General features: G+C 54.0%; 55 protein-coding genes and 3 tRNA genes (1 of these 58 running past the window's edge). 16 read left to right on the top strand and 42 right to left on the bottom strand.

All coding sequences use genetic code 11. The annotated features are described in order from the left end of the window. Window positions 1-127: 127 nt before the first annotated feature. A complete protein-coding gene (cutC, locus tag FOC35_RS17580) occupies window positions 128-874 on the bottom strand; it encodes a copper homeostasis protein CutC (protein WP_172569641.1) in 747 nt (248 codons plus the stop codon). 90 nt (window positions 875-964) lie between these two features. Here cutC and FOC35_RS17575 point away from each other — a divergent pair, with 90 nt between their 5' ends. Then, complete coding sequence (locus FOC35_RS17575) at window positions 965-2,104, top strand: MalY/PatB family protein (protein WP_172569640.1); 1,140 nt, start codon at window positions 965-967, stop codon at window positions 2,102-2,104. On the opposite strand, the gene FOC35_RS17570 is transcribed toward FOC35_RS17575, so the two are convergent. Further along, the gene (locus FOC35_RS17570; protein WP_172569639.1) at window positions 2,101-2,667 is read right to left on the bottom strand and encodes a VOC family protein; all 567 of its coding nucleotides are present in this window, start codon (window positions 2,665-2,667) and stop codon (window positions 2,101-2,103) included. The genes FOC35_RS17575 and FOC35_RS17570 overlap by 4 nt on opposite strands. Before the next feature lie 244 nt (window positions 2,668-2,911). Here FOC35_RS17570 and argS point away from each other — a divergent pair, with 244 nt between their 5' ends. Then, complete coding sequence (gene argS / locus FOC35_RS17565) at window positions 2,912-4,645, top strand: arginine--tRNA ligase (RefSeq protein ID WP_172569638.1); 1,734 nt, start codon at window positions 2,912-2,914, stop codon at window positions 4,643-4,645. A 68-nt stretch (window positions 4,646-4,713) separates the two neighbouring features. On the opposite strand, the gene FOC35_RS17560 is transcribed toward argS, so the two are convergent. The 13 genes from FOC35_RS17560 to FOC35_RS17500 all read right to left on the bottom strand — a co-directional run bounded on the left by FOC35_RS17560 (window position 4,714) and on the right by FOC35_RS17500 (window position 19,477). Then, the gene (locus tag FOC35_RS17560; protein WP_016536970.1) at window positions 4,714-5,109 is read right to left on the bottom strand and encodes a flagellar protein FlhE; all 396 of its coding nucleotides are present in this window, start codon (window positions 5,107-5,109) and stop codon (window positions 4,714-4,716) included. Further along, window positions 5,109-7,187, bottom strand: a complete 2,079-nt coding sequence (gene flhA, locus FOC35_RS17555; protein ID WP_172569637.1) for a flagellar biosynthesis protein FlhA — start codon at window positions 7,185-7,187, stop codon at window positions 5,109-5,111. Before flhA ends, FOC35_RS17560 begins: the two co-directional genes overlap by 1 nt. Then, on the bottom strand, window positions 7,180-8,331 hold the full coding sequence (gene flhB / locus FOC35_RS17550) for a flagellar biosynthesis protein FlhB (protein ID WP_016536972.1): 1,152 nt from the start codon (window positions 8,329-8,331) through the stop codon (window positions 7,180-7,182). The genes flhA and flhB overlap by 8 nt, the downstream gene beginning before the upstream one ends. 144 nt (window positions 8,332-8,475) lie before the next feature. Then, on the bottom strand, window positions 8,476-9,126 hold the full coding sequence (cheZ, locus tag FOC35_RS17545) for a protein phosphatase CheZ (protein ID WP_172569636.1): 651 nt from the start codon (window positions 9,124-9,126) through the stop codon (window positions 8,476-8,478). 10 nt (window positions 9,127-9,136) lie between these two features. Further along, window positions 9,137-9,526, bottom strand: a complete 390-nt coding sequence (gene cheY / locus FOC35_RS17540; protein WP_016536974.1) for a chemotaxis response regulator CheY — start codon at window positions 9,524-9,526, stop codon at window positions 9,137-9,139. A 19-nt stretch (window positions 9,527-9,545) separates the two neighbouring features. After that, window positions 9,546-10,595 (bottom strand): protein-glutamate methylesterase/protein glutamine deamidase, encoded by a 1,050-nt coding sequence (gene cheB / locus FOC35_RS17535; protein ID WP_016536975.1) that lies wholly within the window; start codon window positions 10,593-10,595, stop codon window positions 9,546-9,548. Then, on the bottom strand, window positions 10,592-11,458 hold the full coding sequence (cheR, locus tag FOC35_RS17530; protein ID WP_039898348.1) for a protein-glutamate O-methyltransferase CheR: 867 nt from the start codon (window positions 11,456-11,458) through the stop codon (window positions 10,592-10,594). Before cheR ends, cheB begins: the two co-directional genes overlap by 4 nt. 19 nt (window positions 11,459-11,477) lie before the next feature. Next, entirely contained in the window at window positions 11,478-13,082 is a 1,605-nt protein-coding gene (locus tag FOC35_RS17525) for a methyl-accepting chemotaxis protein (RefSeq protein WP_172569635.1), read from the bottom strand. A 42-nt stretch (window positions 13,083-13,124) separates the two neighbouring features. Continuing rightward, window positions 13,125-14,789 carry a methyl-accepting chemotaxis protein II gene (gene tar / locus FOC35_RS17520; protein ID WP_016536978.1) on the bottom strand — a complete coding sequence of 555 codons (1,665 nt, stop codon included), beginning with the start codon at window positions 14,787-14,789 and terminating at the stop codon, window positions 13,125-13,127. A gap of 93 nt (window positions 14,790-14,882) precedes the next feature. Continuing rightward, window positions 14,883-15,839, bottom strand: a complete 957-nt coding sequence (locus tag FOC35_RS17515) for a spore coat U domain-containing protein (RefSeq protein ID WP_172569634.1) — start codon at window positions 15,837-15,839, stop codon at window positions 14,883-14,885. Window positions 15,840-15,874: 35 nt separating this feature from the next. Then, window positions 15,875-18,154 (bottom strand): fimbria/pilus outer membrane usher protein, encoded by a 2,280-nt coding sequence (locus tag FOC35_RS17510; protein ID WP_172570393.1) that lies wholly within the window; start codon window positions 18,152-18,154, stop codon window positions 15,875-15,877. Window positions 18,155-18,209: 55 nt separating this feature from the next. Beyond that, window positions 18,210-18,932 carry a molecular chaperone gene (locus tag FOC35_RS17505; RefSeq protein WP_039898350.1) on the bottom strand — a complete coding sequence of 241 codons (723 nt, stop codon included), beginning with the start codon at window positions 18,930-18,932 and terminating at the stop codon, window positions 18,210-18,212. A 14-nt stretch (window positions 18,933-18,946) separates the two neighbouring features. Further along, entirely contained in the window at window positions 18,947-19,477 is a 531-nt protein-coding gene (locus tag FOC35_RS17500) for a spore coat protein U domain-containing protein (RefSeq protein ID WP_172569633.1), read from the bottom strand. Between the two features lie 660 nt (window positions 19,478-20,137). On the opposite strand from FOC35_RS17500, the gene FOC35_RS17495 reads away from it, so the two are divergent. After that, window positions 20,138-21,409, top strand: coding sequence for a dicarboxylate/amino acid:cation symporter (locus FOC35_RS17495; protein ID WP_172569632.1), 1,272 nt, complete (start codon window positions 20,138-20,140; stop codon window positions 21,407-21,409). Between the two features lie 46 nt (window positions 21,410-21,455). Here FOC35_RS17495 and cheW read toward each other — a convergent pair whose 3' ends face one another. From cheW to flhD, 6 genes are all read right to left on the bottom strand, one after another. Next, window positions 21,456-21,950, bottom strand: a complete 495-nt coding sequence (cheW, locus tag FOC35_RS17490) for a chemotaxis protein CheW (RefSeq protein ID WP_016536985.1) — start codon at window positions 21,948-21,950, stop codon at window positions 21,456-21,458. Window positions 21,951-21,978: 28 nt separating this feature from the next. Next, window positions 21,979-24,000 carry a chemotaxis protein CheA gene (gene cheA, locus FOC35_RS17485; RefSeq protein ID WP_172569631.1) on the bottom strand — a complete coding sequence of 674 codons (2,022 nt, stop codon included), beginning with the start codon at window positions 23,998-24,000 and terminating at the stop codon, window positions 21,979-21,981. A gap of 10 nt (window positions 24,001-24,010) precedes the next feature. Then, window positions 24,011-24,940: a flagellar motor protein MotB gene (gene motB / locus FOC35_RS17480; protein ID WP_172569630.1), complete on the bottom strand. Its 930-nt coding sequence runs from the start codon at window positions 24,938-24,940 to the stop codon at window positions 24,011-24,013. Beyond that, window positions 24,937-25,827, bottom strand: a complete 891-nt coding sequence (gene motA / locus FOC35_RS17475; RefSeq protein ID WP_016536988.1) for a flagellar motor stator protein MotA — start codon at window positions 25,825-25,827, stop codon at window positions 24,937-24,939. The genes motB and motA overlap by 4 nt, the downstream gene beginning before the upstream one ends. Before the next feature lie 126 nt (window positions 25,828-25,953). Beyond that, a complete protein-coding gene (gene flhC, locus FOC35_RS17470; RefSeq protein WP_016536989.1) occupies window positions 25,954-26,532 on the bottom strand; it encodes a flagellar transcriptional regulator FlhC in 579 nt (192 codons plus the stop codon). Between the two features lie 3 nt (window positions 26,533-26,535). Next, on the bottom strand, window positions 26,536-26,886 hold the full coding sequence (gene flhD, locus FOC35_RS17465) for a flagellar transcriptional regulator FlhD (protein ID WP_209420411.1): 351 nt from the start codon (window positions 26,884-26,886) through the stop codon (window positions 26,536-26,538). Between the two features lie 938 nt (window positions 26,887-27,824). On the opposite strand from flhD, the gene uspC reads away from it, so the two are divergent. The 3 genes from uspC to FOC35_RS17450 all read left to right on the top strand — a co-directional run bounded on the left by uspC (window position 27,825) and on the right by FOC35_RS17450 (window position 30,987). Beyond that, window positions 27,825-28,244: a universal stress protein UspC gene (gene uspC / locus FOC35_RS17460; RefSeq protein ID WP_172569629.1), complete on the top strand. Its 420-nt coding sequence runs from the start codon at window positions 27,825-27,827 to the stop codon at window positions 28,242-28,244. A 710-nt stretch (window positions 28,245-28,954) separates the two neighbouring features. Continuing rightward, entirely contained in the window at window positions 28,955-29,455 is a 501-nt protein-coding gene (locus FOC35_RS17455) for a non-heme ferritin-like protein (RefSeq protein ID WP_172569628.1), read from the top strand. Window positions 29,456-29,640: 185 nt separating this feature from the next. Next, window positions 29,641-30,987, top strand: coding sequence for an anaerobic C4-dicarboxylate transporter (locus FOC35_RS17450; RefSeq protein WP_172569627.1), 1,347 nt, complete (start codon window positions 29,641-29,643; stop codon window positions 30,985-30,987). A 38-nt stretch (window positions 30,988-31,025) separates the two neighbouring features. Here the strand turns inward: FOC35_RS17450 and FOC35_RS17445 are convergent, their stop codons facing one another. After that, complete coding sequence (locus FOC35_RS17445; protein ID WP_016536996.1) at window positions 31,026-31,277, bottom strand: DUF2766 family protein; 252 nt, start codon at window positions 31,275-31,277, stop codon at window positions 31,026-31,028. A 195-nt stretch (window positions 31,278-31,472) separates the two neighbouring features. Here FOC35_RS17445 and FOC35_RS17440 point away from each other — a divergent pair, with 195 nt between their 5' ends. Both FOC35_RS17440 and nadS read left to right on the top strand, forming a co-directional pair. After that, the gene (locus FOC35_RS17440; RefSeq protein WP_172569626.1) at window positions 31,473-31,784 is read left to right on the top strand and encodes a type II toxin-antitoxin system RelE/ParE family toxin; all 312 of its coding nucleotides are present in this window, start codon (window positions 31,473-31,475) and stop codon (window positions 31,782-31,784) included. After that, complete coding sequence (gene nadS, locus FOC35_RS17435; RefSeq protein WP_016536998.1) at window positions 31,785-32,090, top strand: NadS family protein; 306 nt, start codon at window positions 31,785-31,787, stop codon at window positions 32,088-32,090. 15 nt (window positions 32,091-32,105) lie between these two features. Here the strand turns inward: nadS and FOC35_RS17430 are convergent, their stop codons facing one another. The 6 genes from FOC35_RS17430 to FOC35_RS17405 form a co-directional block, all read right to left on the bottom strand. Then, window positions 32,106-33,080: an ABC transporter ATP-binding protein gene (locus FOC35_RS17430; RefSeq protein WP_172569625.1), complete on the bottom strand. Its 975-nt coding sequence runs from the start codon at window positions 33,078-33,080 to the stop codon at window positions 32,106-32,108. Further along, window positions 33,073-34,050 (bottom strand): ABC transporter ATP-binding protein, encoded by a 978-nt coding sequence (locus tag FOC35_RS17425; protein ID WP_172569624.1) that lies wholly within the window; start codon window positions 34,048-34,050, stop codon window positions 33,073-33,075. Before FOC35_RS17425 ends, FOC35_RS17430 begins: the two co-directional genes overlap by 8 nt. Then, on the bottom strand, window positions 34,043-34,888 hold the full coding sequence (locus FOC35_RS17420; protein ID WP_172569623.1) for an ABC transporter permease: 846 nt from the start codon (window positions 34,886-34,888) through the stop codon (window positions 34,043-34,045). Before FOC35_RS17420 ends, FOC35_RS17425 begins: the two co-directional genes overlap by 8 nt. A 3-nt stretch (window positions 34,889-34,891) precedes the next feature. After that, window positions 34,892-35,845, bottom strand: a complete 954-nt coding sequence (locus tag FOC35_RS17415; RefSeq protein WP_172569622.1) for an ABC transporter permease — start codon at window positions 35,843-35,845, stop codon at window positions 34,892-34,894. Between the two features lie 62 nt (window positions 35,846-35,907). After that, window positions 35,908-37,491, bottom strand: a complete 1,584-nt coding sequence (locus tag FOC35_RS17410) for an ABC transporter substrate-binding protein (RefSeq protein ID WP_172569621.1) — start codon at window positions 37,489-37,491, stop codon at window positions 35,908-35,910. 260 nt (window positions 37,492-37,751) lie between these two features. Further along, window positions 37,752-38,915: a methyl-accepting chemotaxis protein gene (locus FOC35_RS17405; RefSeq protein WP_172569620.1), complete on the bottom strand. Its 1,164-nt coding sequence runs from the start codon at window positions 38,913-38,915 to the stop codon at window positions 37,752-37,754. Between the two features lie 342 nt (window positions 38,916-39,257). On the opposite strand from FOC35_RS17405, the gene yecR reads away from it, so the two are divergent. From yecR to FOC35_RS17390, 3 genes are all read left to right on the top strand, one after another. Beyond that, entirely contained in the window at window positions 39,258-39,599 is a 342-nt protein-coding gene (yecR, locus tag FOC35_RS17400; protein WP_016537005.1) for a YecR family lipoprotein, read from the top strand. A 138-nt stretch (window positions 39,600-39,737) separates the two neighbouring features. Beyond that, entirely contained in the window at window positions 39,738-41,012 is a 1,275-nt protein-coding gene (locus FOC35_RS17395; protein WP_172569619.1) for a hypothetical protein, read from the top strand. Next, window positions 41,012-41,464 carry a DUF3574 domain-containing protein gene (locus FOC35_RS17390; RefSeq protein ID WP_016537007.1) on the top strand — a complete coding sequence of 151 codons (453 nt, stop codon included), beginning with the start codon at window positions 41,012-41,014 and terminating at the stop codon, window positions 41,462-41,464. Before FOC35_RS17395 ends, FOC35_RS17390 begins: the two co-directional genes overlap by 1 nt. 48 nt (window positions 41,465-41,512) lie before the next feature. Here FOC35_RS17390 and FOC35_RS17385 read toward each other — a convergent pair whose 3' ends face one another. Then, a complete protein-coding gene (locus FOC35_RS17385; protein WP_039899342.1) occupies window positions 41,513-42,694 on the bottom strand; it encodes a NupC/NupG family nucleoside CNT transporter in 1,182 nt (393 codons plus the stop codon). Between the two features lie 346 nt (window positions 42,695-43,040). Between FOC35_RS17385 and ftnA the strand changes: the two genes are divergently transcribed. Beyond that, entirely contained in the window at window positions 43,041-43,538 is a 498-nt protein-coding gene (gene ftnA / locus FOC35_RS17380; RefSeq protein ID WP_039898356.1) for a non-heme ferritin, read from the top strand. Between the two features lie 47 nt (window positions 43,539-43,585). Here the strand turns inward: ftnA and FOC35_RS17375 are convergent, their stop codons facing one another. Continuing rightward, window positions 43,586-44,161 carry a UPF0149 family protein gene (locus FOC35_RS17375; RefSeq protein WP_172569618.1) on the bottom strand — a complete coding sequence of 192 codons (576 nt, stop codon included), beginning with the start codon at window positions 44,159-44,161 and terminating at the stop codon, window positions 43,586-43,588. A 492-nt stretch (window positions 44,162-44,653) separates the two neighbouring features. Between FOC35_RS17375 and FOC35_RS17370 the strand changes: the two genes are divergently transcribed. Further along, the gene (locus FOC35_RS17370; RefSeq protein ID WP_172569617.1) at window positions 44,654-45,313 is read left to right on the top strand and encodes an SGNH/GDSL hydrolase family protein; all 660 of its coding nucleotides are present in this window, start codon (window positions 44,654-44,656) and stop codon (window positions 45,311-45,313) included. Then, on the top strand, window positions 45,310-46,323 hold the full coding sequence (locus tag FOC35_RS17365) for an acyltransferase family protein (protein WP_371810768.1): 1,014 nt from the start codon (window positions 45,310-45,312) through the stop codon (window positions 46,321-46,323). The genes FOC35_RS17370 and FOC35_RS17365 overlap by 4 nt, the downstream gene beginning before the upstream one ends. A 174-nt stretch (window positions 46,324-46,497) precedes the next feature. Here the strand turns inward: FOC35_RS17365 and FOC35_RS17360 are convergent. From FOC35_RS17360 to uvrY, 6 genes are all read right to left on the bottom strand, one after another. Further along, window positions 46,498-46,583, bottom strand: a tRNA-Leu gene (locus tag FOC35_RS17360). 11 nt (window positions 46,584-46,594) lie between these two features. Then, window positions 46,595-46,668 (bottom strand) — tRNA-Cys (locus FOC35_RS17355). A 52-nt stretch (window positions 46,669-46,720) separates the two neighbouring features. Further along, window positions 46,721-46,796, bottom strand: a tRNA-Gly gene (locus tag FOC35_RS17350). Window positions 46,797-46,963: 167 nt separating this feature from the next. Then, window positions 46,964-47,512 carry a CDP-diacylglycerol--glycerol-3-phosphate 3-phosphatidyltransferase gene (gene pgsA, locus FOC35_RS17345; protein WP_172569616.1) on the bottom strand — a complete coding sequence of 183 codons (549 nt, stop codon included), beginning with the start codon at window positions 47,510-47,512 and terminating at the stop codon, window positions 46,964-46,966. Between the two features lie 57 nt (window positions 47,513-47,569). Beyond that, window positions 47,570-49,402 (bottom strand): excinuclease ABC subunit UvrC, encoded by a 1,833-nt coding sequence (gene uvrC, locus FOC35_RS17340; RefSeq protein WP_016537014.1) that lies wholly within the window; start codon window positions 49,400-49,402, stop codon window positions 47,570-47,572. Then, window positions 49,395-50,051, bottom strand: a complete 657-nt coding sequence (gene uvrY / locus FOC35_RS17335) for a UvrY/SirA/GacA family response regulator transcription factor (RefSeq protein WP_038481686.1) — start codon at window positions 50,049-50,051, stop codon at window positions 49,395-49,397. The genes uvrC and uvrY overlap by 8 nt, the downstream gene beginning before the upstream one ends. 482 nt (window positions 50,052-50,533) lie before the next feature. Between uvrY and FOC35_RS17330 the strand changes: the two genes are divergently transcribed. Further along, window positions 50,534-50,758: a DUF2594 family protein gene (locus tag FOC35_RS17330; RefSeq protein WP_016537017.1), complete on the top strand. Its 225-nt coding sequence runs from the start codon at window positions 50,534-50,536 to the stop codon at window positions 50,756-50,758. 67 nt (window positions 50,759-50,825) lie between these two features. On the opposite strand, the gene sdiA is transcribed toward FOC35_RS17330, so the two are convergent. Next, window positions 50,826-51,548 carry a transcriptional regulator SdiA gene (gene sdiA / locus FOC35_RS17325; protein WP_172570391.1) on the bottom strand — a complete coding sequence of 241 codons (723 nt, stop codon included), beginning with the start codon at window positions 51,546-51,548 and terminating at the stop codon, window positions 50,826-50,828. Between the two features lie 153 nt (window positions 51,549-51,701). On the opposite strand from sdiA, the gene FOC35_RS17320 reads away from it, so the two are divergent. Next, the gene (locus FOC35_RS17320) at window positions 51,702-53,060 is read left to right on the top strand and encodes a CoA transferase (protein ID WP_172569615.1); all 1,359 of its coding nucleotides are present in this window, start codon (window positions 51,702-51,704) and stop codon (window positions 53,058-53,060) included. Between the two features lie 30 nt (window positions 53,061-53,090). On the opposite strand, the gene tcyN is transcribed toward FOC35_RS17320, so the two are convergent. From tcyN to fliZ, 5 genes are all read right to left on the bottom strand, one after another. Continuing rightward, window positions 53,091-53,843 (bottom strand): L-cystine ABC transporter ATP-binding protein TcyN, encoded by a 753-nt coding sequence (gene tcyN, locus FOC35_RS17315; protein WP_172569614.1) that lies wholly within the window; start codon window positions 53,841-53,843, stop codon window positions 53,091-53,093. Further along, entirely contained in the window at window positions 53,840-54,508 is a 669-nt protein-coding gene (gene tcyL, locus FOC35_RS17310; protein WP_016537021.1) for a cystine ABC transporter permease, read from the bottom strand. The genes tcyN and tcyL overlap by 4 nt, the downstream gene beginning before the upstream one ends. A gap of 39 nt (window positions 54,509-54,547) precedes the next feature. Then, window positions 54,548-55,534, bottom strand: a complete 987-nt coding sequence (gene dcyD, locus FOC35_RS17305) for a D-cysteine desulfhydrase (RefSeq protein ID WP_172569613.1) — start codon at window positions 55,532-55,534, stop codon at window positions 54,548-54,550. Window positions 55,535-55,651: 117 nt separating this feature from the next. Further along, window positions 55,652-56,452 (bottom strand): cystine ABC transporter substrate-binding protein, encoded by an 801-nt coding sequence (tcyJ, locus tag FOC35_RS17300; protein ID WP_172569612.1) that lies wholly within the window; start codon window positions 56,450-56,452, stop codon window positions 55,652-55,654. Between the two features lie 85 nt (window positions 56,453-56,537). After that, window positions 56,538-56,775, bottom strand: the 3' portion of a protein-coding gene (gene fliZ / locus FOC35_RS17295) for a flagella biosynthesis regulatory protein FliZ (RefSeq protein ID WP_016537024.1). It continues 308 nt past the right edge of the window; 238 of the gene's 546 nt are visible here — the last part of the coding sequence; its start codon lies off the right edge, out of view; it ends in the stop codon at window positions 56,538-56,540.

Below are 56,775 nucleotides of genomic sequence, written 5' to 3'. Positions count from 1 at the left end.
AAAGTGATGGAAAGGTTACATAACGCTTCACCCGTTACAAAATAAAAAAAGCCCCGCGCAATCCGCCGGGGCCTGGTACGAGCAAGCATCATATTGGGCGACATGATGCGCGGTAGAAACCTTTTGCTCAGCGCGGCGCGTTTGCCGCCAGAGCGTTTTTCATCGCCGCTACTACATCTGCATCCACGCAGTAGCGATTAAACTCATCGGCCTCGGCGTCGGCGCTCATAGAAACGCCCGCTTTACGGTAACGCATCGGGGAAGGAACCGAGCGCCCTGCCGAGCTGTGAAGCTCTTCAACCCCGTTTTCAACGAACTTGTTCAGGTTGCTGAGACGCACGCCAGCACCGGCCATGATAATTGGAGCACGGGAATGCTGTTTTAGTTCCCGAAGAAGCGAGATTCCCGTTTCGGCGGTTTGCTGCTGCCCGGAAGTCAGTATTCTTGCCACGCCCAAATCGGCCAGTTGCTCCAGCGCCAGCAGCGGGTGATGACACATATCGAAAGCACGATGGAAAGTGACCGCCATTCCCTCTGCGGCCTGCATAACCTGCTCCATGCGCGGTAAATCAATGTTGCCGTCTTCATCCAGCATACCAATCACCAGCCCCGGGAAGCCCAGGTCGCGCACAAAGGCGATGTCTTCCAGCATGGTGGCAAATTCGCCGTCGGTATAACAAAAGTCCCCGCCGCGCGGGCGAATAATTGGGTGCACGGGAATCGAAACTTTTCGCCTCACCTCGCGCAGTAGACCAGCAGAAGGAGTAAGGCCTCCCTCTTTGGGCGCCGAGCAGAGTTCAATTCTGTCCGCTCCGGCCTGTTCTGCAGTCACCGCACAATCTATTCCATAACAACATATTTCAAGCAAAGCCATTGATTACTCCTTAAAATCCTGCAGCTTGCCGGTTGTGTACCTGACCAGGAATGATAATCTGAAAACAGGTTCACAAAAAGGTAGCGTACTATGGCATTCAATTTTGATGAATGGATCGACAGGCGTCACAGCGACAGTTCGAAATGGAATAAATTTTCTGAGAATGTGCTGCCTATGTGGGTCGCAGATATGGATTTTCGCTCGCCCCCTTGTATCCTTGAAGCGCTCCGCACGCGGGTTGAGCACGGCGTGTTTGGCTACGGCGGTCACCCGCATGAACTTGCCGAAGTTGTGACCCAAAGAGTTGCAAATCTCTACCAATGGCAGGTCAAACCGGAATGGCTGGTTTTCCTGCCGGGCGTGGTAACCGGCCTCAATTTATGCGTTCGCGCTTTCACCTCAGCAGCCGAATCAACAATTGCCCCCACGCCGATCTACCCGCCGTTTCGTCACTCTTCCGCTTACGCTCAACGCCGGCAGCTTAATGCCCCGCTCAGGCTGAAAGAAAAACGCTGGATTGTCGACTTTGATGCATCAGAAGCCAGGATGACGGGCGGCGAGAAATTACTGATGCTTTGCAACCCCCAAAACCCCGGCGGCACGGTTTACCGGCGCGAAGAGCTGAAACAGCAGTTGGCTTTTGCCCAGCGGCACGATCTGGTCGTTTGCTCAGATGAAATCCACTGCGATTTATTGCTGGAGCCCGGCGTACAGCATATTCCGTTTGCGACCTTAAGCGAGGATGCGGCGCAGCGCTCCATCACGCTGATTTCGCCATCTAAGACGTTCAATATTGCCGGGCTTGGCGCATCGGTTGCGGTGATTCCCAACGCCGAACTGCGCCGCAGATTCAGGGCAGAGAGAGCAGGAATGGTGCCGGAAGTTGATGTTCTGGCGCTGACGGCAGCCGCAGCCGCGTGGCAAGAGGGCGAAGCGTGGTTGCAGGAGTTGCGGGCTTATCTGAGAGCGAACCGCGACAAGCTGGCTGACGCCATCAGCGCCATGCCGGGCTTGATAATGCACGCGCCCGAAGCGACCTACCTGGGCTGGGTAGATGCCAGCGGGCTTGCCGTAGATAACCCGGCGCAATTCTTCCTGGACGCCGGGCTGGGCTTTTCTCCCGGCGCTGACTTTGGCGAGCCGCAGTTTGTGCGCATCAACTTCGGCTGTACGTCCGCCCTGCTTGATGAGGCTATCGAGCGCATTCAAAAGGCGACAGCAAACCGCTAGTCGGCCTGCTCGCTGGCCACGATCTGCTCGATGCTCCACGGATGGAATTTGATGGTCACTTTGCCGTCGGTGACCGCAAGTGTTGGGTTCGGCAGCCGCTCGCGCTCGCCTTTTGGCGAACTGGTTTTGACCGAGATCCCCGTTTCACGCAGCCCGGCGTCGGACAGCAAATCCAGCGCCCGCGCGTTAAGCGTTGCAGGCTCGCCCGGCAGCACAATCTCAATATGCTCCCAGCCTTCTTGCGGGTAGCGTTTTTCACCCGGCCACGGCAGCTCAACCACCGTAAAGCGCCAGTGCTCCACGCACACCGGCTGGTCTAATTTGTACAGGCAGATTGGCCTGCCGTTAATGATATTCTCACTCAGCAGCGTGCCGCATTTTTCCAGGCCAGCGCGCCAGCGTTCGGCGGTCGCGTTCTGGTGGCAGCGCAAAGAAATGTGATCGGCCTCAAGGGGTGCGATCTCCAGCCCGAGTCGGGTGGCAAGTTCTGTTAACGCTTTCGTAAAGCGCGGCAGATCTGCCGAAATATCATGCAGTTCATCAACCGCCTGCCAGTTTGCCATGCTGCATTCCTCATCTTTAGAAAGCGCGTAATCTACCGCGTTCCCGGCCGCTAACCAACACCCCAAAAGCGCCGGGAATGCGTGAATGGTTATTCACTGTACCGTCGATAATAATTGCAAAGGCGGCAGGCAAGGCTTTTGCTGACGTCGGGCGGCAAATAACGTTATACTCTCGCCCTGTTTCTTTCCCCATTTAGAGGCGGCCCAGTGCGCGGCGGCCCAGTACAAATTGTAAGGTATCCCGGTGAATATTCAGTCTCTTCTCTCAGAAAAAGTCAGTCAGGCACTGATTGCTGCAGGCGCGCCAGCGGACTGCGAGCCGCAGGTTCGTCAGTCGGCAAAAGTTCAGTTCGGCGACTATCAGGCCAACGGTGTGATGTCCGTCGCTAAAACCCTGGGCATGCCGCCACGACAAGTTGCAGAGAAGGTCATCGCTAACCTCGACCTGACCGGCATTGCCAGCAAAGTTGAGATTGCAGGCCCGGGCTTTATCAACATCTTCCTTGAGCCGGAATTCCTGGCGAAAAGCGTTGACGAAGCGGTTGCTTCCGAGCGCGTTGGCGTTGCTGCGGCTAAGCCACAGACCATCGTCGTGGACTATTCCGCACCGAACGTTGCCAAAGAGATGCACGTCGGCCACATCCGCTCCACCATTATCGGTGACGCAGCGGTGCGTACCCTGGAATTCCTCGGCCATAAAGTTATTCGCGCTAACCACGTCGGCGACTGGGGCACCCAGTTCGGCATGCTGATTGCGTTCCTCGAGAAACAGCAGCAGGAAAACGCAGGCGAAATGGCCCTGGCGGACCTTGAAGAGTTTTACCGTGCCGCCAAGAAGCACTACGACGAAGACGAAGCTTTTGCCGAACGCGCCCGCGCCTACGTGGTAAAACTCCAGGGCGGCGACGAATACTGCCGCGAGATGTGGCGCAAGCTGGTCGATATCACCATGACCCAGAACCAGCAAACCTATAACCGCCTTAACGTTACCCTGACCCGCGACGACGTGATGGGTGAAAGCCTGTACAACCCGATGCTGCCGGGCATTGTTGCCGACCTCAAAGCCAAAGGGCTGGCGGTAGAAAGCGAAGGCGCAACCGTGGTGTTCCTTGACGAGTTCAAGAACAAAGACGGCGACCCGATGGGCGTTATCATCCAGAAGAAAGATGGCGGCTACCTTTACACCACCACCGATATCGCCTGCGCGAAATACCGCTACGAAACCCTGCACGCCGACCGCGTGCTGTATTTCATCGACTCCCGCCAGCACCAGCACCTGATGCAGGCCTGGACCATCGTGCGTAAAGCCGGTTATGTTCCTGAGTCGGTCACGCTGGAACACCAGATGTTCGGCATGATGCTGGGCAAAGACGGCAAGCCGTTCAAAACCCGCTCAGGCGGTACGGTAAAACTGACCGACCTGCTCGATGAAGCGATGGAACGCGCCCGTAGCCTGGTCGCGGAGAAAAACCCGGACATGCCTGCCGACGAGCTGGAAAACCTGGCGAAAGCGGTTGGCATCGGCGCGGTCAAATACGCCGACCTCTCCAAGAGCCGCACCACCGACTACATCTTTGACTGGGACAACATGCTGGCGTTTGAAGGCAACACCGCGCCATATATGCAGTACGCCTATACCCGCGTGCTCTCCGTGTTCCGTAAAGCGGATATCGAAGAGGCCGAGTTGCTGAAAGCCAAAGTGGTGCTTGCCGAAGCGCGCGAAGCGCAGCTGGCTGCACGCCTGTTGCAGTTCGAAGAGACGCTGAACGTGGTGGCACGCGACGGTACGCCGCATGTTATGTGCGCCTATCTTTACGACGTAGCTGGCCTGTTCTCCGGCTTCTACGAGCACTGCCCGATCCTCAGCGCTGCCGACGAAGCAACCCGCAATAGCCGCCTGAAGCTGGCGCTGCTGACGGCGAAAACCCTGAAGCTGGGTCTGGATACCCTGGGTATCGAAACCGTAGAACGTATGTAATCGACCGGCCTGCACTCTGCGGGCCTGGATAAAAAAAGCCCGGTCATTTTGGACCGGGCTTTTTTGTTTTAACGCGTGTAGTTAACAATGACCTGATTACTGCGAACCCGCAGCGGCGGATACATAGAACCGCCTCCCGGCACCTCCCAGACAAAGCGCAGAGGCTCATTGGCATCGGTATTGGTCAGCCCGCGGGTCGTGCCGCTCTGCCCGTCAATAGAAGTACAGTTCGTTTGCGAGCACAGTTTTACCGTCAGCCCGGCGGGCGTCGGGCCATCCAGCACGTAGGTCCAGGCAATCAGCGACATTCTGCCGCTGACCGGCTGCGGCGGAGCCAGGGGCTGCGAAGAGGCGGCCACGCCGCGATGATCCAGCGTTACCCCAACTCCGCTACCCTGCCAGGCACCGTCGCCCAGCGCCAGCGCGCCGAAGGGAATGAACATCATTAAAAATAAAGCGCGCATTATTTCGCTCCAATCGTTGAAGTCATGCGGATATTGCGGTTGTCGGACAGCTCAAGGCTCGACAGCACAACAAGCTGCGGCAGCGTGCGGCGCAGGAAGCGGGCAAGCAGCGGACGCAGCGCGTGGTTCACCAGCAGCACAGGCGGCGCGCCCATCATCTCCTGGCGCTGTAAAGCTTCCTGCGCCTGCTCGAGCAGGCGGTCAGCAAGGCCCGGCTCCAGCCCGCCGCCGCCCTGCAAGGCCTGCAACAGGAGGCGCTCAAGGGAAGCATCGAGGCCAATAACCTGCACTTCGCCGGTGCCAGGGAACCACTGCTGGGTAATAGCGCGGCCGAGCGCCACGCGCACCACGGCGGTCAATTCATGCGGATCGTTTTGGATCGGCGCATGCTCGGCCAGCGTTTCAAGAATGGTGCGCATATCGCGGATTGGCACCTTCTCTTCCAGCAGATTTTGCAGCACCTTATGTAGCGTGGTTAAGGTCACCACCGCCGGAATAAGATCTTCGGTAAGCTTCGGCATTTCCTGCGTCACGCGGTCCAGCAGCTGCTGCGCTTCCTGGCGGCCAAACAGCTCGGGAGCAAATTGCCCAATCAGGTGATTAAGGTGCGTTGCCACCACGGTACTGGCTTCCACCACGGTGAAGCCCTGAATCTGCGCCTGCTCTTTCAGCGCGCTTTCAATCCAGATAGCCGCAAGGCCAAAGGCCGGATCGATGGTTGCCTCACCCGGCAATGTGCCCGCTGCGGTGCCGGGGTTAATCGCCAGCCAGCGGCCAGGGTAAGCGTCACCGCTGCCAATTTCAACGCCCTTCATCAGGATGCGATAACGCGCAGGAGGAAGGTCCATATTGTCGCGAATGTGTACCACAGGCGGCAGGAAGCCCATCTCCTGAGCGAATTTTTTACGAATACTACGGATGCGGCCCAGCAATTCACCGTCCTGCTGGAAATCCACCATCGGGATCAGGCGGTAGCCCACTTCCATACCCAGCGGATCTTCGAGCTGAACGTCATTCCATGTTGCCTCAACCGCCTGAGTATTTTCAGGTAATTTCACCGGCTGAGGCACGGCTGGCGCTTCCATCTGGCGGCCACGCATCCACCAGGCAAGTCCCAGCAGCGCTGCGGTAAACAGCAGGAAGACAAAGTTTGGCATTCCCGGCACCATGCCGAGCAGGCCGAGTACGCCAGCCGAAAGCAGCATAACGCGCGGGTTGTTGAACAGCTGGGTGACCATCTGCTCGCCAACGTCCTGGTCGGTGGCTACGCGAGTAACGATAACGCCCGCGGCGGTAGAGATAACCAGCGCGGGGATCTGGGCAACCAGGCCGTCGCCGATGGTCAACAGCGTATAGCTCTGCGCCGCCGCTCCCATCGCCATATCGTGCTGGATAACGCCGACCATCAGGCCGCCCACCACGTTGATAACCATAATAATGAGACCGGCAACGGCGTCGCCGCGCACGAATTTACTCGCACCGTCCATCGAGCCGTAGAAGTCGGCTTCCTGAGTCACTTCCGAACGGCGTTTTTTAGCTTCCTCTTCGCCAATAATCCCGGCATTCAGGTCGGCGTCGATAGCCATCTGCTTGCCCGGCATCCCGTCCAGCACAAAACGCGCACCCACTTCGGCGATACGTCCGGCACCTTTGGTAATAACCATAAAGTTGATGATAACCAGGATGATAAACACCACGATCCCGATGGCAAAGTTACCGCCAACCAGGAAGTGGCCAAACGCTTCAACCACCTTCCCCGCCGCCGCCGCGCCGGTGTGGCCGTCAAGCAGGATAATACGGGTGGAGGCGACGTTCAGCGCCAGGCGCAGCAAGGTGGTGAACAGCAAAATGGTAGGGAACGCGGCGAAGTCCAGCGTGCGCTGGGTGAACATCGCCACCAGCAGCACCATTATCGACAGCGCAATGTTAAAGGTGAACAGCAGATCGAGGACAAACGGCGGCAGCGGCAGCACCATCATCGACAGAATCAGCAGGATCAGTACCGGCCCGGCAAGGATCTGCCATTGCCCAGATTTCATGTTGCCCGGCAGGCGCAACATCGCAGCCAGATTAGCCATCGGAGTCCTTCTCGTTTGCAAAGTCCAGCGCCTCAGGCACCGGCAGATTTTCAGGTTTCTTCGGAATTAGACCGCCCGCCACGCGCCAGCGCCTGAGCTGCCAGACCCAGGCCAGCACTTCCGCCACGGCAGAGTAAAGCTGGCCGGGGATCTGCTGGCCAATTTCGGCGTGGCGGTAAAGCGCACGGGCCAGAGGAGGCGCTTCCAGAGTCGGAATGCGGTTTTCATTACCAATTTCTCTAATGCGCAGCGCTATCAGTCCGGCTCCTTTGGCCAGCACCTTCGGCGCGCTCATTTTGTTTTCGTCGTACTGCAAGGCCACCGCATAGTGGGTCGGGTTGGTGACGATAACGTCGGCCTTCGGCACGTCCGCCATCATGCGGCGACGCGCAATCGCTCGCTGCTGCTGACGAATACGCCCTTTAATATGCGGGTCGCCTTCGTTCTGCTTATATTCGTCACGAATATCCTGACGGGTCATACGCAGCTTTTTAATATGGCTGTAGATCTGGAAGAAGACGTCAAACCCGACCATCGGGATCAGCCCCAGAATCACCAGCAGGGCGCACAGCGCGACCATGTTCAGCGCATTAGCAAGCGCCGTCACCGGGGACTCGCTCATCAAACGCATCATCGCCGGCCAGTTATGCCACAAATACCAGGCGGCCACGCAGCCCACCAAAATGGCTTTCAGCAGCGCCTTGAGCAGCTCGGCTGCGGTCTGCATCGAGAACATGCGCTTTAGCCCGGCAATCGGGTTCAGCTTGCCGAGATTGAATTTGATTGATTTACCGCTGAAATTCACGCCGCCGAGCAGCATCGGCGCGGCAATCGCCACAATCACCAGCCCGGAAATCAGCGGCAGCAACGCCATCACCGCCAGTTTTATCAGGTGGCTAATCTGGTTCACTATCAGGCTGGGATCGTTAATGATTTTATGATCAAAGTGCAGGCCGTCGGACAGCATCGCGCCCAGCATGCGCCCCAGCGACGCGCCGCCCATCCAGATAATGCACAAGCCCACCAGCAACATCAGCAGTGAGGTCAATTCTCGGGAACGCGGGATCTGCCCCTCTTCACGCGCCTTTTCTAGTCGGTGGGCCGTGGGGGCTTCTGTTTTTTCCTGATCGCTATCTTCAGACACCGCAACAATCCCGTGGCCGCAATTTCAAGGACAGCATGCCAGAGCACGGTTGGGCTAATAGAGGAATTACAAACGTTTTTGTACGTTTATTTTGACGTTAAGAAACCGCCTCCCCCGCGCACGCGGGAAAGGCGGTGGTGTCGATTAGAAGCCTAAGCTGTCCAGCAAATCATCGACCTGGTCCTGGCTTGCCACCACGCCTGCGGCGCTGGCGTCAAGCTGAGGACCGTTAAGCAGGCCTTCGTTCACGCGTTTGGCGCGCGCGTCCGGCTCCGGCATGTTCTCCAGCAGCACCATCAATAGCTGGCGCTCAATCTCCTGGATAACATCCATCATGCGCTTAATAACCTGACCGGTAAGGTCCTGGAAATCCTGCGCCATCATGATTTCCAGCAGTTGGGCGTTGGTGAAGCTGGTGTGTCCCGGCACTTCCGACAGATAGCTGCGAGTATCGGTTACCAGCTCACGGGCATCTTTCAGCTCGATTGGGTTTTCAAACCATGAATCCCAGCGGCCGCTCAGCGCCTTTGCTTCACTCTCCATCTGGTTCTGGTGAGGCTGAGACAGCTCCACGCAGTTCAGGGCGCGCTCTGCGGCCTGGGCGGTCATTTGCACCACATAGTCCAGACGGTCACGGGCATCAGGGATAGCTTCTGCTGCTTCGGCAATCGCCTGATCCAGGCCCAATTCACGCAGGCTGTCGCGCAGCATACGAGTCAGACTGCCGATACGAGCAATAATATCGGTCGGTGAATGCTCGTGTATCTCTGTTGCCGGGTTTGTTGATGAGTGCATTTGCGCCTCCTTACATGCCGAGCTTTTCGAAAATTTTGCCCAGTTTCTCTTCCAGGGTTGCCGCGGTAAATGGCTTAACTACGTAACCACTCGCCCCGGCCTGTGCTGCCGCAATGATGTTCTCTTTCTTGGCTTCCGCCGTGACCATCAGAACCGGCAGAGCTGACATCGCCCCGTCGGCGCGAATGGTTTTCAGCAGTTCCAGGCCGTCCATGTTCGGCATGTTCCAGTCAGAAATAACAAACCCAAAGCCGCCAGCCTGGAGTTTGTTCAGCGCATCTACGCCGTCTTCGGCTTCTTCAACGTTGTTAAAACCCAGCTCTTTAAGCAGGTTACGCACGATGCGGCGCATAGTTGAAAAGTCGTCTACGACCAGAAACTTAAGTTCTTTGTCCGCCATAAAATCCGGGCTCCTTCAGTTAAATACGTATTGCCTGTCCGGCACTAATTTTCGCCAGCATTTGCTGGCTAACCTGGCTTAAATCGACCACTTCGCTGACGCCACCGGAATTGATGGCCTCACGCGGCATGCCGAACACCACACAACTTGCTTCGTTTTGGGCGATGGTCCACGCCCCTGCCTGATGCATCGCCAGCATCCCGGCGGCACCGTCATTACCCATCCCGGTGAGGATAACGCCGACGGCATTACGCCCCGCGTACTTCGCCACCGAATGGAACAGCACATCCACTGCCGGGCGGTGCCGGTTCACTGGTGGGCCGTCATGTAATTTGATTTGATAGTTCGCACCGCTTCGCGACAGCTCCATGTGCTTATCACCCGGCGCAATATAGGCATGCCCCGGCAGCACACGTTCGCCGTCTTCTGCCTCTTTCACGCTAATCTGACACAGCTTATTCAGGCGCTCGGCGAATGAGCGAGTAAAGCCGGGCGGCATATGCTGGGTTATCAGCAGCGCCGGGCTTGAAAGCGGCAGCGGCTGTAGCACATGGCGAATCGCCTCGGTGCCGCCGGTGGAGGCCCCAATGGCAATCAGCTTCTCCGAGCTCAGCAGCGGGCCCGCTTTCAGGGTAGCCGGAGCCGCCGCTGGCGCACGTGCGGCCAGTTTTGCTCTTGCCGCCGTACGCACCTTCTCGGCTATCATTTCGCTGTAGGCCAGCATGCCTTCGCGGATGCCCAGCTGCGGCTTGGTGACGAAATCAATGGCGCCCAGTTCCAGCGCGCGCAGCGTCACCTCCGACCCTTTTCCGGTCAGCGAGGAAACCATCACTACCGGCATCGGCCGCAGGCGCATCAGTTTTTCGAGGAAGTCGAGGCCGTCCATGCGCGGCATTTCGACATCCAGCGTTAATACGTCCGGATTGAACTTCTTAATCAGATCGCGGGCCACCAGAGGATCCGGCGCGGTCGCCACCATTTCCATATCGCTATGACTGTTGATAATTTCCGTCATTATCTGCCGCATTAGCGCAGAGTCATCGACCGATAAGACACGTATTTTCGTCATGTTCTTTCCTTACTCAGCCCGTAAACCGTCTGGCCACGCAGCCAGAAGTCGCGGCTGAGGTTACTGAAGTTCTCCGAATGCCCGGCAAACAGTAATCCTCCGGGTTTCAGCAGCGGGACGAAGCGCTGCAAAATGGCCTGCTGCGTGGGTTTGTCAAAATAGATCATCACATTTCGACAAAAGATCGCGTCAAACGGCCCCGGCACCGGCGCCTGCTTATCGAGCAGGTTGATCGGCGCAAAATCAATGTGGTTTGCCAGTTCGCTGCGCACCCGCACCAGCCCATCGTGCGGCCCGGTTCCGCGCATGAAATAGCGCTGCATCTGTACCGGGGAAAGCGTTTTAAGCTCCTCCTGGCGGTAGACTCCGCTCCGGGCTTTTTCCAGCACCTGAGTGTCGATGTCGCTGGCAAACACCTTCCAGCGTCCGGCACCCGAACCTAAAACATCCGCAAGGGTAATGGCGATGGAGTAAGGTTCCTCCCCGGTGGATGCCGCCGCGCTCCAGACTTTGTATTCGCCGGAGTGCTTGCGTGCGTGCTCCGCCAGAATCGGGAAATGGTGCCCTTCCCGGAAAAAAGCGGTCAGGTTAGTGGTCAGCGAGTTGATAAACGCCTGCCACTCGGCGCTGCTGGAGTTAGCCTCCAGCATGCCTAAATAACGTCCAAAATCATCCAGCCCCAGCAGACGCAGGCGGCGTACCAGACGGTTATAAACCATGTCCCGTTTATGGTCGGCCAGCACAATTCCCGCGCGCTGATAGATTAACTGGCATATCCGACGAAAATGCGTGTCGGATAGCGGCAGACGCTGTGTCATCTGTAACATTAATGACTGTTGCCCAAGGGGCGTTGGTGATGTCATAGCGCCTTCTTAATTACGATCACGATGTAACCAGCACTCCGGAAGGAACAAATTCACCGCTGGAATGCGGCGGTTCGCTGCCGTTTAACTTAAACACGGCGACCACTCCGGAGAGATATTCGGCCTGACTTGCCAGCGCATCGGTGGCACCGGCGGCTTCTTCCACCAGCGCGGCGTTTTGCTGAGTCACCTGATCCATCTGGCTGACGGCCTGGGCGACCTGCTCGATTCCGCGACGCTGCTCGTCAGAAGCGGAGGCAATCTCACCCATAATGTCGTTAACCTGGGTTACCGAGCGAACAATCTCGGCCATGGTCGTGGCGGCGGTATCTACCAGCCTGGAACCCTGCTGTACCCGGTCAACGGACTCTTCGATTAATACTTTTATCTCTTTTGCCGCCTGCGCGCTGCGGCTGGCAAGATTGCGAACCTCGCCCGCTACCACCGCAAAACCTCGCCCCTGCTCACCGGCACGGGCAGCTTCCACCGCCGCGTTAAGCGCCAGGATATTGGTCTGGAAGGCAATGCCGTCGATAACGCTGGTGATATCGCTAATTTTTTGCGAGCTACCGGCGATGTCACGCATGGTATTGGCAACATTTGCAGCCTGCTGCCCGCCCTGCTTAGCGGTATCTGCCGCGCTGCGTGAGAGCTGTGACGCCTGGCGCGCGTTATCCGCGTTCTGGCCCACGGTTGCGGTCAACTGCTCCATGCTGGCAGCGGTTTCGGCCAGCGAGGCCGCCTGCTGCTCGGTACGGGCTGAGAGGTCGTTATTCCCTGCGGCAATCTCCTCAATACCGGAGTGCATGGCGCTGGTACCGCCGCGAACCTGGCTTACCGTCTCTTTTAATGAGGACTGCATATTTTTCAGGCTGGCAAAGATTTCAGAGATCTCGTTGCGGCCATAGACCGCAATCGGCTTCGCCAGATCCCCCGCGGCAATGCTCTCAAAGTGGCTGCGTACAATCGCCAGCGGCTGAACAATCATCTTGCGGGACCAGGCCAGGGAGCCAAGCATCAGCACCACAGCAATAATCGTGACCGTAAAGAAAATGACCGCCGAGATATGGTAATTTTTCTGGCTGTCGCCGCTGGCGGTAGCCACAATCTGATTAATACTCTGCTGCCAGGCGTTGAAGTTAGCGTCAAAAACGTCCTGCGATTTCTGCACCGGGGCGCTCATAAAGTCGGAGAGCTGGTTGTTTTCAAGCCAGGTCGACTGATGCTGTAAATCGTCACGGAAAGCGCTATAGCTCTGCTTAGTGGAGGCCATCATCTGCTCGCCCTCGCCGCTTTTATGCGGGGTCTCGAGGAACTGATTAAACAGCAGATCCGCCTGGGTCAGGCTGCCGCGGGCATTAGCCATCAGGCGCTTGATATCTTCCACCGGATAGCTCAGAGCCGTCAGCGTTCCGGCGCGGTTTAAAGCATTGCTGGCGGCCAGCAGCGCCGCGCGGCTTTGGGTTAACGTATCGCGCTGCTGATTACTGACCTCGACCATTTTAAGGTTCTGAAAATCATCACGAAAAGCCCAGAAAGACAAACCATTACTGCCAATCTGCAGCACGCCGCAGATAATCACAATCAGGAAAAGAGTGGTCGAGACTCGGATACGGTTTAACATCAAAGCTTCCCTCTACCGGCCAGCAGGCCGGTATTCATCTAATCAGAAAGTTTCCCAGTTATCGTCATCACCGGCCCTGGCCGGAGTACGCGGGGTGTGAACCACGGGGCCTGGCGTTACCGCCGCCGCCGCAGGCTTTTTACTACCCGCATTCCCTTGCAAACGGAACGTCGCAACCGACTGAGTCAGGCGGCTGGCCTGCTCCTCCAGCGCGGCGGCCGCAGCAGCAGACTCTTCCACCAGCGAGGCGTTCTGCTGCGTCACTTTGTCCATCTCCGACACCGCCAGCGCGACCTGGTCTATACCACGGCTTTGCTCATCGGATGCAGAGGCTATTTCACCCATGATGTCGGTGACCCGCGTGACCGCGTTCACGATGTCACTCATGGTTTCCCCCGCGCTTTCAACCAGCACCGAGCCGGTATCCACGCGCGAAACGGAATCTTCAATCAGGGACTTAATCTCTTTTGCCGCCTGGGCGCTGCGGCTTGCCAGGTTACGCACTTCGCCTGCTACCACGGCAAAGCCGCGCCCCTGCTCTCCGGCGCGTGCGGCCTCAACGGCGGCGTTCAGCGCGAGAATGTTTGTCTGGAAGGCAATACCGTCGATCACGCTAATAATGTCGGCGATTTTCTTTGAAGAACCGGCGATGTCGTGCATAGTCTTGACCACGCCATCTACCACTTTTCCGCCGCGCTGGGCGGTTTCGGAAGCGTTAAGCGCCAGTTGAGAAGCCTGACGAGCGTTTTCGGCGTTCTGTTTAACCGTGGCGGTCAACTGCTCCATGCTGGCGGCAGTTTCTTCAAGAGAGGCAGCCTGCTGTTCGGTACGGGAAGAGAGATCGTTGTTGCCAGCTGCAATTTCGCTGGTGCCGCTATAAATAGCGTCCGACCCTTCGCGCACCCGGCTCACGGTGTTAATTAATTCCCGCTGCATATGCTGGACGCTGGACGCGAGCTGGCTCAGCTCGTTTTTACCGACCACGGCAATGTTTTCCGTCAGGTTGCCGGAAGCAATCTCGCGGATATGGTTAATCACCACATTCAGCGGCCTGAGTAACACATGGCGCATCCCGAACCAAACCAGCAGGATAACCGCAGCCAGGGCTAAGGCCAGAACACCAAGCTGCCAGATGGCAAAGGTGTACCCGGCGCGGCTGTCCACATAAGAGGCTTCATACATCCGGTCGTTGAGCGCCAGATAGCCGTCATACGCTTTCTCCAGCGCATTCTGCATCCCCTGGGTGGACTGGCCGAAATAGGCGTCCATATTGCCGCTTTCGAGATAGCCAATTAATTCCGCCAGCGCCTGGTGATAGGCCAGGTAATCGCCGTCAATATCTTTGACGACGGCGTTCATTTCGTCGGAAATCGGCGCAACTTGTTTAAAGTTGTTGTAGTGCTGCTCGGCGTTCAGCAAAGATTTTTTGGCGTTGTTCAGCAGATCCGTTTTCGCCGCGCTTTGGCTATTCGTCGGGTCCATCATCATACGTGCGGCGGAGCGGCTAAGGTTGATGCGCGTATGCAGCATCAGGACCCACGCCTGATTTAACTCGGCCTGCTGAACCCGTAATTCGCGGGAAACTTTAAAGTTGTCATTATTGTTTTTTAAGGAATTAAAGAACATACCACCGGAAATGATTTGCAGCAGCGCGAACACCACAAGCACCATCATCAGCATGGTGACCACGCGAATACGGTTTAACATACGACGCCCTTTTAACGACTTGTTCCCGAGGTTATCGGCACGTACCGCGGGAACTTTACGTTAAGTCACAGGGAAATTGGACGATTGGGCGCGCTAGTAGGTCACGGTGATGGTCACCGTATCGGCGTAATCATCGGGGATGTAGTTAGTGCTTGGGATGGTGACATAGACCGGGTACTGCTGCGCGACGCCCGTGCCCGTGCTGGACCGATTGTTCAAGGCCGTATTCCCCCAGACGGCGCCCGATGTCCCCGAAGCCTGCCTTAGCTGGTAAGGCACCTGATCGGTGTTCGCCCCTGTCCCTTTTAGTACCCCGGTGCCCCCCGTGTTGTTATTCGAAGGGGAAAGCCCAATCGTATAGGTCGTGCCATTGGTACAGGCAACGCCGATGGTGTTGCTCGAAGCCAGATTGCTTTGCATTGCGGCGACTGCCCCGAAGCTCACGTTATTGGCATAGCTGATATTGCACTGCTTGCTGACGGCCGCTATCACATTAAAGGGAAAGTTTGTTGCGACAGATGTCCCACAGCCAGCGGGAGGGGCCAGCAGACCGGTATTAAGCGTGACCGTCGCCATTCCGCTGGTGTAAATGTCCTGATAGCTCCCCGGTGCAGCTGAAGTTTGCGGAAGCGTCATTTGCCCGTAGACCGTCAGGCTTCCGGTGACGGGCGTCAGGTTAAGCAAATTGAGCTGCACCATCGGGAAGGTCGTCCCCGTCTGAAACTGGCTGCCCCACGCCCCTCCACTGACGGTTCCCTGGTAAAGCTCATAGCTCAGCGTACTGGCAGGCGGCCCGGCAAAAGACATTTTATGGTTCCCCACCCCGGCACCATCAATGTTAAAACAGAGCGTCACCCCGGCCAGCAGGTCGCCCAATTGCTTGGAACAGCTGTAATCAAACGTCATCGAGGTATTGGGCGTAGCCGTCGCCAGCGGATTGATGGTGCCAAAGTTTACCGTCTGCACATTGCTCACCGAACACACCACCGCGTGGCTAATTCCCGGGGACAGCAAGAGCACCGCCAGCAGCAAAAGTTGTTTTAATCTCATGCGGGAAACTCCTGTATCAAAAGGCCACGGATTCGCTAGCGGCACACTATCGGCCCGATATTCGGTACGCTTTTCTGGTTTTCGGGGTAATCAAATTCGGCGATACAAATGCCGCTGTCAGTGGTCACTCTGAGCTGATTGCGCAGTTCAAGGGCATCAAAGTAGGCCTGACCATCAAAGCCCACCACCGTGTCCTGCCCGGCTCCCGCCATCGATCTGACGGGGCTACCTTCTCCGATGGCGTTGCCTTTAGCATCGACAAGGATCACCAGCGCGGCACGCACCGGCTTAATATCAAAACTAACCAGCGTGCCGGAGCGGTCGGCAGGCGTGGCGTTGAGATTAACATTACGAATACGCATGCTGGCGGGCAGGTTCATGGGGTCGATGCTGATCAGGTTGTTTTGATAACTGTTCAGCGGCGTCACCAGCATCAGTCCGTTACCGTCGCTGTTTCCCACAAGGTTATTCTGCAATTTGACCGGTACATTCGGGATCCCATCGGTAGAGACAACGGCAAACCCGTTATTGATCTCCCGCGCGGCGAAGATGCCGCCGCCCATCATCACAACAGATCCCGTCGCCCCCGCGTAGCCGTAGTTATTATCAGGAATACTGCGGTAGCCGGTATAAACACGGCCATTGCGCCCCAGGTAGCCGACCTCACCCTGCCCGCTTTGCTGCGAGCTCTGCTGGCTGGCGGCCAGATTCCAGCCTACGCCGCCTTCAGATGGCGGAGTCTGGCTGGCGTTGAGCTGATACCCCATCTTGTCGCCGGTGCGCTGAACGGTGGCCCCGGCGGTCAGGTTATTACGGGTACTGACGGTCACCATCAGGTAAACGCTGCGGTCGCGGCCGTCGTCAATGTTCTGGTTAAAGCTGGCGCTGAGGGAGACGTTATCGGTAATGGATTTGAACCAGGTGGCGTTGGCGTAGCGTATGGCGCTTTGTTCCGGGTAACGAAACTGCAGGTAGCTCATGCTGAGATTGCCCCCAACGCCGAAGTTATACCCTACCACCGCGCTGCCGCTAAACGCTGAGGGGGCTGAGCCATAACGCGTGGCAACATCGCGGTAATCTCCGGAGGTTGCCGTGGCGCTGGAGCTAAAGCTGAAGCGGCCGTCGGACCAGCGGTAACCCAGCCCATATAAATAGCCGTTCGCTCCGGAGTCCGAGCTGGCGGCCAGCGCGGTTGAAATTGTTCCCGACTGGCTTGCCGGGATCCAGTCGCTGCTCAGCCCGCCGTTAATCAGGCTATCGCTGGTTTCAAAATGCCCCCCGGCGGTCAGAGTGTTGCTGAAACCTCGCCGCCAGGTCCCGCTGATTGCGGGTTCGCTGGCATAATCAAATGAGGAGTAACCGTAATTTTTCCGCACCACGCCCAGCTCCAGAGACCAGTCCGTCAGCCCTTCCCGGAGCAGAAGCTGATCGTTATAAAAGGAGAAGCTCTGCACGCTGGTTCTGCCGAGCGCATCCGTCATCATTACCTGGGCGTTACCCGCCCCGGTAATATTCGGCAGCGTATTAATCTGGAAACTGCCCGCAGGCACGTTGCCGTTGTAATACTTGACCCCGTTAACGTATAGCTCAACGTCCGACGGCAGGGTTGCTGAACCCAGAAACGAAGGCAGCGGCGTGGTGGGCATATAGGGGTTGAGACCAAAATCGGTACCAATTTTTATCCCGGCGATACGGGTCTGGCGCGACCATGAGAGCGAACTGGTTAGCGTGTCCCCCAGGGTAACCGCCAGCATTTTATCGGCAAAGGAAGTGCGCCAGCTGGTATCCAGGCGGCTAAATGACTGGTTATCATTTTGCTCCGTAGAATAACGTGTCAACTGGGTGGAACTCAGCACGCCCGCCGCATTGAACGCGCGGAACTCGCTGAAGGTGTTAACGTTACTTTCTTTTCCCGTATCGGCGTAAATATCATAATTCAACAACGCGCCGTAGGCGTTTGACACCCTGGGGGCGGAGACATCCGACGAGTTAAGCTGGGTGGTTTTCAGGTCTAACAGGCTCAGCGGCGCGGTCAACGCCAGCGTTTGCTGCCCCACGTTATAGTCGATCGTTATTTGAGCGATGTCATTCAGATAATACGGCGGTTGAGCTTTTTCCGGCGGGCGAAAACCCAGCTGCCGCAGAGCCAAAGCGGTACCGTATAATTTTCCATCAGCGTAGCCAAGATGAACCAGACCCACGGGATTTCCATTCACCGTCGTGTCGAGATATAAATCAATGCCTACAGGCTGTGCTGTATTATTAGTGGCCGCATTCTGAGGTAGGTCATTATGGGTATTTTGTGCTGCCGCCATGCCGGAAATAACCAAACCATTAAGCAATAAAATTTTTACCAGAGAATATGGCCAGTCATAAATTTTGTTCTGTTTGTTGACCATTGATAGTGACTTCAACTTTCCCGCTATGGTAAGCATCATTAGCAGACGATGATATTATCCACCGCATACTCGAATCTGGAAGGACATAACCCAGCAGACCAGAAGTAATAACTTTTCGTACGCCATTAGGTTGAATAAACGTCATTGCCGACAGCTGAGCATGGCTGTTTCCCTGATTACTCACTTCAACAAACGCTTTGCCATCTATATTGATTAATTTCCAGTTTAACTTTGCCGAGGCTTCCGCCTGCCCGGCAGGCTGCAAAAACACCGGAACGGAATAGCGCATCACAAACTGAATTTTATTTCTCTGAAGCTTTGGCGGTGGAAGTTCATCGATAAACAAGCGATAAGCCTGCTCAACCTGATTAGTTGCAGGACCCGTGCGAATCACCCGAATAAGCTGACGCTGCCCGGCAGGCAGCGTCACGATAGGCGGGCTGATGACCAGCCCCTGAGAAGCCGAAAGTTTGTCGGCATAGCTGCTCTGCTGCCAGCTAAATACGCGTACCTGCGCGTTAAGCGGCGCGTCACCTTCATTGCTGAGCCAAATGCCATCTGCGTTTTGCGTGGCATGCAGCATCAGATTAACCGGGGAGATTTGCAGCCCTCCGGCTAACGCATTCCCTCCTGCGGCCAGCCCCAGCATCAGGCATACGCAGGCGCAACGTCGTCCACCAAATTTCAATTTCATCCGCTGTCCTGAAATCAGTAGTTAACGTTGACGGTGACCGTGTCCGCATAGCTGTCTGGCGTAAAGTTAGCGCTCGCCGCCGTCGCATAGACGGTATAAGTTTGCGCGGCTCCCGACCCCGTACCGGCTACGCCGTTACCGACGACGGTAGTGGTGGCGGTATTCCCCCAAACGGGCCCGGTAGCGGATGTCTGGTTCAGTTGATAAGGGACTTTATCGGTGTTGGTGGCCGAGTTTGCCACGGATGACATTGCACCTGAACCGGTGGTCGTTCCTCCGTTTGCCGCCGAAGGGGCCAGACCGATAAAATAAGGGGTTGTCTTTGAACAGTTAACGGTAAAAGTATTGCTTTGCGAGGTGTTTACTGCACTGGCATTTACCGTCCCTAAGTTAATATTCGAGCCGCTACCGGCGGTAACCGCGCAGGACTTCTGAATAGTAATCAGTACCTGGAACGTGCCGTTTGCCACCGCTGAATTAGCCGATGGAATAATCGCAAACGCAGTACAAGAAAGAATTAAGCGTGCAGCTGTAGCTGAATTCATATCCTTACCCTTATTCAAAATGACTCAATAATGCTTCGTGGATACGCAGCGAAGCGGCACAGGACGATTTAACGCCAGCCGGTATTGCACTTTAATACCGGCAGCTGACTCCATTAACTTATGGTTAATATAATTCGCCCTGAAGTCGCATACATTTTCCATCAAATACCGTTATCTCTCCCTGCCCCAATAATATTGGGACTCTCTTCACCTGATTGTACATTTTACAACCAGGCGCAACGGCTTATGTTCGCGACATTCATAGACGAACTGGTAAGAAAAAAATCAGTACGTTACGCCATCACTTAGTTGAAATTTAGTTTAGAGATCGCGAAATAACCAGACCGCGCAGTCAAATTCAGTAAAACAGTGTATTGACGAGTTATCTTCATTAAAAACAATGAATTAGATACAAACACGTTAACTTCAATGCAAACTGAAAAGAATATATCCGCAATTTTGTGATCTTATTCACATTGAATGATTAAGTGCTGCTTAATTAACAATTTACAGAATTTATAAAAAAGAGTTGTATATCGGCGCGCTTTGATTCAAGTTATGCTCCGCGCACTTATGACCCATTCACAATAATTATATAAGGGTCAGTAAGTTACAAAAAAACACAATTCAACTACAGTCAACTACGGGGTTACTAAGTCAGTGGCAAGTTCAAACAAACTCACGCTATTCATTATTCTGTTCATGATAGCGGGGATCTTCTGCGGAGCGGCTATCCACGAATACGCCGGTGCCGACATCATCAAAAGCTACGCCGATAACATCACGCTGTTTACCGACATCTTCCTGCGATTGATCAAAATGGTGATTGCGCCATTGGTCTTCAGCACCCTGACGGTCGGGATCATGAAGCTTGGCGAAACGTCCACCATTGGCCGCGTCGGCGGGAAAGCGATGGTGTGGTTTGTCTCCTCTTCAATCTTGTCGATTCTGGTCGGTCTGTTTATCGTCACCCTTGCACATCCTGGCGCGGGCATGAATTTGCAGGTTCCGGCAGAAGCGGTACAAACCGGCCTGGCGGTGAGCGGCATGACGCTGAAAGCGTTTATCTCGCACACTATTCCGACCAGCATCGCTGGCGCAATGTCCGATAACGAGATCCTGCAAATCGTCGTGTTCTCGATGTTCTTCGGTATTGCAGGGGCATCTCTGGGCGAGAAGTTCAACGCGCCTCTGGTCAGCGCCCTGGATGTGGTGTCTCACATCATGCTCAAAGTGACCGGCTACGTGATGTACGTCGCCCCGCTGGCTATCTTCGCGGCCATCTCTTCGGTGATTGCCACTCAGGGTCTCGGTATTCTGCTGAACTACGCGTCATTTATCGGCGGTTATTACGTGGCGATTGTGCTGACCTGCATTGTGCTGATTAGCGTGGGCTACATGGTGCTGAAGCGCGATGTGTTCCGCCTGCTGGCGATGCTGAAAGATCCTGTGCTGGTAGCCTTCACCACCAGCAGTTCCGAAGCCGCTTATCCGAAAACGCTCGACCAGCTCACCCGCTTCGGCTGCTCGCGCAACATCGCCTCGTTCGTGCTGCCTATCGGCTACTCCTTCAACCTCGTGGGTTCGATGGTGTACTGCTCGTTCGCTTCGATGTTTATTGCCCAGGCTTATAACGTTCACCTGTCATTCTCTGAAATTGCCGTGCTGATGCTGACGCTGATGCTGGCCTCTAAAGGAATTGCCGGGGTGCCTCGCTCCGCGCTGGTGGTACTGGCCGCAACCATCCCAAGCTTCAATATCCCGGTCGCGGGTATTCTGCTGCTGATGGGCATCGACCACTTCCTGGACATGGGCCGCTCGGCTATTAACGTATTGGGTAACGGCGTGGCGACGGCGATGCTGTCGAAAAACGAAGGCATGCTGGAAGAAGGAACGGTAAGTGCCGCTCCCGGCAAAGAAATCCAGGCCTAAAAAAAGGGGCTACCTCACGGTAGCCCCTTTTTACTCTCCCACCCGATTAAGCCACAGCAGAATCAAGCAGTTCCATCTCTTCGCTGTTCAGCAGCTTCTCGATATTCACCAGAATCAGCATACGCTCGCCCAGAGCACCCAGGCCCGTGAGGTATTCTGTTGACAGCGTCACCGCAAACTCCGGCGCAGGGCGAATCTGGTCGGCGGTCAGAGACAATACGTCTGACACGCCGTCAACCACGATACCCACAACGCGTTTCTCAAGGTTGAGAACGATAACCACGGTATTGTCGTTATATTCCACGCCGTCTTGTTCGAACTTCAGGCGCAGGTCAATAATCGGCACGATAACGCCGCGCAGGTTGGTCACACCCTTGATAAAGGCCGGAGTGTTCGCGATACGCGTTACCTGATCGTAACCGCGAATTTCCTGCACTTTCAGGATATCAATACCGTACTCTTCGTCGCCGAGGGTGAACACCAGAAATTCCTGTCCCACGTTTTCCCCGGTCAGTTTTGTCACATTTGTTAGTGCAGTCATTTGCGTACCTATTTTCTTAAGCAGTTAATCAGGCGACGGTTAGCGCCAGACGTTGTTCACGGTTCAGACCCTGCAGCGCAGAGACATCGACGATCAGCGCCACGCTGCCGTCACCCAAAATGGTGGCAGCAGAAATGCCCGGCACTTTGCGGTAATTGCTTTCAAGATTTTTAACCACAACCTGATGCTGACCAATCAGCTGATCGACCAGCAGCGCATAGCGACGACCGGCGCTTTGCAAAATAACCACAATGCCCTGAGTCGCCTCGGTTTTGGCTCCCTGAACGTCGAAGACTTTCCACAACTCTACCAGCGGCAGGTATTCACCGCGCACTTCCAGCACGCGTTCGCCGCCCGCCAGCGGATGCAGGTCTTCTTCCTGCGGTTGCAGAGATTCCATTACCGCGTTCAGCGGCAGAATAAAGACTTCGTTGCTGACTTTGACCGACATCCCGTCGAGGATAGCGAGCGTCAACGGCAGCAGAATGCGAATGGTGGTGCCTGCCCCAGCCTTAGACTGGATTTCAACATGGCCGCCCATTTCCTGGATATTACGTTTCACTACGTCCATGCCTACGCCGCGGCCGGAAACGTCGGTGACCTGCTCGGCGGTGGAGAAGCCAGGCGCGAAAATAAGCATGCCGACTTCATCATCGCTCATGCTCTCGCTCACCGGCATCCCCTGAGACAGGGCTTTGGCCAGAATACGCTCGCGGTTCAGCCCTGCTCCGTCATCGGTCACTTCGATGCAGATATTGCCGCCCTGATGCTCCGCTGAGAGGATCAGGTTGCCGACCTCAGATTTCCCGGCAGCAAGACGTTTTTCCGGCGACTCGATGCCGTGGTCCAGGCTGTTACGCACCAGGTGCGTTAACGGATCGATAATGCGTTCGATCAGGCTTTTATCCAGTTCGGTGGAGCTGCCCATCAGCGTCAGCTCTACCTGCTTATTCAGTTTACCGGCAAGGTCCCGCACCAGGCGCGGGAAGCGGCTGAACACGTATTCCATCGGCATCATGCGGATGGACATTACGGACTCTTGCAGGTCGCGGGCATTGCGCTGTAGCTGCCCCATGCTGGTAATCAGGTCGCCATGATTCACCGGGTCCAGCTCGTTGGAGCGCTGGGCCAGCATCGACTGGGTAATGACCAGTTCGCCGACCAGGTTAATCAACTGGTCAACTTTTTCTACCGCTACGCGGATGCTGGTTGATTCAGAGGCGCGGGCCGCAGGCTTATCACGTTCTACGCGGCCGGTTGCCGGAGTCAGCGGCTCGGGTAATCCGGCTTTTTGCACGGCAACGGCTGTTTGAGCCGGAGCTTCGGGAGCCACCACGGCGGTTGTTTCGGCCACGGCCGGAGCGCTGGCAGCGGCGGTTACCGGAACAAAGCTAATCTGCTCTGGTTCAATCACAAAGCAGAGCACAGCGGTGATGTCGTCTTCGCTAACGCTGGTTTCAAGCGTGGCGGTTACGGATGCGGCATCTTTCACTACGTCGCTCACGGTGCCAAGATTGCCCAACTCTTCGAGCATCAGGTCGAGTTCGGCCTCTTTCAGCCCGTCGATAACTACGCGCAGTCTGCCGCCATTATCCGTCGAAACCGGAGCGGCCTGCTCGGTTTCAACCACTGACAGTTTCGCCGGTGCCGTTGGGGCTTCACCTTTGGCCTCAAGAGCCAGCTGGCGCAGCGCCTTACAGATGTAGTCGAAGCTTGCTGCGTCCGGCTCTTCAGAGTTTTTATAAGCGTCCAACTGTTCCTGCATAATATCCTTGGTTTCCAAAAACAGGTTGATGATATCGGTGTTAAGCTGCATCTCACCGCGCCGCGCCTCGTCCAGCAGGTTTTCCATCAGGTGAGTGGTTTCCTGCAACACGGAGAAGCCAAAAGTCCCTGCCCCGCCCTTAATGGAGTGGGCCGCGCGGAAAATGGCGTTTAGCTGTTCGGAGTCCGGCGCTTCGGGCACCAGATCCAGAAGATGCTGCTCCATGTCGGCCAATAGCTCGTCGGCTTCGTCAAAAAATGTCTGGTAAAAATCACTGATATCCATGCTCACGCTATCACCTCGTAGCCGGTTGTGGCGCAATTGTATTATTCACCGGAGCCGCCACAGGAACCTGTTGCAGAACGCTAACCGGCTGGTTATCGCTCTCCGAGTTCTCGTGCATGATGGCGTCTTCGGTCTGTTTATTAAGCACCAGCAGACTGATGCGACGGTTAATGGCGTCACCGCCCCCACGTTTGGAGAGGCTCATCTGCGAGGACATACCGATCACACGCAGAACTTTTCCATCGTCCAGCCCACCGGCAACCAGCTCGCGGCGGGAGGCGTTAGCGCGGTCGGCGGAAAGCTCCCAGTTGCTGTACCCGCGCTCGCCGTTGGCGTAAGGCAGGTCATCTGTATGGCCGGACAGGCTGATTTTGTTAGGAATACCGTTCAGCACCGGAGCAATTTTGCGCAGAATATCGCGCATATACGGCTCAACTTCCGCGCTCCCGTTTTTAAACATCGGGCGGTTCTGGCTGTCGATAATCTGGATGCGCAGACCTTCCTGCACCAGATCTATCTGCAAATGCGGGCGCAGCGCACGCAGTTTCGGATCGGACTCAATTAGCTGATCCAGGTCGCCTTTAATCCGCTTCAGGCGGTTGGCTTCCATACGCTTGCGCAATTCTTCGATATTGGGTTGTTTTTTAACTTCGCCCTGCTGCTGGGTGACATCATCACCGCCGCCAGGGATCGGGCTGTCGCTGTCGGCGATACGCTGGCCGCCGGTAATCGCCTGCGCCAGCGGAGTACGGAAATAGTCGGCAATTTGCGCCAGCTCTTTCGGGCTGGAGATAGAAATCAGCCACATCACCAGGAAGAAGGCCATCATCGCGGTCATAAAGTCCGCATAGGCAATTTTCCATGAGCCATGGGCCGCCCCACCGTGGCCCTTGTGCTTGCGGCGTTTTACAACAACGATGGGGTGAGCCTGGTTTTTCATACTTCTTCTTCCGTCGCGCGCTGTCCGTTCGGAGAGCGTACGGCCCGGACGTGCTCTTCAAGCTCAATGAACGACGGACGCTCGCTTGAGTAGAGCGTTTTACGGCCAAATTCGACGGCGATAGGCGGTGCGTACCCGTTGAGACTGGACAATAATGTAACTTTTACACACTGCATCATCTTAGTGGTTTCAGCGCTTTTTTGGCGCAGCACGCTCGCCAGCGGGGAAATAAAACCGTAGGCCAGTAAAATACCCAGGAAGGTCCCTACCATTGCGTGCGCAATTAACGCGCCCAGCTCCGCAGCGGGTCTGTCGGCAGAAGCCAAAGCGTGTACTACGCCCATTACTGCGGCAACGATACCGAATGCCGGTAATGAATCCCCCATTAGCGCAAGGCTATTGGCAGGTATTTCCGACTCGCTTTCATGAGTCTCGATTTCTTCATCCATCAACGCTTCAATTTCGAAGGTATTCATATTTCCGCTGATGATAAGACGCAGATAATCAACAATGAAATCAAGCATCATAGTGTCCGCTAAAATACGCGGGTAGCTGGCAAAGATTTCACTTTCTTTGGGATTTTCGATGTCTCTTTCAAGTGAAAACATACCCTGCTGACGAGACTTAGCCATCAGCCGATAAAGCAATGCCATCAAATCCATATACATGCTTTTGGTATATTTTGAACGTCTGAAGAGCAGCGGAAGCGCTTTTAAGGTGCCCTTAATCGCTTTACCGTTATTCCCTACAATGAACGCCCCAATACCCGCCCCACCAATGATGATAAACTCAGCTGGTTGATAAAGTGCGCCAAGGTGGCCGCCGGTTAACATATAACCGCCGAACACTGTCCCTATAACAACCAGGTAACCTATTAAAATCAGCACGAGATCATCCTTACGCCGTTGAGTGTAGCGAGGATGCCCAGGAAGGCAGAAGCAGCGTTATGTGCGGGCATAAAAAAAGCAGCGGCAATCACTCACCGCTGCTGGAATGCTCAAACACAGAATCTGTTAAACAGCCTGTTCCACCTGGTCATCCAGCAGTTGTGGAATAATATCGGCAGTGTTCTGGGAAAGTTTACGTCTTTTTACCGCTCGTGATGGCGGTTGGCACAGACTGCAGGCAAAGCTGCCCACCGGCTGATGCGCGTGAGTGATAAAATTGCCATTACAGCAGTTGCACTGGCTGAGCTGGAGCATGCCGCTCTCAACAAAACGCACCAGCGTCCAGGCGCGGGTTAGCGCCAGCAGAGGACCTTCCGGCTGGGAAGGACATTGTTCAAGATACAGGCGATAGGCTTTGATAACCGCATCAACGCCGGTACATAGCCCACTTCGAAGTAAAAACTGCCAGGCATTACAGAACATGGAAGCATGAATATTTTGCTCCCAGGTCATAAACCAATCGGTAGAGAAAGGCAGCATCCCTTTTGGAGGAGGACTTCCACGGAGTTCTTTGTAGAGTTTGATCAGGCGACCCCGGCTCAACTGCGTTTCGCTTTCCAGCATTTGCAGTCGTGCACCGAGTGTTATCAGCTCCATTGCAAGCTGAATGTCGCGAGCTTCCTGGACAATACTTTTCTCGCTCATTTGTTATGCCCTTTTTTTCTTAGGTGCCTCGGCAGGCGTCGACACCTCATTCAGTAAACGGGTAGATAACAAAATACCGGTATGAATTTGCTGTAAATCATCCACACGGGAGTCTTGCGTTAAGCGAGTAATCGTTTGGTGATCGTTAAAACGAAACTGACACACTAATTGGTTAGTTTCCGCCAATTTAACCATCTGTGGCAGCGTTAATTCGCCCAGAGTATTTGCCATATCTTCAGCGATTCCTAATCGAAACATTGCTGAAGCTTTGTCCTGACTAATAAGACGCTGTGCAAGCAATAAGTACGACAAATTAATGTCGTAAATATGTTTTAGCAACTCGGAAGTATGCATTTTTTCCATCCCGAATAACCAACTATTATTGTATGCGGCCTAGCCTAAATATTTCGGATGACAGTACAGTGTCAAACACAGAAAATTCTCCAGAAACTTACGGCTGCAAGAAACCGGAGCGAACCTGTCGCACTCATACCTGTTTTCTGAACTATTAGGGGGTTGTTACCGCACCCCGCGATGTCGCCGGGTTGCCCCGGTAGAATTAAAACAATCGTTACGGCCAAAATGCACGGATAAATCTTACGCTCTGACTAAACTCCCCGCACTCTGCGGTAGAAGCCCTTTCCCTGACAAAGCCCGAACGTATGTTGTCGTTCATCATTTTATTACAAAAAACTAAGATTTTTCCTAATTCGGGCAAACTCTACTCGTAGCCCCTGGCACATACAATGCAGCTACCTGCGATTTTGGAATTTATGTGACGCAGATCACATAAATACATCACCCAAAGAGGTGAGAAGCATCAGAATCGCTTTTCATTTGCATAATTATTAGCCAGATCAAGAATTTTCCTCACGGCCAGGAGTGAATAGTTATACCAAAAACTCACAACTGCATGAGTTACCGTAGCTTTTTATACGATACCGTTGCTTAGGAATGCATAAGCGATCACATTTTGCGAATGCAGTCAGGAGTAATCTGCTTATATTCATGGACTTAACCTAAATTATAACTGAAGTTTATCCGAGTGCAGGGATTTCAAAAGGGGCAGTTATCGAAACTTATCGCCCGATCCAGGTTCGCAAATTAATCCGCGAGACTGATGGTAAATTTTCACAGATCGACTACTCGGTAATGTTGCAAATTCGTTTCATAAGAATAACTGAACAATTTCTATGATTAGCTTCACAATTCGTATGGTGATTGCCGTTGCGCCTGAGCAACATCTGGTGTAAGAAAATGTTAACAATTCACGCTAAATGTGGGGTGAGATTATGAGCTATAGCCACGTACTGGTTGCTGTTGCCGTCACGCCTGAAAGCCACCTGCTGGTGCAGAAGGCCGTCTCCATCGTTAAACCCCTCAGCGGGCGAATTACTCTGGTCACCCTCGCCTCAGATCCGGAACTGTATAACCAGCTTGCCGCTCCGATGATGGAAAACCTGCGAGAGTTGATGCTGGAGGAGACGCGCCTTTTTCTCGATGAGATAAGAGAAAAAGCGCAATATCCTATTGAAAATATAATTATTTCCAGTGGGGAACTAAGCGAACATATCCTCAACATCTGCGTAAGGCAGGATGTTGATTTGGTCATTTGCGGCAATCATAACCAGAGTTTTTTCTCTAAAATCATGTGCTCGGCCAAAGCCGTAGTCGCCGCCAGCGCGGTAGACGTTCTGCTGGTCCCGCTTTAACTCCGGCCACAACAGGAAGCGGAGAAGCTTCCGCTTCCCGGCAATGTTGTTCTCTATATTCCAGGTTATTCCATAGAGACTAATTCCGTCAGTTTATGAAAGAGCAACTTTTCACCCTGATTCCATCTTTATTTTCTTCCGCCCGCACGGCTTTAAAATAACCGATATATTTTTGCCCATAAAATCATCCACTCCGGTCACCAACAGAGACCCCAACGACACTCGCCCGGTCATAAGGATTTACGATAGTCGGTCGGAACCTATTCATTAGCCGGGCCAGCGGATGTTGGTCCCCTGAAAGCACACCGAACAGGAAATGACCAGATCAAGCTTTTGCTATTTATTGGCCGAACGCAATTTTTTAAAATATCGACAGCGGGGGATTCTGTGCAAAAAATGACGTGCAACCCGATCTATTTAAGTGTGGCTAAAGTTACTCATGCAATAAAACCGCATTAACACAATAAATTTAAAATTCTCATCCACACATCTCCTCGGCTTTCAAAAAAAAATAAATAAAACAATGATATATAGAATATATTATACATCAATAACAATGAGTTACATTAGCACCTTATGCCTGCGCAGGAATGAATTCATTTGCTTTAAAATAAAAAACAAATAATTCTTTTTAAGACTTTTCCCGCTATTAATTGCAGAGTATGTTTACTTAATTGCCCGTAACATGTTCCATGAATAAGGATGTTAATATGCCTGCTGCCAGCCTGATCCAGAGACTTAATGCCCAAATAAACCGGGAATTTTACTCCTCACACCTCTGCCTGCACCTGAGCGCCTGGTGCACTCAACACAGCCTGACCGGCAGCGCCAATTTTTTGCGTAGCCAGGCTCAAAACAACGTGACCCACATGATGCGGGTTTTCAACTTTATGAAGCAGTCGGGCGGAATGCCGAGCGTAGGGACTATGCCGCCGCCAAAGTGCGAATGCCTGAACCTGGAAGAGTTGTTCCAGCAAACGCTGGATGATTACTACCTTCGGCATGACACGCTGTCCGGGCTGAAAGAAGAAGCCCGGGCCGCCAATGCCGGAAAGGTGGAGAGTTTTTTGGTGTCGCTAAGCAAAGAGCAGGATCGGGATGGGAAGATATTGTTGGCCATTCTTGAACAGGTGAAGGAGGCCAAAAGCGCCGGATTGTGCATGAATCAGGCGGACCGAAAGCTGCTCGAACTAATAGACCGCTGCCACTGAAGCTTAGCCTTTGTTGTTGGCCCCGGCTTAGCCCGGGGTGTTGATTTCCTCCCCCCACGCCAGAATGTTAATAAATAGTTACCAAGCAGATGTTTTTATTATCATTTAACAAATAAGATCTATTCCACAAAATATAACCTTACATTTTGTAATGCTTCTGTTAATCATCACTTTCAGAGGCACTTATGATAACCATCGAATTTATTGTCATTATTTTATGTTTGCTGGCCGGTACCCGTTTTGGCGGGATGGGGCTGGGCCTGATTAGCGGTATCGGCCTGTTTATTCTGACCTTTATTTTCGGGCTGGAACCGGGCAAACCCCCGGTAGACGTGATGCTTACGATCCTTGCGGTCATCGGCTGTGCCGCCACGCTACAAACCGCAGGCGGGCTGAACGTCATGATGCAGTTTGCCGAACGGCTGCTACGGCGGCATCCGCAGCACATCACGCTGCTGGCCCCTTTTACCACGTGGATGCTGACCTTTTTATGCGGCACGGGGCATGTGGTTTATACCATGTTCCCGATTATTGCCGATATTGCGCTGAAAAAAGGCATCCGTCCGGAGCGGCCAATGGCGGTCGCTTCCGTTGCCTCTCAGATGGCTATTACCGCCTCACCGGTCTCGGTAGCGGTCGTTTCTCTGGTTTCTATACTGGCGGCAGGACACGGCGTTATTCCACACGCCTGGGGAATTCTTGAGATCCTGTCCATCTCCGTACCTGCCTCGCTGTTTGGCGTACTGATTGCCGCGCTCTGGAGCCTTCGTCGCGGCAAAGCACTGGAAGACGACGAGGAATTTCAGGCAAAAATTCGGGATCCTAAGCAGCGCGAATTCATCTTCGGCAGTACCGACACATTAATGAACCAGACCTTCCCGAAGCAGGCATGGTGGTCAACGTGGATCTTCTTTCTCGCGATTCTCGCCGTCGTGTTTCTCGGTGCCTTTCCAGAGCTGCGCCCTTCGTTTGCGGTAAAAGGCGTGATGAAGGCGCTGTCGATGAATCTCGTGATCCAGATGATGATGTTGATTGCCGGGGCGGTGATGCTCGTCACCTGCAAGGTGAACTTCAGCGCAATATCTAACGGCGCGGTATTCAAGGCGGGGATGGTTGCCATCTTCTCGGTGTTCGGCGTGGCGTGGATGAGCGATACTTTTTTCCAGGCCCATCTGGGCGAACTCAAGCAGGCGCTGGAAGGCGTCGTGCAGAGCCATCCGTGGACTTACGCTATCGTGCTGTTTCTGGTTTCGAAGCTGGTAAACAGCCAGGCCGCAGCCTTAACAGCGGTGGCGCCGATGGGACTAATGCTCGGCGTCGAGCCTAAAATGCTGATTGCTTTTTTCCCCGCCTCCTACGGCTACTTTATCTTGCCGACCTACCCAAGCGACCTGGCCTGCATCGGATTTGACCGCTCCGGCACTACGCGAATTGGGAAATTTATTCTTAACCACAGCTTTATTCTGCCGGGGCTTATCGGCGTGATTAGTTCGTGCGTTGCCAGCTATCTGCTGGTGCAGACATTTTTATAAGCAGGAAATACGCCCTCCCGGAAGGGAGGGTGCAGTGTTTAATGAGCGTCTTTTTGCTGGGTAAACTTCAGTTCGATCAGGGCAATCGCTTTTTGAATCGCACGGCGAGTTACCGGATCTACCGCCGCCGGGTGGGTGGTAAAGTCGATAGTTTTCAGCTGCTCCGCCATTTTTTCGCGCACTTCAACCGGAGCAATCACGTCAATCACATCAAGAATTTGTTTAATTACCAGCTGGCAAGCCACGACATCAGAAACCAGTTCCTGGTCAGCGGAAAGTTGTTCGGCCATTTTAATCTCCTGTTTTAATTGCGCGACAGTCTACCCGCGCCCCTCCTGACGAGGCAACAGAACATTGCTGGAAAGCGCCTCGGAAAACCCGCATCAAAGTAAGAAAAAAATAAAACTGTATGATATTTAACTAAGCCATTGACTTACACCCTCAGTTTGATAACCTGACCTGGCCATACGCCAATGGCGGATAATATGCTCTTTATAGAAAGCCCCATCTTTACCCATGATGTCGCGACTTTACTCACGGACCAGGAGTTTGCCCAGTTTCAGGCGTACCTGGCCTTCAACCCCAACAGCGGAGACGTAATCCCTGATAGCGGTGGGTTGCGTAAAATTCGCTGGCCATCCAAAGGCAAAGGAAAACGCGGCGGTGTGCGGGTTATCTATTTTCATAAGTCAGCCTTTTATGTCATCAGATTGCTGCTGATTTATCAAAAAGGGATAAAAACCGACCTGAGCGAGGCCGAGAAGCAGCTGTTGCGCAAACTAAATGAGAGGTGGTAAATGGATAAGCAGCTTTTTGAACGTCTGACCGCCAGCATGGCGGAAATGAACGAAATAATAGAGGGAACGCGTGAAGCGGGCCGCACCACGCTGGTTACCGCCATACAGGTGAAGACTATTCGCCAGGCAACCGGGCTTTCACAGGCAAAATTTGCCGCGCTTATCGCCGTTAGTGTCGATACGTTAAAAAACTGGGAGCAGGGCCGCCGTGAACCTACCGGCCCTGCCCGCGCGCTGCTGCGGGCAATTCAGAACGATCCGCTTCATGTCATCCCGGCACTTGCCCCACCGGACGCCGGGGCCTGAATACCCCGGCAGTCTCTATTTTTCAAACTGCCAGCAGGCAACACGATGCCCGGGGGCTATCTCTTTCATCTGCGGTGCCTGCTCCCGGCATTGCTCCATAGCCCGTGGGCAGCGGCCCGCAAATTTACATCCTGATTGCGAAGCAAACTCCCCGGTATTTTCGCCTTTTAAGCTCCCCTGCTCCAGCATCTGAACATGAGGGTCGGCAACCGGAATAGAGGCCAGCAGCGCCCGGGTATAAGGGTGGGCAGGCTGATGATAAAGCCGCTCCGCCGGCGCCTCTTCCACCAGCGAACCGAGATACATTACGCCGATGCGGTCAGAGATATGGCGCACCATCGACAAATCATGGGCAATAAAGAGATAAGTCAGCCCGAATGCCTGCTGCAAATCCTGAAGCAAATTGACCACCTGAGCCTGCACCGAGACATCCAGCGCCGACAGCGGTTCATCGCACAACACAAACTCGGGGTTAACCGACAGCGCCCTGGCAATGCTTATCCGCTGGCGCTGGCCGCCGCTGAACTCGTGAGGAAAGCGGTCAAGATGTTCCTCGTTCAGCCCAACTTGTTTTAGTAATTCAAGCGTGCGCGATGCTCGCAGCTGCGCGTCATAACCGTGGATCCGCATAGGCTCGGCAATCAGCTGCGCGACCGTCATGCCCGGGTTCAGCGACGACCACGGATCCTGGAAAATTGACTGCATGCGGCGACGCAGCGGCTTAAGCTGCCGCTCACTTAGCTCCGCGATATTTTGCCCCGCGAACTCGATTTCGCCTGAAGTGACGTCGAACAGCCGTAATATGCTGCGCCCGAGCGTGGACTTACCGCAGCCGGACTCGCCCACCAGGCCGTATGTTTCTCCCGGAAGAATATCAATACTGACATTATCCACCGCTTTTAAGGCTGTGTTTTTGCCGAACCATCCCCGGCTGGAAGTAAAATGTTTACTCAATCCGCGAACGCGGATCAGCGGTTTAGTTTCAGACATGGGCGGCCTCCTGCTCCCACAGCCAGCAGCTGGCTTCGTGCCCCGGAGCCACGGCGTATTTATCTACAGGCTCAGCACACTTTGCCATACGCTGCGGGCAGCGCGCGGCAAACGGACAGCCGGCCGGCGGATTAAGCAGCCCCGGCGGGCTGCCCTCGATCGGCGAAAGGCGATCCCCTTCTCCGTCAGGGCGCGGGAGCGATGCCAGAAGCCCACGGGTATAAGGATGCGCCGGGCGATAAAAGATATCTTCAACGCTGCCCTGCTCCATCACCAGCCCGCCATACATCACCACCACGCGCGAACAAACCTGCGCTACCACGCCCAAATCGTGAGTAATCAGCAAAATGGCGGTATCGGTCTGCTGCTGGAGCTGCTTCAGCAGCCGCAGAATTTGCGCCTGGATGGTAACGTCCAGAGCCGTTGTTGGCTCATCGGCAATTAGCAACGACGGATGGCAGGAGAGCGCGATAGCTATCATCACCCTCTGGCGCATGCCGCCGCTAAACTCGTGCGGGTACTGCTCATAGCGTTTTTCCGGCTGACCAATCCCGACCTGCCCGAGCATGGCGATGGCTTTTTCTTTAGCCGCTTTTCTGCTTAGCCGCTGGTGGCGAATCAGGATCTCGCTCATATGTTTGCCGATGGTCAACACCGGATTCAGAGCGGTCATCGGATCCTGAAAAATCATGGCTATTTCATTTCCGCGCAGCTGCCGCATTTGCCCGGCGGTTTTGCGGGCCAGGTCCTCTCCCTGAAAGCGAATATGCCCGCCAACTATCTTGCCGTTTGCTCCCAGCAAGTTGATGACCGATTTACAGGTCACGCTTTTACCGCAGCCGGACTCGCCGACAATCCCGACGACTTCCCCGCGCCGCAGATTAAAACTGACGCCGCGCACCGCGTGAACTTCGCCTTCTCGGGTGAAAAATGAGGTTTTGAGGTTGTCTATTTCCAGCAGGTTACTCATTTCGGTTCGCCCCCGGTTCAAAAGCGGTACGGAACACATCCCCGAGGACATTAAAACTAAGCACCGTCAGCAGGATCAAAATGCCGGGGAACATCGCCAGCCAGGATGCTTCCCCGATATAAGATTGGGCGTTATTCAGCATACTGCCCCAGGAAGCATGCGGCTGCTGAACGCCAAGGCCAAGAAAGCTCAACGTTGACTCCATCAAAATGGCTGAAGCGATATTCAGCGTCGCCGCCACGATAATCGTCGGTAAAATATTCGGAATAATATGGCGCGCAATAATCAGCAAAGGATGCTCTCCCGAAGCCCGGGCATAGATGACGTATTCACGCTCTTTAACCGACAGCGTTTCGGCCCGGATCATGCGCGACATGTTCATCCACGTTAGCGCGCTGATAATCAAAATGATATTGGCGATGCCGGGCTTCAGGTAGGCGTTAAGCACCAGCAGCAGGAAAAACGCCGGAATTGACATCAGAATATCCACCAGCCTCATCAGCAGGTTATCAATTCTGCCGCCAAAATAGCCGCTCACCGTCCCCACTAGCGTGCCGATAAGCGTTGAGAACACCATCGCCAGAAAACCCACCATCAGCGATATCTGCCCGCCGTACAGCGCCCGGGTAAAATAGTCGCGCCCGTACTCGTCGGTGCCAAACCAGTGGCTGGCCTGGGGCGGAAGCATACGGGCCTGGAGCGACATCTGATTTGGATCCCAAGGGCTGAAAAATGCGGATAACGCGGCTAGCGTAAAAATAACCAATACCGCCAGAGAAAACTGCGCCGGACTGTTTCGCTTCATCCCATGTTTAAACTGTTGCCATCTTCTGCTCATCAGCTACCTCAGCGCCTTAATGCGCGGGTCAGCCCCGCGATACAAAAGGTCCGCCAGCAGATTACCGGTGACCAGCATAATGGAGGAAAGCAGGATAATCGCCATGATCAGCGGGTAGTCCAGCGAGGTGATGGACTGAATGCCGAGCAGCCCCATGCCGGGCCACGAAAAGACGCTTTCGGTCACGTAAGCGCCGACCACCAGTTCACCGAAGGAAAGCCCAAACAGCGTAATCAGCGGCAGCAAAACGTTTTTCAGCACATGGCGGAAGAGAATCGAGCGACGGGTTGCCCCGTAGGCCAGCTGAGTTTGCACATAATCCGCCGACAGCTGGCTAATGGTGTTGGAGCGGATGTAGCGCACATAGCTGGAGAGGTTGTAAAAGGTCAGCGCGATGCAGGGCAAAATACCGTGGCGCACAACGTCAAGCCAGGAGTCCTCCATGCCGATGGTGCGCATTCCCATGCTCGGCAGCCAGTTAAGCTGCACCGAAAATACCGTAATCAGCAAAATGCCAAACCAGAAAATCGGCACAGAAATGCCAACATAGGCAAAAAGATTCAGCACGTTATCCAGCCAGCGATGCTTATACGCCCCGGCTAGCAGACCAAGCGGTATGGCAAGTACGATAGCCAGCAGCAGCGAAGCCCCCATTAGCCCAAGCGTAGCGGGAATGCGTTCGGCAATCATCGTGAGCACCGGGCGATGGTAAATCAGCGAGTAGCCAAGGTCACCGTGCAGCAGGTTTTTCAGCCAGAGTAAATACTGCACCGGCAAGGGCTTATCCAGCCCCATGCTTTGGCGAATACGCTCAATGTCTTCCGGGCTCATGCGCGGCGTAATATACGCCTGTAAGGGATCGCCCGGCGCGAGCTTCACCAGCAGGAAAGAGACCAGCGAGATAAATAGCAACATTGGCAGCAGTTGCAGCAGCCGCCGGAGGAACAGGTTATTCATATTTTCTACTCCCCTCGCCCCGCCCTCTCCCAAAGAGAAGACCGGATGAGGGTCAATGCTGGTTATTGTTGATAAATCTTCGACAGATCCTGGAACATATAGACCGGCTTAGGTTCGGCTTCTTTGGTGCCGCCAAAACGTTTATCCACCGCGACAACCGCATTGGTATACGCTATGGGATACCATGCCATATCGTTCGCTACCGTTTGCTGAATTTGCTTATAGATAGCGCCGCGTTTGGCCCCGTCCGTTTCAGTTGCGCCCTGCTCCCACAATGCGTCAAATGTCGGATTTTTGTAGTGCGCGTAGTTATAGGCTTCGTTGCTCATATATAAAGACTTATAGCCGTCCGGCTCCGCGCCCATAATGTAGCCTCCCAGGCTCAGCTCATAGGCGGTATTGTTCATATCCTGGCTGCGCTGGGACATGGCATTAGCGTCCAGCGCCAACAACTCCACGTTAATACCAATAGCCTTAAGCTGCTGCTGGATATACAGCCCCATGCTTTCCTGAGTCTTGTTGCTATTGATATACGCCAGGCGCAGCTTCAACCCTTCCTGCTGCCCGGACGCTTTAAACAGCGCTTTGGCTTTTTCGAGGTCAAACTTATACGGCTCGACGTCGTTGGTCTGGTAGAGCGTGTCCGGCGTTAAAATCGAGGTGGCTGGGGTGGCATAATCCAGCGAGGTGAACGCCGTCTGCACAAGATCGTCCTTGTTCAGCGCGTAGGCAATGGCCTGGCGTAACGCTTTGCTCTTCATACTTGCGACGTTCTGGTTAAACGTCATATAAGCCAGACGACCTTCCGGATAAATCACAAAGTCGAATTTACCGGTCGACTTCAGCCGGGAAACGTCCTGCGGATCCACCATTTTGAGGTTGATCTCGCCGTTTTGCAGCGCAAGGTTCGCCGAGTTTGAGTCTTTGGCGAAGCGATAAGTCACCGACTCCAGCTTCGGTTTCCCGTTCCAGTAATCGTCAAAACGCGTCAGAGCATAGAATTGACCGGCACGATATTCTTTAAATTTGAACGGCCCGGATCCGACGGGCGCATCGTTTTTGCTGCTCTTTTCCAGGTCGCCGTTCTCGGAGGCAAAAATATGCTGCGGGATAGGGAATACCTGCACCAGCGTACCGGCAAAGGCGGCGCTCACCTGCGGCAGGGTAAATTTAACCGTCAGGTCATCTATCTTGCTCACGCCCAGCGGCTTATTGCCGTAAACAAACATGCTGCGGAAGAAGCTGTGCTGCTTCTCATCAAGCAATTTATTGAAGGTAAAGACGACGTCGTCAGCGGTAATCGGCTGGCCGTCCTGCCATTTCAGGCCTGGTTTTAGCTTCAGCGTCCAGGCGAGGTTGTCTGCGGCGGGCGTCAGGCTTTCGGCCAGCCCCCATTCGATTTTGTCGCCGTTGTAGCTATAAAGAGGCGAATAAAGCGCCTGCATAATAGTCAACGTCGTGCGGTCGCTGGCGTACAGCGGGTTCAGCGCCAGCGGGTCGCCCGAGGTGATGCCGATAATCAGGCTACCGCCCTGTTTGGCTTCTTTCGCCGGGGCAGATGCTGCCGCTGTGTCATTCTTAGGGTTATCGCAGCCGCTTAACGCCAGGGCGGCTATCAGCGCCGACAAAATCAAAGGTTTACGCATTGCTTCAGGAACTCCTTATTAAGTTGCAGCCCGCATAGTGAGGTACAGGTAACTACTTGTAAATGCACCTAAAAAGCATAACCTTAGTCGAATTTTGACTAACCGCACGCCGCCTGTGCTGCCCGCAAGCAGAGAATATTATTTAACCAGTCTGCGTCACAAAATAGTTGCTACACAGTCACCCTTTAGGTATTCAGCCCTGGCTAAAAGACGTAAAAAAGGCAGCCATATGGCTGCCTTAGTAGAGTCAAACGAGCGGGTTATCTTTGCGTGGCGCTTTCCCCCGAACGGAACATCGCAACTACGTCGTGAAGATGATGTGCCTGCTTCTCAAGCTCGCCCGATGAGAGTACGGATTTCTGCACCAGATTGACGTTTTGCTGGGTCACACTGTCCATTTCCCTTACCGCCACGCCGACCTGCCCAATCCCCTGGCTTTGCTCAAGCGAAGCGCTGGCTATCTCGCCCATAATATCGTTAACCTGCTTAACGGCTTTCAGGATCTCATCCATCGCTTCACCGGCCTTTTTAACCTGCTGCGAGCCGGTATGAATGTTGCTGACGGATTCGTTAAGCAGGGTTTCAATCTCTTTCGCCGCCCCGGCGCTGCGGCTTGCCAGATTGCGGACTTCGCTGGCGACCACGGCGAAGCCTTTGCCCTGCTCGCCTGCTCTTGCGGCCTCAACTGCCGCATTCAGCGCCAGAATATTGGTCTGGAAAGCGATGCTGTTGATCACGGTAGTAATATCGACAATTTTGTTGGCGCTGCTGGCGATAACGTCCATGGTCTTCACCACCTGTTTTACCGAAGCGCCGCCGTTCACCGCCGTGTTAGTGGCATTCTGAGCCAGGTGGCTGGCGTGGTTTGCGTTATCGGCATTGAGCTTTACCGTGCTGTTAAGCTGCTCCATGCTGGCGCTGGTCTGCTCCAGTGCGGCAGCCTGCTGCTCCGAACGGGAAGAGAGATCGGTATTGACCCCTGAGACTTCCGTGGCGTTGGCGCGTATTGCGTCCGCGCTATCCCGAATGCTGTTGACGGCTTTTTCCCAGTTGGCCTGCATTTTCTGAATCGGCGTAACCATCAGGCCAATGCAGTTGCGGCCAAGATCGGGCAAAGCAACGGTAAGCTCGCCGCGCGCCAGGACGTGCATATGGTTACGAATGGTATTTACCGGCTTCACCAGGCAAAACCACAGATAGCGTTCGGTGAAAATAGTAATAGCAATGCTTACCACCACCGAAAGCATCAGCATAAACTGCGCGTCGGTAATCCAGCTTTTTTGCTCCGCAGTCAGCGCCGCGGTCTGCTCAAGACTGTACAGCAGCCATAGCGTTATACCGGCCACGCTAATCCATGCGACGGTCGAGAGGATTTGTATCAATACCACCATAGCGCGGATCTTGATATTGCGAATAACGTTCATCTGTGTGTTTCCCCGGTCAAAAATTAAAAGGCATATCCTGTGCTGTTTTAAACGCCGCCCGTCCTGATTTATCCGCTTGTATAGCTTCATAAGTGAAATTAAATCGCGCCGTAGCGCTATTGTCGGCACGTTTCAGCAAAACTTGACGTCTATTTGATCAAAAAATAACCGAGCGTTTTGTGGGGAATTTCCGTTATGTAAAACGCATTTATATTGCAATTTGAATTAGGGATTATTTAAAGCTCGAATTTTGCTAAATTCAGCTCCCGCCTGCCGGAATGGGCTTTTCCTTTCTCACCGCGTGCTACCATGACGAGGGTTAAGCATGAGGAATAAATAAAGATGAAGCTCATTTATCTGGCCGCGGCCGCCCTGTTACTCGGCGGTTGCACCGTGAATAAAACGCCCGTTCCGCTCAATGCCAACGAGCCTTCCGGCGTGGTTCGCCTGGCCTACAATCTGCCGCCGTTACAGAATGCGAAAGTAGACAAATTCCTCGCGCAATCTACCGCATCCCGCCAGTGCCAGCAGTGGGGCTATGCCAGCGCCTTGCCTTACGGCAGCGATATTAAAACCTGCACCACGTTTAGCGGCAGCTTGTGTCTGAATACCCAAGTTGTGCTGGAGTACCAGTGTCGGGGAGTTAGCGGGCCGCAATTTGCAGGCGTCACCAGCAACTGGTAAATAGCGGCAAATTCATCTACTTTTGACACATTCTCAGCAAAAGAGTCATTTCGCCAATGTAACCCAAGCCTGACGATAAATATCTCACGCTGCCGCTCCCGGAACGGCAGCCTGCACCTATTTGTTTATCAGGAATTGATGATGACTCTTTTACTGCTACGCACCCTGCGCCAGCACCGCTGGTTTGCGCTGCTCGGGCTTGCCCTGCTGTTCTCTTCCGTTGGCAACGGACTGACCTATGTGCTGGTCTTTAGCCAACTGCTCCAAAGCCAGGCAACGCCCGCCTGGCTCTCCCTCGCTTACGTTATCGCGCTTGCTCCTGGCCTGCCGGCCAGCTTTATCGGCGTCCGGCTACTGCGCCGATGGCCGCCGTTTAAGATATTGATCGTTGCGGAAATGGCGGGGCTTTGCGGCCTTGCGCTGCCACTTTGGGCGCTAATCGACCATCACCCGGTGTGGCTGCTGTTAAGCCAGGCCGCAGCGGCTTTCAGCACCGGGCTTACGGTGCCGGTACTCAGCCAGCTATTCAAAAAGGGATTACCGGAAAAGCTGATGCCTGCCGCCGCGGGTGTTGAAACCCTGGTGTTCGCCGCAAATGTCATTTTCGGCGTGGGTATAGGTACTTTGCTCTACGGGAAAGTGAGCCTCTGGCTACTGCTGATGCTGGATGCGCTAAGCTTCTTGCTTGCGGTGATGCTGCTTTGGCGGGCTGCTGCCTGCTTTATGCCCAACGAGAATGACCCGCACTCATCTTCCTTAGCCAGTTTCCGCTGGCGCACGCTTAAGCCGCAGCAAAGACGCAGCCTGCTTCTGCTGCCGTGTCTGGCGATGATTGGCGCCCCTGCAATGGCGCTGCTGCCCTCTTTAGCTCCCTCTTTACCCGGGGATAACACCGACAACGGGCTGATTTTACTCTTTGCCCGCAGCACGGGTCAGCTGCTGGCGCCGCTGGTGCTGAGCGAAAAACAGGTTCGTCATCGTGCCGGTAAAACCTCCCCACTGCTGCTGGCCCTGCTCTTTTTCACTCTTTGCTATTTCGGCGTTGCGCAGTCCGGTAGCTTGTGGATTGCCGTGCCGCTTATCATCCTCGCCCACCTGTTCAGCAACTGGTTTTATTTGGTGGCAACGCTCAACGTTATGGACAGCTTTGCTCCGGCCCATGTTGGCGCGGCGATGGCCTCAAGCTGGCGGCTTCAGCTTGGCATCACTCTACTACTACCGACGCTTACCGGCGCGCTGGCTAACCACTTCCCGCCGCAGTGGGTACTGCTGGGAAGCGGCATCTTCGGGATTATTATTGCCCTGTTTATGCTCGGTAGCTTGCCAAAGTTAAGGAATTGTAATTTGATAACGCGGCGGAATATTTCCGCACTTAATTTTAATAATGATGATGACAGTAAGACAGGTGGATAATGGCATTTTATAAAGCAACACTGGCAGCAGCGCTGGCTCTGACACTGGCTGGCTGCGTGGCACCGGCTAAAACAACCGCACCGGTAGCACCAGCACCTGCCGCCGCCCCGGCTAAACAGTGCCAGGTCGGTGACGCAATGACGCAAACCACGCTCTACTTCGGTATTAGCCGCCCTTCAGGTGCAATCATCACCGCCAAAGAATGGCGCAGCTTTGTTGATAAGGACGTGACCCCACGCTTCCGCGACGGGCTGACAGAGTATGATGCGAAGGGCCAGTGGCTTAATGCGAAAGGCGAAGTGACCCACGAGCCAAGTAAAGCGCTGATGTTAATTCGCGGCAGCGATGTGGAAAGCAGCAAGAAAGTAGACGAACTGCGTAATATCTATAAAACCCGCTTTGCGCAGGAATCCGTAATGCGCGTTGACCAGCCGGTCTGCGCCGCATTCTGATAACGAGATAACGTTAAACAAACGGCGGGTTTCCCCGCCGTTTTTTATTTACAGCACCAGCCCGGCAAATGCCGCAGACAGCAGGCTGACAAGCGTCGCGCCATAAACAAGGCGCAGGCCAAAGCGAGAAACAACATTGCCCTGTTTTTCATTCAGGCCTTTAATTGCCCCGGCTACGATGCCGATTGACGCAAAGTTGGCAAACGACACCAGGAATACAGATAAGATCCCCAAACCGCGCGGCGTCAGCGTCGCCATGATTTTTTGCAGCTCAATCATCGCCACAAATTCATTCGCCACCAGCTTGGTCGCCATAATACCGGCGGCTTTCAAAGCATCCGGCGCTGGAATGCCTACCAGCCAGGCAAACGGGTAAAACACGTAGCCGAGGATCTGCTGGAAGCTCAGGCCGAACACCGTCGCGAACAGCGCGTTGATGGCGCTAATCAGGGCAATAAAACCAATCAGCATCGCCAGAATTATCATCGCTACTTTGAAACCGGCAAGGATGTACTCCCCCAGCATCTCAAAGAAACTCTGCGATTCGTGCAGTTTCTCAAGCTTGATTTCGGGTTCATCGCCCGGGCTTGTCGGGTTAATTATCGACACAATAATGAAGGTGCTGAACATATTGAGGATCAGCGCCGCCACAACATACTTCGGCTCCAGCATCGTCATGTACGCGCCGACAATAGACAGCGAAACGGTGGACATCGCCGTAGCCGCCATGGTGAACAGACGGCGGGAGCTGAGATCCCCAAGCACGCCTTTATACGCAATGAAGTTTTCCGACTGGCCCAGGATAAGCGAGCTGACGGCGTTAAACGACTCCAGTTTGCCGAGACCGTTAACTTTAGAAAGCAGCGTGCCCACAATGCGGATAATAATCGGCAGAATGCGGAAGTGCTGCAAAATCCCTATAAGGGCGGAGATGAAGATAATCGGGCACAGCACGCCGAGGAAGATAAACGCCAGCCCGGCCTTGCTCATACCGCCGAACACAAAGTCACTCCCCTGCCCGGCAAAGGTCAGAAGGTGCCCAAAGAAGCCGGATACGCCGTTAATCACCCACAGACCGCTGTCGGAGTGCAGGAAGAAGAAAGCCAGCAGGCCTTCAATAACGACAAGTTGTAACAAATAGCGGATGCGAATGGTCTTACGATCGAAGCTCACCAGCCACGCCAGTCCCATAATGACAAAAAGTGCGAGTAGAAAATGAAGGATATTCATGTGCAGTCTAATTTTGAAAGAAAGATATTTAGCCACAGCCTCCGCGCGAGGTAAATGGTGGCCATAAGAATATTTAACCATAAGTTTTTCCAATGACAGCATAGACTTACACTTAGCATGGTTACTATTTTTAACGTTAAATATTGCAGAGAAAATAAAATTTCAGAGCAAATAAACAGTAAAAACGAAACACGATTAATTCTCATTATTAATTCATTTCTTCAGAAATAAAATAATAGTAACAACCATTCTCATTACACTAATATAATTAACAATTCCTTTGCATTCGTAAAAATAAATAATTAAAGTAGCGCCATTAACGCCCCCACAATTTATGGAGCCTGTGATGCTGAAGACGGAAATGATCGAAAAACTGAACGAGCAGATGAACCTCGAACTCTACTCCTCGCTGCTCTACCAGCAGATGAGCGCTTGGTGCAGTTATCACAGCTTTGAGGGAGCGGCCGCGTTCCTGCGTCGCCATGCACAGGAAGAGATGGAACATATGCAGCGCCTGTTCGCATATTTAAGCGACACCGGAAATATGCCGCGCATTAACGCCATTGCGTCTCCATATTTAGAGTACGCCTCTCTTGATGAGTTATTTAAAGCGACTTACGAACACGAGCAGTTAATTACTCGTCAGATTAATGAGCTGACCCACTCAGCGATGATCTCCCAGGATTACCCAACCTTTAATTTCCTGCAGTGGTATGTTGCCGAGCAGCATGAAGAAGAGAAGCTGTTTAAATCCGTACTGGATAAACTCAGCCTGGTGGGCAAAAGCGGTGAAGGCCTGTACTTCATCGACAAAGAGCTGGCAACCCTGGACACCCAGGCTTAATTGTCGCTGTTACTCAGCAGGCCACTGCGGCCTGCTGATGTTTTATCTTAGTGTAACGCCCCGCCGTCGCGCTGGCTGTGCCAGTAGCCGTACAGTTCCAATGCAACCGGTTTAATCGCTTCGATACTCGCCCAGAATGCCTCCGGCGACAGCGTGTCAAACTTCTCCAGATTCTCTTCAAGACCATGTAAAGCAATGGCTTCAAGCGCAGGTTGCAGCGTTGCCGGGAGCGCAGGCCACTGTTCCAGAGCAACGCCGCGCATATAGCCGTAGCACCACTCCTCAACGATGGTAATTTCACGCCCATCCACTTCGTCGGTGCCAAACAGCGGCTCAAACTGCTCGGGATACCCGGCAAGACGCTCGGCAATATCGTTCATATGCTGGAATACCAGCACGTTAAAACGGGTTAACTCGTCGGCATTTTCCCACTCTGGCTCGGCATCGCCTCCCCATACTGCTCTCAGCACGGTTGCTGGCTCGGTCACTTTCGGGCCGGACAGGATGGCCGTCAGCAGCCCGTCCAGTTCGGCCACATCGATGACGGAATGGGTGGTCCCGAACTTCATCAGCACATCGTCAAGCCATACAATTTCGTCTTCGTTTAACGGTCCCTGGGTCATATGCTGGCTCCTCTGCGTAGCTCTTTTTAATAAAATGAGATGTATTCTACCCGCTCCGGGGCCTTAATGATTGCCGTGCTTTCACTCCGGCGATAAACAGTCCATCAGCATGGCTTTATTTATCTGCACCGGGGTCGCAGCATACAGCTTTTGCGGGATTCCGGCAGGAATAACCTGGTCATCGCCCGCAGCAATCACCAAAAGCTTACCCCCGTAACCAGAATAAAGTTTAGTGTTAATTGTAGAATGACATTTATTCCTGTAAGCAGAAACACTTGCAATTAGAGAATAAAAAACAGGCAGTAGGCACAAAAATATAATGGGAAAGGCGCGCCTGGGGAATTTGCTTTTGCCACAGCATAATTGCGGTGAGATAATGCCAACCTTAAGTACAAAGTCACTCCATAAAAACCTTGCGCTATCTGGTAATTAATAACGTTACTGTCACGTAATGTTAGTAATTTATTGATTCATCTCTGGGAGTTTTAAAACGTGAATACATTACTTGCCGGCGTCACGTTGCTTATTTTGGGCGACAGTCATGTCGCATTTAAGGATTCTCTGCTTTCTGTTTTACCCGAAGCCTATGAAAGCATGGGGGCAAAAGTTGTTACCTATGGCGTGTGTTCTTCAAGCCCGGCGGGTTGGGTAAAAGGCCCGAAAGACACCGGCTGTGGCGGCGTAGTCAGAAACGGCACCGGCCCGATAGCCGACCCTTCTGCCGCCACATTTCCCTTCCCGGACGTCGCCAGCCTGATTGATAAATGGCAGCCGACGGCGGTGATGTTTATCTACGGCGACACTATTGGCAGCTACACCGCAGACCCTTTCCCTGCCGATTGGATTGAAAACCAGGTGAAACCCGTAGCCGCGCTGGCCGGAGCCAAAACAAAATGCCTGTGGGTGGGGCCGACATGGGGTACGTTTAACCCTCGCTACGGTAAAACCGAAGAAACAACCAAACGTATCACCGGTTTCCTGTCATCCCACGTTCAGCCCTGCACCTACATCGACAGCACGTCGTTTATGCAAAATAAAGCGGTTGAAACCGTAGATGGCCTTCACCTGACGCCTAAAAGCTACAAAGCCTGGGGCGCAGGGATTGTGGACGCAACTTTGCCGCTACTAAGCGGGAACGGGAGTAAAAGCTGATTACTCAACGTCGACACGATATTGACGGGCTGCGCGGGCTGGCCGTGCTGCTGGTGATGTTTTTCCATGCCGGGTGGATTTCAGGCGGTTTTGTTGGGGTAGATGTTTTTTGCGTCATCTCGGGCTATTACATGAGCAAGATGGCGCTTATGCAGCAGCCTTTCGCCCCGATTAAATTCATGATCAGGCGTATACAACGCCTATTACCAGCACTGTTATGCATGGTGATAACGGTCTCAGCCCTGATGCTGTGGTGGCTATTGCCGCGGGACAGAGCTGATATTGCCTCCAACGGCATGTCCGCCCTCTTTTATTTATCTAATTTTTGGGCTCATCAGAACGTCGGCTATTTTGCCGGACAGTCGCTCGCCTATCCGTTCCTGCACACCTGGTCTCTGTCGCTGGAAATGCAGTTCTACCTGCTTATCCTGCTGCTGGGTATGGCAGGAAGGCGCTGGGGCACGCTAATCGCTATCGCGGTTATCTCTTTTGCCGTCTCGCAGTCCAGCTGGAGCATGGGATATTACGGTCTGGTAGACCGACTCTGGCAGTTTGCCCTCGGCGGCATTGTTGCCTGGCTACCGCTCTCTCGCTTGTCTTCGAAACTAAACTCGCTGTTTTACTGTATGGCGACCGCGGCTATCGTCGCCTGCGCCCTGCTGTATAACAACGCCTTTGCCAGCCCTTCGGCCTGGTCTTTACTGCCCTGCCTGGCTGCGGCTCTAATTCTGGCGCTGCCGAACGCTCCGGCAAACAGGTTGCTGGCCACGCTCTCCCCGCTGGGGCTTATCTCTTATTCACTCTATTTGTGGCACTGGCCGGTCATTGTCGGCGCTACCTATTTCTTTGAAAAGCAGATAACCGGCATCTTGATGGCCGCCGCACTCGTCACCTCTGTCGTGCTGGGCACTCTCAGCTACCTGCTGGTTGAGCGCAGAGCGCCGGTCAAGCTGCTGCTATCCATTAACGTGCTGGCCGCAGCCGGGCTGTTTATCGTCAGCAGTTATTGAGAGATCCAACTAATAAAGGGGAGCGTGATTTTCGGCGCTCCCTTTTTTATTTGCGGGAGGCCGGCGGCGGGATAGATCGAGGGAAAGCGTTAGCTAAATCGCAGACAATAAAAAACCACCCGAAGGTGGTTTACACGACACTGCTTATCATTGATTTTATTCTTTTTATTCCCATGGTACCCGGAGCGGGACTTGAACCCGCACAGCCATAAGCCGAGGGATTTTAAATCCCTTGTGTCTACCGATTTCACCATCCGGGCTCGGGGAAAATTGGAGGCGCGTTCCGGAGTCGAACCGGACTAGACGGATTTGCAATCCGCTACATAACCGCTTTGCTAACGCGCCAAAATCTCTTGCCTTTGCAGGCTGTAACAGACAAATATCTATTACTTAAATCTGGAGCGGGAAACGAGACTCGAACTCGCGACCCCGACCTTGGCAAGGTCGTGCTCTACCAACTGAGCTATTCCCGCAATTTGTACAAGTGACTGTTGGTGGCCGTTAAGCTAATCACTTGATTTTGTTATCATCCAGCAAGCCGTGCTGCCGTTCGATGCGATGCATTCTACTTACCTGACGCAATGAGTCAATGAAATTTTCTAACACCGCGAATCGTTTGCTGAATTTTGCGCCGGATAGATCACGGTTCGAGCAAATCGCCGCGTGCGGCAGCAAGATATTGGAACATTGACCAGAAAGTTAGCACCGCCGCGATGAAGAAAAGCGCGATCCCGGTGTACTCGATCCACATGTTCGGATGCCACAGCATACCGATCAGCGCCAGCATCTGCGCCATGGTTTTCGTTTTACCTATCCATGAGACGGCAACCCGGCTACGTTTGCCGATTTCAGCCATCCATTCACGCAGCGCGGAGATAATAATCTCGCGGGCGATCATCGTTGCCGCAGGCAGGGTCACCCACCAGGCATGATAGTGCTCAGCCACCAGCACCAGGGCCACCACAACCATGACTTTATCCGCCACCGGGTCGAGGAACGCGCCAAAGCGGGTGCTCTGGTTCCAGCGCCGCGCCAGGAAACCGTCAAACCAGTCGGTAATCGCCGCCAGCCAGAAGATAAAGGCGCAGAGGAAAGGGGCCCAGGTGAACGGCAGATAAAATGCCAGCACAAAGAATGGGATAAGGATGACACGAAACAGCGTGAGCAGTGTTGGGATATTGAATCGCATAGTGCCGGTTAACTATCTGTCATAAGTGGAAATTGTCTCTATGTTGCTACAGAGGCCCTAATGTTTCAACGAGTAGTAGATCTTTTCTGCCAATGCCTGCGAGATCCCCGGCACTTTTGCTATTTCCTCTATCGATGCATTGATTAACGGTTGCAATCCGCCCATATACTTTAGCAGGGTCTGGCGGCGCTTAGGCCCAATGCCCTCGATAGTCTCCAGCGAACTGGTACTTTTCACTTTGGCGCGTTTTTTACGGTGCCCGGAGATAGCATGGTCGTGCGAGTCATCGCGGATATGTTGAATAACGTGAAGCGCCGGTGAATCCGGCGGCAGAGCGAAGCCCTCACCTTCCGGCTCAAGGAACAGCGTCTCCAGCCCTGCCTTGCGGTCGCTGCCTTTTGCCACACCGAGCAATAAAGGATGATGCTTGTCCCATGGCACGTCCAGCTCGGCAAATACCGCCTTCGCCTGCCCCAGCTGCCCTTTCCCGCCGTCGATCAAAATCACATCCGGGATTTTACTTTCCTCGATGGCTTTACCGTAGCGACGGCGCAGTACCTGATTCATCGCCGCATAGTCATCTCCCGGCGTAATGCCGGTGATATTGTAGCGCCGGTATTCCGAACGCAGCGGTCCGTTGGTATCGAACACCACGCAGGAAGCAACGGTTTGCTCGCCCATCGTATGGCTGATATCGAAACATTCCATCCGCTTCACTTCCGGCAGCTTCAGCACTTCTGCCAGCGCTTTCAGGCGCTGATGAATGGTGGACTGCTGGGACAGCTTCGTCACCAATGCCGTTGCTGCGTTGGTACGAGCCAGCTTCAGGTAACGGGCGCGGTCGCCGCGCGGTTTCGTCTGCACGTTAACTTTGCGCCCGGCTAACTCACTCAGGGAATCCGCCAGCAGTGATTTATCAGCCAGGGCGAAGTCGAGCAGGATCTCGCCCGGCAAGGTTCGCATCTGGCTGCCCTGCAAATAGAACTGCCCGACAAAGGTTTCCACCACTTCGTTCAGTTCGGTTCCGGCCGGAACCTTCGGGAAATAGCTGCGGCTCCCCAGCACTTTTCCCTGGCGGATAAACAGGACATGAACACAGGCCATCCCCGCATCGAACGATACGCCGATAACATCGAGGTCGTCACCGGTATTCGAAACAAACTGTTTCTCGGTAATGCGCCGCACGGCCTGGATCTGATCGCGGATCCTTGCGGCCTCTTCGAACGCCAGGTTCTGGCTTGCCTGCTCCATTCGGCCTATCAGTTGCGTTAACACCTGGTCGTCTTTACCGGCCAGGAACAGGCGCACGTAATCAACCTGCTGGGCGTACTCTTCTTCGCTGACCAGGCCCGCCACACAAGGGCCGAGGCAGCGGCCAATTTGGTACTGAAGGCACGGGCGCGAACGGTTGCGGTAAACGCTGTTTTCACACTGACGAATCGGGAAAACTTTTTGCAGCAGCGCAAGCGTCTCGCGCACCGCGTAGCCGTTAGGGAAAGGGCCAAAATACTCACCCTTTGCGTGTTTTGCCCCACGGTGCATAGCAAGCCGCGGGTGGCTATCGCCGCTCAGGAAGATAAAGGGATAAGACTTATCGTCACGCAGCAGCACGTTATAGCGCGGCTGGTAGAGCTTGATGTAGTTGTGCTCCAGCAGCAGCGCTTCGGTTTCGGTGTGGGTAACGGTCACGTCGATATGCTGGATCAGCGCCACCAGCGCCTCGGTTTTGCGGCTTGCCAGATTAGTGCGGAAGTAGCTCGACAGACGTTTTTTCAGGTCTTTGGCTTTGCCGACGTAGATAACGGTGCCGCCGGCATCGTACATACGGTAGACGCCGGGCTTGCTGGTTACCGTCTTAAGAAAAGCCCGGGAATCAAAGGTTTCACTCACTACTGATTAACGTCTCCGCGTTGAATAGCCCGTGGCGAATCGCAAGGTGAGTCAGTTCCACATCGCCGCTGATATTCAATTTACTAAACATCCTGTAGCGATAGCTGTTCACCGTTTTCGGGCTGAGATTAAGCTGCTCAGAGATCTCATTGACCTTCTGGCCTTTGGTTATCATCAGCATAATCTGTAATTCACGCTCAGACAAACTGGCAAACGGGGATTCAGCCTCTGGCTCAATCTGGCTCAGGGCCATCTGCTGCGCGATGTCGGAGGCGATGTAGCGCTGCCCCGCATTAACCGAGCGAATAGCGTTCACCACATCCTGCGGCGCCGCTCCTTTACTCAAATAACCAGCCGCGCCCGCCTGCATCACTTTGGCAGGTAATGGGTTTTCGGTATGGATAGTCAACATGATAACTTTGATATCTGAAGAGTAACGCGCAATTTTGCGGGTGGCTTCCAGGCCGCCGATGCCCGGCATATTCATATCCATTAAGACAACATCGACCGGATTGCTGCGGCACCATTTGATGGCATCCTCGCCGCAGTTCGCTTCACCCGAGACTTTGATGCCCTTAATCTCTTCAAGAATGCGTCGTATCCCTGCGCGCACCAGTTCGTGGTCATCAACAAGAAGAACGTTGATCAAAGGACTATTCTCCAGAAGGGGATAACGCTGCTGATAGCTAATTGAGGCATATATTAGCTTTTTTCAGGCCACATTAAAATCCAAATTGCAGCCAGCAACATTTTGCTAACCACACGAAGAATATATCTTTACTTTCGATGGCATTTCTGTGGCATGCGTCAACTTTCTTCACACCCTGACGACAGCCTATTACCCGACAATAAAACACAGCTTATTATCCCAATTGGGCACGAGGGAGAATAATCTTCTTATTCTCCTGCCTTATTTAACACTGATTAAACGACAGTAAAACAATTTGTTTTTTCCATAAAAATGAGTGCGGCTAATAAGCAACAGCGCTTCATTGTTTATTACCATAAACATTGAACGCTTTCCCCTGCCTTAACATGAATAACTTTGCCAAAGCTTATGCTATACTCCGCCGCCGTATGAATATCACTGTGCATAATGGCAGCGAACTAACTAAGCATTGAGGAAAGTAAATGAGCACTCCTGATTTTTCCACAGCCGAAAACACCAGCGAACTGGCGCAAGAAGTTGCCTGTATGAAAACGCTGTTAACCCTGATGCTTCAGGCTATGGGCCAGGCTGATGCGGGCCGAGTTATCCTGAAAATGGAAAAGCAAATCGCTCAACTGGAAGACCAAACTCAGGCTGAGGTATTCACTAATACCGTTAAGCAAATTAAACAGGCTTACCGTCAATAAGCCGGGGGCGGCTGGCAAGTAGCGTTTCGCCAGCCGTCAGCGCCTGACGCACACTGCTGTATTGTGCTTAGATAATCCCCATCGCCGCCGCATAACACGCAATCTGCGTTTTGTTAGGGGCATTAAATTTCTTCTGCATATTCTTCTGGTGGAAATTCACCGTATTCTCAGAAATAGACAAAATAATAGCGATTTCCGCCGAGGTTTTCCCTTCCCCCGTCCATTGCAAAATCTCACGTTCACGCTTGCTAAGCTTCATTTCCAGCATTTCCAGCGCCGGATCTTCCAGGCGAGCCATGGTTGATAAACTCAGTTCCGCCAGGTAATTAAGACGCAATCCAAGTTCATCATCCGGCATCAGCTCTGAGCGAATCGACGTCCGTGACACGGAGAAGAAACCTGCTGCGCGGTTAGGCGCCATCACACAAAGCGATCGGCCAGAAGCCAGCCCGTGGTCGCGTGCGGCGTCCCAAAGGTCTCTGGCATCGGCAAATAATGCGTCACTCCAGATTATTTCCCCGCGTATAAAGCTAGCCTGTTTAAGCACCGGATCGACGGCGAAATAATTTTCGCTGACATAACAATCCAGCCATTTTTGCGGATAAGAACTTTGCAGCGATAATTTAGGCCGGGTAAAAGGCACCGGGTGCCGGACACACAGTGAAAAATAATCAAACTCAAGCTGCTGAGTTTGTCGTTGAACTAAAGTTTGTAATTCGCTGGCTTGAGTAATTGACAGGAATTGCTCGAGCATATCCCGTCGCCAGCTAAAAAAGTCGCGATCCAGCATTATATCTGGCGTGTCTCCTGGCGCTAAAAATGAATTCATTAATAGAATGTAATACGCTAACACATTTATTAAAGTTATTGATGATATTTATTGTCTGGATCGCACAATTCTTCGGTTATAACGAATGTCAGGAAAAATTTACTGGAGCTGAGTATGGTTACCTCTGCGTTTTCCCCTCTTCTTACCGCAATGATAAACGCCCTCGGGCTGAAGACGCCTATGCTTCCCGTTATCGTCGGCGGAGAAGGTGAATTACCTTCCTGCTTCCCGGTCACCGGGCTGGCGACGGCAAGCATCGCCGCCGCAGGGATAGCCCTGAGAGATTTGTTATCACGCCCCGATGCCCCGATGTATCTCGACCAGAGGCTAGCCTCATTTTGGTTTTCCTCGAGCCATATGCCGATTAACCGCGCGCCGGCTGCCCTGTGGGACGAATTCGCCGGAGATTACGCAACGCGAGACGGCTGGATCAGGCTGCATACCAATGCGCCCCACCACCGCAAGGCGATGGAACAGATCCTCGGCATCAGCGAGAACAAAAGCGCGCTCGCCCGGCAGGTAGCTGGCTGGAAAAAAGGCGAGCTTGAACAGGCTGTGGTTAACGCCGGTGGCTGCGCCGCCGCGATGCTCAGCCGCGATGAATGGCTTAGCCACCCACACGGTAAAACCGTGGCCGCAGAACCCTTATTCTGGCAGAACCTGCACGACGAAGCGCCACGTATAAAAATGCATCTTCCCGTTGCTCGCCCGCTGGCGGGCATAAAGGTACTCGATCTGACCCGGATTATTGCCGGGCCGGTGGCCACTCGTTTTCTTGCCGGTCTTGGCGCAACGGTTTTACGCCTCGACCCACCGGGCTGGGAAGAGCCCACCCTTGCCGAGGAAGTCACTCTCGGTAAAAAATGCGCCCGCCTTGATCTCAAATCCGCAGCGGAACGCGAACAATTTAAAGCCCTGCTTTGTGAGGCCGACGTGCTGGTGCACGGATACCGCTCGGACGCCCTTGAAGCGCTGGGCTTCGACGAACAAAACCGCCAGGCGATATCTCCGGGCCTGATTGACGTTTCGCTCAATGCCTGGGGCTGGACCGGCCCCTGGCGTAACAGGCGAGGGTTCGACAGCCTGGTGCAAATGGCCTGCGGAATCGCCGAAGCGGGCCAGCGCTGGCAAAATGCCCTCAGGCCTCACCCGCTGCCGGTTCAGGCGCTGGATCACGCCACCGGCTATCTGATGGCCGCCGCCGTACTTCGGGGGCTAAAAATAAGGCAAGAGCAGCACCGGGGCTACAGCGCCCGGCTTTCCCTTGCCCGCACCGCCGCAATGCTGCTCGCCTACGATGTTGGAGAACAGCGGCCGCTTGCCGCAATAAATAAACGGGACCTACAGCCGCTGATGGAGTGGTCGGTCTTCGGCTGCGGAAGCCGCCTTAAATTCCCGCTGATGCTGGCCGGTACACCGCTCGCCTGGGCTACTCCGCCGGTGGCTTTGGGATCTGGTTCTCCCGGCTGGTAAAGCAATGGCCCGCGCCGGGCAACGGGCCTTTTAGCGAGCGAGAAACTTATCCAGAAATTGCCGCGTGCGGGGCTGCTGAGGGTTGGCAAAAAGTTCTTTTGCCGGCCCCTGCTCTACAATCTTCCCCTGATCCATAAATATTGCCCGGTCGGCAACGTCCCGGGCAAAGCTCATCTCATGGGTGACGATAACCATGGTGCGCTTCTCTTCCGCCAGTTGGCGAATAGTGCTCAGCACCTCTCCCACCAGCTCAGGGTCAAGCGCCGAGGTTGGTTCATCAAACAGGATAACTTCCGGGCGCATCGCCAGGGCGCGGGCAATGGCGACACGCTGCTGCTGCCCGCCGGATAAACGGCGCGGATAGCTGGTTTCTTTCCCGCTCAGGCCGACTTTTACCAGTAGCTCGCGGGCCATAGCAATCGCCTGCTCTTTCGGCTCACCCTTAACGATGACCGGACCTTCAATTATGTTTTCCAGCACCGTGCGATGCGGGAAAAGATTGAAGTTCTGGAATACAAAACCCACCTGCTGGCGCAGTTCGCGGATTTTCTCTTTCTGTTTTGCCAACGGCCGGGCGGCGTCAATAACAATATCGCCTACCTGAATCGTGCCGCTTTCCGGCTCTTCAAGCAGGTTGATGCTGCGCAATAGCGTGGTCTTACCGGAGCCGCTTGGACCGATGATCGCCACCACTTCACCCGGTTTCACCTCGAGATTTATGCCGTGCAGCACGGTCACACCGTGGAACTTTTTCACCAGTTTTTTGATATCGATGGCGCTCATTTCGGCTCCCTGTCCTGGCGATTAAGCTGGTTTTCGAAATAATTTTGCAGCGAGGAGAGCACCGTCGCCATCACCCAATAAACCAGCGAGGCGGCAAGATACATAGTAAACACCTCCAGGGTGCGGGAGGTAATCAGCTGCGCCTGGCGGAACAGCTCCGGCACCTGAATCGTCGCCGCCAGAGAAGTATCTTTTACCAGGCTGATAAAGCTATTCCCGAGAGGCGGCAACGCCACGCGCAAGGACTGAGGTAAAATAGCCCTGCGCAACGCCTGCCCGCGCGTCATACCGATACTTGCAGCCGCTTCCCACTGCCCTTTATCAATGGACGAAATAGCCGCGCGCAGCGTTTCTGACGCATAAGCTGCGGTATTTAACGACAGGCCAATCATCGCCGATGGAATAGGATCCAGCTCGATGCCAAACTGCGGCAACCCGTAATAAATCATAAACAGCTGGGCGATGAGCGGCGTGCCGCGAAAAATCGACACATAAAAGCGCGACAGCAGCGAGAACGGTAAAAACGAAGACAGGCGCATCAGCGCCAGCATAAAACCGAGGATCAGGCCGAAGAACATCCCGCCGATACTCAGCTCCAGGGTAAAAACTGCCCCTTTGAGCAGATAAGGTGCCGAGTCCAGCACCAGTTGCAGACTTTCTTGCATTATGGTTCCTGATTATCAAGTCTTGCCCTGCTCCGCCCTCTACAGGTGCGGATGATAAGCAAACAACGCGGGCGCGCCGCCGGTATGAATAAAGACTATCGGGCCCTGATCCTTAAATCTTTTTTGCGCCACGCCGTCGATAAGCCCGGCCATTGCCTTACCGGTATAAACCGGATCGAGCAGGATCCCTTCCAGCCTGGCAAGCAGTTTTACCGCCTCCATGCCTTCATCGTTCGGCGTACCGTAACCCGGCGCGAAATAGTCGTCCCATAGGATGATGTCGCTGGTAGCGCTGACCTCAAGAGACTGGGCAACCGCCTGTTGCAGCGCAATAACCTTTGGTTTCTGCTGCGCGACGGTTCTTGAAACCGTTACGCCAATAAGCTCTACGTCCGGCATCAGTTGCTCAAGGCCAACCGCGAGGCCCGCATGAGTACCGGCGCTGCCGGAAGCAACGACTACGGAGGACAGATTAACCGCGTCCTCACACTGCTGAGCAATTTCCAGCGCGCTTTCAACATAACCCAGCGCACCCAAGGCGTTAGAACCGCCAACCGGAATAACATAAGGGCGGAACCCCTGAGCCTCCAGGCGAACGGCAATCTCTTCAAGCTGCTTGTCCGGGGCGCTTAACGCCTCACACATTTCAACTTCAACATTAAACAAGTCGAGCAGCAGACGGTTACCGTTGGTCAGGTAGTTTGGCGCGCTGGTACCGATGGGGTTTTCCAGCAGCGCCACGCAGTTTAAGCCCAGCTTAGCCGCTACCGCCGCAGTCTGGCGCACATGGTTCGACTGAATAGCCCCCGCGGTGACCAGCGTGTCGGCACCTTCGCGCAGTGCGTCAGCCGCAAGGAACTCAAGCTTACGCAGCTTATTGCCGCCCATAGCCATCGGCGTAACATCATCACGTTTAATATAGATTTCGCGGCCAAGATAATCAGAAAAGCGCGGCAGGTATTCCAGCGGAGTAGGCGCGCCGATAAATTCCAGACGCGGAAAACGCGTTAAATGATGCAGTGACATAGGGCCTCCTGAGCCGATAGCGATATCCAGTTTCATTATGCACCAGACAAGCACGTTGCCCCGCCCCGGTAAATAAAAAAGGTGCTGAAATCAGCACCTTTTTACGGTGAGCGAACGCTATTTAGTCACGTCAGCGCCAAACCACTTATCGGAAAGCTTCGCCAGAGAGCCGTCTTTCTGCATCTCAGCGATAGCCGCATCGATGGCCTTCAGCAGATCTTCATTGCCTTTACGCACGGCAACGCCTGATTCCTGACGGGAGAATGCGTCGCCCGCTACCGCCAGCGTATCTTTAGTTTTCTTGACAAGATCCAGCGCGGCAAGGCGGTCAACCAGAATAGCGTCAATACGGCCTACGCGCAGATCCTGATATTTGGTTGGGTCATCATCATAGGTACGAATATCTACGCCCGGCACGTTTTCACGCAGCCACTGCTCGTAGTTAGTTCCGAGGCCCACACCCACTTTTTTACCTTTGAGGTCAGCTGCGGTTTTAATGCCGCCTTCATTGCCTTTTTTAACCAGCGCCTGAATACCGGAAACGGTATAAGGCGTGGAGAAGTCGTATTTTTTCTTACGTTCTTCGGAGATAGTGACCTGGTTAATGACCACGTCGATACGTTTGGAGTCTAAAGATGCCAGCATGCCGTCCCATTTAGTGGGTTTCAGCGCCGCTTTAACGCCAAGATGCTGAGCCAGCTGCTCGGCAAATTCGACTTCAAAGCCGGTGAGCTTGCCGTCATCGCCCTGGAAGCTGAACGGAGGATAGGTGCCTTCCAGGCCAACCAGCAGCGTGCCGCGCTCTTTGACTTTATTAAGAAGGTTTTCTGCCGCGAAGGTTTTTACGCTGGCGCCAGCCACCAGCGCCACTGCCAGTACGCCCATCAGCGCCTGACGCCCTGCCATTGCTAGTTTCATGTTTACCCCGATAATTTACATTTTTTGTAGTGTAGCGGCCCGGCCCGGGATATATCAAAACCAGTCCGCTACAACTTATGCAAATTTAGTATATATCGGAAGTTGCGCTAATTTCCTGACGCGGGATCGCATACCCCTGCACCTGAAATTGCCAATACTTTCGCAATGCAATGCGGTAGTTATTGGTGCTGGTTCTCGGCAACCAGGCATCCAGAGTTTCATCCAGCAGCCCTTGCGGCGAGCCGGGAAGCGGGACTTTATTTTCGCTTAAATGGTTGCCAAGGCGACGCAGGCGCACCACATACTCACGTATCGTCCCGTGG

Origin of the sequence: Cedecea sp. FDAARGOS_727, from assembly GCF_012273235.1 — a bacterium.
GTDB classification, from domain to species: Bacteria; Pseudomonadota; Gammaproteobacteria; order Enterobacterales; family Enterobacteriaceae; genus Cedecea; species Cedecea davisae.
Note: the sequence above shows the minus strand (reverse complement) of the source record. Positions and strands in the feature narration are given on the sequence as shown.

What these genes read in the sequence shown, in the direction of transcription:
- cutC (WP_172569641.1), bottom strand. Translation starts at nt 874, where the DNA reads ATGGCTTTGCTTGAAATATGTTGTTATGGAATAGATTGTGCGGTGACT.
- FOC35_RS17575 (WP_172569640.1), top strand. Translation starts at nt 965, where the DNA reads ATGGCATTCAATTTTGATGAATGGATCGACAGGCGTCACAGCGACAGT.
- FOC35_RS17570 (WP_172569639.1), bottom strand. Translation starts at nt 2,667, where the DNA reads ATGGCAAACTGGCAGGCGGTTGATGAACTGCATGATATTTCGGCAGAT.
- FOC35_RS17560 (WP_016536970.1), bottom strand. Translation starts at nt 5,109, where the DNA reads ATGCGCGCTTTATTTTTAATGATGTTCATTCCCTTCGGCGCGCTGGCG.
- flhA (WP_172569637.1), bottom strand. Translation starts at nt 7,187, where the DNA reads ATGGCTAATCTGGCTGCGATGTTGCGCCTGCCGGGCAACATGAAATCT.
- cheZ (WP_172569636.1), bottom strand. Translation starts at nt 9,126, where the DNA reads ATGCACTCATCAACAAACCCGGCAACAGAGATACACGAGCATTCACCG.
- cheY (WP_016536974.1), bottom strand. Translation starts at nt 9,526, where the DNA reads ATGGCGGACAAAGAACTTAAGTTTCTGGTCGTAGACGACTTTTCAACT.
- cheB (WP_016536975.1), bottom strand. Translation starts at nt 10,595, where the DNA reads ATGACGAAAATACGTGTCTTATCGGTCGATGACTCTGCGCTAATGCGG.
- cheR (WP_039898348.1), bottom strand. Translation starts at nt 11,458, where the DNA reads ATGACATCACCAACGCCCCTTGGGCAACAGTCATTAATGTTACAGATG.
- FOC35_RS17525 (WP_172569635.1), bottom strand. Translation starts at nt 13,082, where the DNA reads ATGTTAAACCGTATCCGAGTCTCGACCACTCTTTTCCTGATTGTGATT.
- tar (WP_016536978.1), bottom strand. Translation starts at nt 14,789, where the DNA reads ATGTTAAACCGTATTCGCGTGGTCACCATGCTGATGATGGTGCTTGTG.
- FOC35_RS17515 (WP_172569634.1), bottom strand. Translation starts at nt 15,839, where the DNA reads ATGAGATTAAAACAACTTTTGCTGCTGGCGGTGCTCTTGCTGTCCCCG.
- FOC35_RS17510 (WP_172570393.1), bottom strand. Translation starts at nt 18,154, where the DNA reads ATGGCGGCAGCACAAAATACCCATAATGACCTACCTCAGAATGCGGCC.
- FOC35_RS17505 (WP_039898350.1), bottom strand. Translation starts at nt 18,932, where the DNA reads ATGAAATTGAAATTTGGTGGACGACGTTGCGCCTGCGTATGCCTGATG.
- FOC35_RS17500 (WP_172569633.1), bottom strand. Translation starts at nt 19,477, where the DNA reads ATGAATTCAGCTACAGCTGCACGCTTAATTCTTTCTTGTACTGCGTTT.
- cheW (WP_016536985.1), bottom strand. Translation starts at nt 21,950, where the DNA reads ATGACTGCACTAACAAATGTGACAAAACTGACCGGGGAAAACGTGGGA.
- cheA (WP_172569631.1), bottom strand. Translation starts at nt 24,000, where the DNA reads ATGGATATCAGTGATTTTTACCAGACATTTTTTGACGAAGCCGACGAG.
- motB (WP_172569630.1), bottom strand. Translation starts at nt 24,940, where the DNA reads ATGAAAAACCAGGCTCACCCCATCGTTGTTGTAAAACGCCGCAAGCAC.
- flhC (WP_016536989.1), bottom strand. Translation starts at nt 26,532, where the DNA reads ATGAGCGAGAAAAGTATTGTCCAGGAAGCTCGCGACATTCAGCTTGCA.
- flhD (WP_209420411.1), bottom strand. Translation starts at nt 26,886, where the DNA reads ATGCATACTTCCGAGTTGCTAAAACATATTTACGACATTAATTTGTCG.
- uspC (WP_172569629.1), top strand. Translation starts at nt 27,825, where the DNA reads ATGAGCTATAGCCACGTACTGGTTGCTGTTGCCGTCACGCCTGAAAGC.
- FOC35_RS17455 (WP_172569628.1), top strand. Translation starts at nt 28,955, where the DNA reads ATGCCTGCTGCCAGCCTGATCCAGAGACTTAATGCCCAAATAAACCGG.
- FOC35_RS17450 (WP_172569627.1), top strand. Translation starts at nt 29,641, where the DNA reads ATGATAACCATCGAATTTATTGTCATTATTTTATGTTTGCTGGCCGGT.
- FOC35_RS17445 (WP_016536996.1), bottom strand. Translation starts at nt 31,277, where the DNA reads ATGGCCGAACAACTTTCCGCTGACCAGGAACTGGTTTCTGATGTCGTG.
- FOC35_RS17440 (WP_172569626.1), top strand. Translation starts at nt 31,473, where the DNA reads ATGCTCTTTATAGAAAGCCCCATCTTTACCCATGATGTCGCGACTTTA.
- nadS (WP_016536998.1), top strand. Translation starts at nt 31,785, where the DNA reads ATGGATAAGCAGCTTTTTGAACGTCTGACCGCCAGCATGGCGGAAATG.
- FOC35_RS17430 (WP_172569625.1), bottom strand. Translation starts at nt 33,080, where the DNA reads ATGTCTGAAACTAAACCGCTGATCCGCGTTCGCGGATTGAGTAAACAT.
- FOC35_RS17425 (WP_172569624.1), bottom strand. Translation starts at nt 34,050, where the DNA reads ATGAGTAACCTGCTGGAAATAGACAACCTCAAAACCTCATTTTTCACC.
- FOC35_RS17420 (WP_172569623.1), bottom strand. Translation starts at nt 34,888, where the DNA reads ATGAGCAGAAGATGGCAACAGTTTAAACATGGGATGAAGCGAAACAGT.
- FOC35_RS17415 (WP_172569622.1), bottom strand. Translation starts at nt 35,845, where the DNA reads ATGAATAACCTGTTCCTCCGGCGGCTGCTGCAACTGCTGCCAATGTTG.
- FOC35_RS17410 (WP_172569621.1), bottom strand. Translation starts at nt 37,491, where the DNA reads ATGCGTAAACCTTTGATTTTGTCGGCGCTGATAGCCGCCCTGGCGTTA.
- FOC35_RS17405 (WP_172569620.1), bottom strand. Translation starts at nt 38,915, where the DNA reads ATGAACGTTATTCGCAATATCAAGATCCGCGCTATGGTGGTATTGATA.
- yecR (WP_016537005.1), top strand. Translation starts at nt 39,258, where the DNA reads ATGAAGCTCATTTATCTGGCCGCGGCCGCCCTGTTACTCGGCGGTTGC.
- FOC35_RS17395 (WP_172569619.1), top strand. Translation starts at nt 39,738, where the DNA reads ATGATGACTCTTTTACTGCTACGCACCCTGCGCCAGCACCGCTGGTTT.
- FOC35_RS17390 (WP_016537007.1), top strand. Translation starts at nt 41,012, where the DNA reads ATGGCATTTTATAAAGCAACACTGGCAGCAGCGCTGGCTCTGACACTG.
- FOC35_RS17385 (WP_039899342.1), bottom strand. Translation starts at nt 42,694, where the DNA reads ATGAATATCCTTCATTTTCTACTCGCACTTTTTGTCATTATGGGACTG.
- ftnA (WP_039898356.1), top strand. Translation starts at nt 43,041, where the DNA reads ATGCTGAAGACGGAAATGATCGAAAAACTGAACGAGCAGATGAACCTC.
- FOC35_RS17375 (WP_172569618.1), bottom strand. Translation starts at nt 44,161, where the DNA reads ATGACCCAGGGACCGTTAAACGAAGACGAAATTGTATGGCTTGACGAT.
- pgsA (WP_172569616.1), bottom strand. Translation starts at nt 47,512, where the DNA reads ATGCGATTCAATATCCCAACACTGCTCACGCTGTTTCGTGTCATCCTT.
- FOC35_RS17330 (WP_016537017.1), top strand. Translation starts at nt 50,534, where the DNA reads ATGAGCACTCCTGATTTTTCCACAGCCGAAAACACCAGCGAACTGGCG.
- sdiA (WP_172570391.1), bottom strand. Translation starts at nt 51,548, where the DNA reads ATGCTGGATCGCGACTTTTTTAGCTGGCGACGGGATATGCTCGAGCAA.
- FOC35_RS17320 (WP_172569615.1), top strand. Translation starts at nt 51,702, where the DNA reads ATGGTTACCTCTGCGTTTTCCCCTCTTCTTACCGCAATGATAAACGCC.
- tcyN (WP_172569614.1), bottom strand. Translation starts at nt 53,843, where the DNA reads ATGAGCGCCATCGATATCAAAAAACTGGTGAAAAAGTTCCACGGTGTG.
- tcyL (WP_016537021.1), bottom strand. Translation starts at nt 54,508, where the DNA reads ATGCAAGAAAGTCTGCAACTGGTGCTGGACTCGGCACCTTATCTGCTC.
- dcyD (WP_172569613.1), bottom strand. Translation starts at nt 55,534, where the DNA reads ATGTCACTGCATCATTTAACGCGTTTTCCGCGTCTGGAATTTATCGGC.
- tcyJ (WP_172569612.1), bottom strand. Translation starts at nt 56,452, where the DNA reads ATGAAACTAGCAATGGCAGGGCGTCAGGCGCTGATGGGCGTACTGGCA.